General features: G+C 37.7%; 39 protein-coding genes, 1 tRNA gene and 2 pseudogenes. 15 read left to right on the top strand and 27 right to left on the bottom strand.

Going from position 1 to position 49,691, the window contains the following annotated elements; translation table 11 throughout:
• Positions 1-20: 20 nt before the first annotated feature.
• Positions 21-1,448: pseudogene (locus ABLA85_RS03860) on the bottom strand (SulP family inorganic anion transporter); the annotation flags it as partial.
• Between the two features lie 205 nt (positions 1,449-1,653).
• Here ABLA85_RS03860 and ABLA85_RS03855 point away from each other — a divergent pair.
• On the top strand, positions 1,654-2,190 hold the full coding sequence (locus ABLA85_RS03855) for a septation protein A (RefSeq protein ID WP_367961539.1): 537 nt from the start codon (positions 1,654-1,656) through the stop codon (positions 2,188-2,190).
• A 75-nt stretch (positions 2,191-2,265) separates the two neighbouring features.
• Entirely contained in the window at positions 2,266-2,700 is a 435-nt protein-coding gene (gene yciA / locus ABLA85_RS03850; protein WP_038270132.1) for an acyl-CoA thioester hydrolase YciA, read from the top strand.
• A gap of 174 nt (positions 2,701-2,874) precedes the next feature.
• On the opposite strand, the gene ABLA85_RS03845 is transcribed toward yciA, so the two are convergent.
• The 3 genes from ABLA85_RS03845 to ABLA85_RS03835 all read right to left on the bottom strand — a co-directional run bounded on the left by ABLA85_RS03845 (position 2,875) and on the right by ABLA85_RS03835 (position 4,828).
• Positions 2,875-3,615: a hypothetical protein gene (locus ABLA85_RS03845; protein ID WP_367961536.1), complete on the bottom strand. Its 741-nt coding sequence runs from the start codon at positions 3,613-3,615 to the stop codon at positions 2,875-2,877.
• A 245-nt stretch (positions 3,616-3,860) separates the two neighbouring features.
• The gene (tonB, locus tag ABLA85_RS03840) at positions 3,861-4,541 is read right to left on the bottom strand and encodes a TonB system transport protein TonB (RefSeq protein WP_367961541.1); all 681 of its coding nucleotides are present in this window, start codon (positions 4,539-4,541) and stop codon (positions 3,861-3,863) included.
• A gap of 110 nt (positions 4,542-4,651) precedes the next feature.
• A complete protein-coding gene (locus ABLA85_RS03835) occupies positions 4,652-4,828 on the bottom strand; it encodes a YciY family protein (RefSeq protein ID WP_367961535.1) in 177 nt (58 codons plus the stop codon).
• Positions 4,829-5,157: 329 nt separating this feature from the next.
• On the opposite strand from ABLA85_RS03835, the gene cls reads away from it, so the two are divergent.
• Together cls and ABLA85_RS03825 are read left to right on the top strand one after the other, a co-directional pair.
• On the top strand, positions 5,158-6,618 hold the full coding sequence (cls, locus tag ABLA85_RS03830; protein ID WP_367961534.1) for a cardiolipin synthase: 1,461 nt from the start codon (positions 5,158-5,160) through the stop codon (positions 6,616-6,618).
• A gap of 158 nt (positions 6,619-6,776) precedes the next feature.
• Positions 6,777-7,136, top strand: coding sequence for an HI1450 family dsDNA-mimic protein (locus tag ABLA85_RS03825; RefSeq protein ID WP_367961531.1), 360 nt, complete (start codon positions 6,777-6,779; stop codon positions 7,134-7,136).
• 233 nt (positions 7,137-7,369) lie between these two features.
• Here ABLA85_RS03825 and ABLA85_RS03820 read toward each other — a convergent pair whose 3' ends face one another.
• The 12 genes from ABLA85_RS03820 to ABLA85_RS03765 form a co-directional block, all read right to left on the bottom strand.
• Positions 7,370-9,052, bottom strand: coding sequence for a sulfatase-like hydrolase/transferase (locus ABLA85_RS03820; protein ID WP_367961528.1), 1,683 nt, complete (start codon positions 9,050-9,052; stop codon positions 7,370-7,372).
• Between the two features lie 190 nt (positions 9,053-9,242).
• The gene (locus ABLA85_RS03815) at positions 9,243-10,034 is read right to left on the bottom strand and encodes a sulfatase-like hydrolase/transferase (RefSeq protein ID WP_367961526.1); all 792 of its coding nucleotides are present in this window, start codon (positions 10,032-10,034) and stop codon (positions 9,243-9,245) included.
• A gap of 223 nt (positions 10,035-10,257) precedes the next feature.
• Positions 10,258-11,358 (bottom strand): glycosyltransferase, encoded by a 1,101-nt coding sequence (locus ABLA85_RS03810; protein ID WP_367961524.1) that lies wholly within the window; start codon positions 11,356-11,358, stop codon positions 10,258-10,260.
• 16 nt (positions 11,359-11,374) lie between these two features.
• Complete coding sequence (locus ABLA85_RS03805; protein ID WP_367961522.1) at positions 11,375-12,415, bottom strand: EpsG family protein; 1,041 nt, start codon at positions 12,413-12,415, stop codon at positions 11,375-11,377.
• A 473-nt stretch (positions 12,416-12,888) separates the two neighbouring features.
• Positions 12,889-14,016: a glycosyltransferase family 4 protein gene (locus ABLA85_RS03800; RefSeq protein WP_367961520.1), complete on the bottom strand. Its 1,128-nt coding sequence runs from the start codon at positions 14,014-14,016 to the stop codon at positions 12,889-12,891.
• A gap of 185 nt (positions 14,017-14,201) precedes the next feature.
• Positions 14,202-15,713: a lipopolysaccharide biosynthesis protein gene (locus ABLA85_RS03795; RefSeq protein WP_367961518.1), complete on the bottom strand. Its 1,512-nt coding sequence runs from the start codon at positions 15,711-15,713 to the stop codon at positions 14,202-14,204.
• A gap of 758 nt (positions 15,714-16,471) precedes the next feature.
• Entirely contained in the window at positions 16,472-17,488 is a 1,017-nt protein-coding gene (oppF, locus tag ABLA85_RS03790) for a murein tripeptide/oligopeptide ABC transporter ATP binding protein OppF (protein ID WP_367961515.1), read from the bottom strand.
• Positions 17,485-18,492: an ABC transporter ATP-binding protein gene (locus ABLA85_RS03785; protein WP_367961513.1), complete on the bottom strand. Its 1,008-nt coding sequence runs from the start codon at positions 18,490-18,492 to the stop codon at positions 17,485-17,487. Before ABLA85_RS03785 ends, oppF begins: the two co-directional genes overlap by 4 nt.
• Positions 18,493-18,501: 9 nt before the next feature.
• Entirely contained in the window at positions 18,502-19,410 is a 909-nt protein-coding gene (gene oppC / locus ABLA85_RS03780; protein ID WP_367961511.1) for an oligopeptide ABC transporter permease OppC, read from the bottom strand.
• Positions 19,411-19,424: 14 nt separating this feature from the next.
• A complete protein-coding gene (oppB, locus tag ABLA85_RS03775) occupies positions 19,425-20,345 on the bottom strand; it encodes an oligopeptide ABC transporter permease OppB (protein WP_187649270.1) in 921 nt (306 codons plus the stop codon).
• 83 nt (positions 20,346-20,428) lie between these two features.
• Positions 20,429-22,069: an oligopeptide ABC transporter substrate-binding protein OppA gene (oppA, locus tag ABLA85_RS03770; protein ID WP_367961508.1), complete on the bottom strand. Its 1,641-nt coding sequence runs from the start codon at positions 22,067-22,069 to the stop codon at positions 20,429-20,431.
• Positions 22,070-22,198: 129 nt separating this feature from the next.
• The gene (locus ABLA85_RS03765) at positions 22,199-23,839 is read right to left on the bottom strand and encodes an ABC transporter substrate-binding protein (RefSeq protein WP_367961505.1); all 1,641 of its coding nucleotides are present in this window, start codon (positions 23,837-23,839) and stop codon (positions 22,199-22,201) included.
• Between the two features lie 914 nt (positions 23,840-24,753).
• Between ABLA85_RS03765 and ABLA85_RS03760 the strand changes: the two are divergent.
• Positions 24,754-26,792: pseudogene (locus tag ABLA85_RS03760) on the top strand (iron-containing alcohol dehydrogenase).
• 114 nt (positions 26,793-26,906) lie between these two features.
• Here the strand turns inward: ABLA85_RS03760 and ABLA85_RS03755 are convergent.
• A complete protein-coding gene (locus tag ABLA85_RS03755; RefSeq protein WP_367961503.1) occupies positions 26,907-27,512 on the bottom strand; it encodes a thymidine kinase in 606 nt (201 codons plus the stop codon).
• Positions 27,513-28,157: 645 nt separating this feature from the next.
• On the opposite strand from ABLA85_RS03755, the gene hns reads away from it, so the two are divergent.
• Positions 28,158-28,559 carry a histone-like nucleoid-structuring protein H-NS gene (gene hns, locus ABLA85_RS03750; RefSeq protein ID WP_367961500.1) on the top strand — a complete coding sequence of 134 codons (402 nt, stop codon included), beginning with the start codon at positions 28,158-28,160 and terminating at the stop codon, positions 28,557-28,559.
• A gap of 251 nt (positions 28,560-28,810) precedes the next feature.
• On the opposite strand, the gene ABLA85_RS03745 is transcribed toward hns, so the two are convergent.
• From ABLA85_RS03745 to galU, 3 genes are read right to left on the bottom strand one after another with little or no spacing between them, the layout of a single operon-like run.
• A complete protein-coding gene (locus ABLA85_RS03745; protein WP_367961497.1) occupies positions 28,811-29,821 on the bottom strand; it encodes an NAD-dependent epimerase in 1,011 nt (336 codons plus the stop codon).
• A gap of 8 nt (positions 29,822-29,829) precedes the next feature.
• Complete coding sequence (locus ABLA85_RS03740; RefSeq protein ID WP_367961495.1) at positions 29,830-31,173, bottom strand: UDP-glucose/GDP-mannose dehydrogenase family protein; 1,344 nt, start codon at positions 31,171-31,173, stop codon at positions 29,830-29,832.
• Between the two features lie 24 nt (positions 31,174-31,197).
• The gene (gene galU, locus ABLA85_RS03735) at positions 31,198-32,115 is read right to left on the bottom strand and encodes a UTP--glucose-1-phosphate uridylyltransferase GalU (RefSeq protein ID WP_367961492.1); all 918 of its coding nucleotides are present in this window, start codon (positions 32,113-32,115) and stop codon (positions 31,198-31,200) included.
• 471 nt (positions 32,116-32,586) lie between these two features.
• Here galU and ABLA85_RS03730 point away from each other — a divergent pair, with 471 nt between their 5' ends.
• The 3 genes from ABLA85_RS03730 to ABLA85_RS03720 all read left to right on the top strand — a co-directional run bounded on the left by ABLA85_RS03730 (position 32,587) and on the right by ABLA85_RS03720 (position 34,256).
• Positions 32,587-33,048 (top strand): YchJ family protein, encoded by a 462-nt coding sequence (locus tag ABLA85_RS03730; RefSeq protein WP_367961490.1) that lies wholly within the window; start codon positions 32,587-32,589, stop codon positions 33,046-33,048.
• Between the two features lie 69 nt (positions 33,049-33,117).
• Positions 33,118-33,966: a formyltetrahydrofolate deformylase gene (gene purU, locus ABLA85_RS03725; RefSeq protein ID WP_367961487.1), complete on the top strand. Its 849-nt coding sequence runs from the start codon at positions 33,118-33,120 to the stop codon at positions 33,964-33,966.
• A gap of 205 nt (positions 33,967-34,171) precedes the next feature.
• Positions 34,172-34,256 (top strand) — tRNA-Tyr (locus ABLA85_RS03720).
• Between the two features lie 357 nt (positions 34,257-34,613).
• On the opposite strand, the gene ABLA85_RS03715 is transcribed toward ABLA85_RS03720, so the two are convergent.
• Positions 34,614-35,477 (bottom strand): LysR family transcriptional regulator, encoded by an 864-nt coding sequence (locus tag ABLA85_RS03715; RefSeq protein WP_038270174.1) that lies wholly within the window; start codon positions 35,475-35,477, stop codon positions 34,614-34,616.
• 649 nt (positions 35,478-36,126) lie between these two features.
• On the opposite strand from ABLA85_RS03715, the gene xthA reads away from it, so the two are divergent.
• On the top strand, positions 36,127-36,933 hold the full coding sequence (xthA, locus tag ABLA85_RS03710; protein ID WP_367961485.1) for an exodeoxyribonuclease III: 807 nt from the start codon (positions 36,127-36,129) through the stop codon (positions 36,931-36,933).
• An 85-nt stretch (positions 36,934-37,018) separates the two neighbouring features.
• Here xthA and ABLA85_RS03705 read toward each other — a convergent pair whose 3' ends face one another.
• Positions 37,019-38,935, bottom strand: coding sequence for a DNA topoisomerase III (locus tag ABLA85_RS03705; protein WP_367961483.1), 1,917 nt, complete (start codon positions 38,933-38,935; stop codon positions 37,019-37,021).
• A gap of 153 nt (positions 38,936-39,088) precedes the next feature.
• The gene (locus ABLA85_RS03700; protein ID WP_367961481.1) at positions 39,089-39,640 is read right to left on the bottom strand and encodes an NAD(P)H nitroreductase; all 552 of its coding nucleotides are present in this window, start codon (positions 39,638-39,640) and stop codon (positions 39,089-39,091) included.
• 170 nt (positions 39,641-39,810) lie between these two features.
• Here ABLA85_RS03700 and sppA point away from each other — a divergent pair, with 170 nt between their 5' ends.
• The 3 genes from sppA (at position 39,811) to pncA (ending at position 43,513) form a co-directional block, all read left to right on the top strand.
• Positions 39,811-41,706, top strand: a complete 1,896-nt coding sequence (sppA, locus tag ABLA85_RS03695) for a signal peptide peptidase SppA (protein WP_367961479.1) — start codon at positions 39,811-39,813, stop codon at positions 41,704-41,706.
• Positions 41,707-41,837: 131 nt separating this feature from the next.
• A complete protein-coding gene (gene ansA, locus ABLA85_RS03690; RefSeq protein WP_367961476.1) occupies positions 41,838-42,857 on the top strand; it encodes an asparaginase in 1,020 nt (339 codons plus the stop codon).
• Between the two features lie 20 nt (positions 42,858-42,877).
• Entirely contained in the window at positions 42,878-43,513 is a 636-nt protein-coding gene (gene pncA, locus ABLA85_RS03685; RefSeq protein WP_367961473.1) for a bifunctional nicotinamidase/pyrazinamidase, read from the top strand.
• Between the two features lie 91 nt (positions 43,514-43,604).
• Here the strand turns inward: pncA and ABLA85_RS03680 are convergent, their stop codons facing one another.
• Together ABLA85_RS03680 and msrB are read right to left on the bottom strand one after the other, a co-directional pair.
• Complete coding sequence (locus ABLA85_RS03680) at positions 43,605-43,889, bottom strand: DUF1315 family protein (RefSeq protein ID WP_323865293.1); 285 nt, start codon at positions 43,887-43,889, stop codon at positions 43,605-43,607.
• Between the two features lie 100 nt (positions 43,890-43,989).
• A complete protein-coding gene (gene msrB, locus ABLA85_RS03675; RefSeq protein WP_367961471.1) occupies positions 43,990-44,397 on the bottom strand; it encodes a peptide-methionine (R)-S-oxide reductase MsrB in 408 nt (135 codons plus the stop codon).
• 342 nt (positions 44,398-44,739) lie between these two features.
• On the opposite strand from msrB, the gene gapA reads away from it, so the two are divergent.
• Both gapA and ABLA85_RS03665 read left to right on the top strand, forming a co-directional pair.
• Entirely contained in the window at positions 44,740-45,735 is a 996-nt protein-coding gene (gapA, locus tag ABLA85_RS03670; RefSeq protein ID WP_367961470.1) for a glyceraldehyde-3-phosphate dehydrogenase, read from the top strand.
• 123 nt (positions 45,736-45,858) lie between these two features.
• A complete protein-coding gene (locus tag ABLA85_RS03665) occupies positions 45,859-46,734 on the top strand; it encodes a D-hexose-6-phosphate mutarotase (RefSeq protein ID WP_367961468.1) in 876 nt (291 codons plus the stop codon).
• A 97-nt stretch (positions 46,735-46,831) separates the two neighbouring features.
• Here the strand turns inward: ABLA85_RS03665 and alr are convergent, their stop codons facing one another.
• Both alr and ABLA85_RS03655 read right to left on the bottom strand, forming a co-directional pair.
• A complete protein-coding gene (alr, locus tag ABLA85_RS03660; RefSeq protein WP_367961467.1) occupies positions 46,832-47,899 on the bottom strand; it encodes an alanine racemase in 1,068 nt (355 codons plus the stop codon).
• 22 nt (positions 47,900-47,921) lie between these two features.
• Complete coding sequence (locus ABLA85_RS03655) at positions 47,922-49,223, bottom strand: D-amino acid dehydrogenase (protein WP_367961465.1); 1,302 nt, start codon at positions 49,221-49,223, stop codon at positions 47,922-47,924.
• Between the last annotated feature and the right edge of the window lie 468 nt (positions 49,224-49,691).

The following is a 49,691-nucleotide window of genomic DNA, read 5'->3' as shown; positions in this document are numbered from 1 at the left end:
TATTCATGACGACACTATCTATTTACATGCTGTAAAATCCGTCTCTTAAAATACCCAACATTAAAGTAAGTTAAAGGTGAATTAAAACGATACATCATCACGCTATCTACCGCTTCAATATCATTATCTTGATTGATTGAGCGGATCATACCTTGCTCATTCACACCCAACAACTGATCAGAAGGACGAAAAATAATACGTAAAAATTGCAATAAACCCAGTAATACTGCAAAACCAATACCATCAATTACACCGACTAATAAAACTGCAATCAATGTGAAAATGGATAATATAAAAGCCTGGCGATTACGTTTCCGATATGTCCAGATATTCTTTAACCCAAGTAGTGACCATGTAGAAAATATCAGGACAATGCCTAATGATGATAATGGGATATATGACAGAAATTCAGTCATAAAAAATAATACTAATAATATGGCTATTGCAGAGATAACCGATACCATCTGCGTTTTCCCACCAAGAGCATCATTAACTGCGGTACGGCTGCTGGCGGCACTGACGGCAAATCCCTGTGATAACGATGACGCAATATTGGCGATGCCCAAAGCCCGTAATTCTAAATCTGCATCCACCTGATAACCATTTTTACTGGCAAAACTGCGCGCTGTCATCATGAAACTGACAAAACTGATCACCGCAAGGTTGATGGAAGGAACAACCAAATCACGTATGCTGCCGAATTCAAACTCAGGCATTGGGACAATCGGCAAACCGTCTTCCATATGACCAACAATCTGAATACCATATTGATTCAATTCAAATTGCCAACTCACATAAGTAGAAAGGATCATCGCCAGTAACGGTGCGGGCCAACCTGGTCGCAGAAAACGTACACTCAGCAGAATTAATAACGTCATTGCAGACATCCCGACAGTCGGCCAATGAGATGCCAGCAATTTATGCGGTAATGCAACCAATCGTTCAATTAATTCTGGTGGTAAACCGGAAAGCCCAAATACTTTGGCGATCTGATCCACCATAATAGTAATCGCAACCCCATTAATAAAACCTTTTAAGATGGGTCTGGAGATAAAATCAGCAAATGCTCCCAGACGAAAATGACTTGCCAGTATGCACCAAAATCCCGTCATCAATGTCATCACGATGGCGAGCTGCCAGCGAACATCTTCATTCCCTAACGCCAGCGGCGTCACCGCCGCCGCAATAACAGCACATGTCGCAGCATCCGGCCCGACGATCAACTGACGGGATGTTCCAAACAAGGCATAAGCAATCATGGGTAAAATACAGGCATACAAGCCAATGATAGCGCTTATCCCCATTAATTCAGCATAAGCAATCGCAACAGGCAGAGCAACAGCAGCAACCGACAAACCAGCTCGCATATCATGGCCGAAATACTCTTTACGATAGTGACAAAGACTCTCCAGTCCCGGCATCCCGCGATATAACCTTTTCCACAACATTCTCTTCCACAACACTCTCTTCCACAACATAGCATTACAGTCCTTTCGTGAAATGAAACACTGTATAATGCGGTGTTAAATCAAAACTCACAATCCTCATCACTCCGCTCCCTGCCTTTTTCTTTAAACCATTTCATTGAGATCTGATACACTCTGGCATAAATTCAGGAACGTGCCATCATCGGTATTAAAGTGAGCCCAATTTATGAAACAACTTTTAGACTTTTTGCCATTAGTCGTTTTTTTCGTCGTCTACAAGATGTATGACATTTTCTATGCTTCAGGAGCATTGATAGCAGCGACAGGCCTGACCATTGTTATCACCTATTTGATGTATCGCAAAGTTGAAAAATCCTCCTTAATTACATTTGTCATGGTTGCCATCTTTGGCACATTAACATTGGCTTTTCACAGCGATTTGTTCATTAAATGGAAGGTAACTGCCGTTTATACTATTTTTGCCTTAGTTCTGCTTATTAGCCAATGGGTTATGAAAAAGCCACTGATCCAACGGATGTTAGGTAAAGAATTAAAATTACCTGATACTATCTGGAACAAGCTGAACATGGCTTGGGCAATCTTCTTTATCGCCTGCGCGTTGGCAAATATTTATGTTGCTTTCTGGCTACCTCAAAATATTTGGGTAAACTTTAAAGTGTTCGGGTTAACAGCATTAACACTGGTCTTTACCGTGTTGAGTGTGATATATATCTATCGCCATCTGCCTCGCGAACAAGAATAATAATAACTTTCATATGGATACCTGCTGAATTACTGGCAGGTATTGTTGTAATCACCAAATAAAGCAAGTTTTCTAATGACACAACAACAATGCTTACCAAACGGAGAATTGGTTCTCCGTACACTGGCCATGCCTGCTGACACTAACGCCAATGGGGATATTTTCGGTGGCTGGCTGATGTCCCAAATGGATATTGGCGGCGCAATTCTGGCAAAAGAAATTGCTCTGGGACGCGTAGTTACTGTTAGCGTAAATGGGATCAGTTTCTTAAAACCAGTTGCGGTAGGTGACGTCGTTTGCTGTTATGCCCGTTGTCTGAAAACGGGAAATTCATCCATCACCATTCATATTGAAGTTTGGGTGAAGAAAGTGGCCTCTGAACCAGTTGGGCAACGTTACCGAGCAACAGAAGCTGTTTTCACATACGTAGCCGTTAATGAAAATAATACTTCCCGTCCTTTACCGGAAGGGAAAAGAAATTTCAAACTGGAAAGCAGTGATTCAGAGTAACGATTCATTAGAAATGTAACTCACAAATTAAAGGAGCACATTGAATGAGCTCCTTTTTTATGACTCATTTTTATTACTGATAAGTGATGATAAATTAAAAAATATAAAGCTTAATGCTTATAATGCCTTTGTTGTTATGTTATTGATAGAGGCATTATCTCGTATTTAAATGACTCAATTAAAGGTTTCTACTTGACCATCTCGATATATCGCAGACAGACGATAAACCTGCTTATCACTGCACTCAACCGTTAGATATGTATATTTTTTTAAAGGAGAGAAACTTTCCGCGGAAGGTGATGAGGAACCGGATGTTTTTAATGACAAACACATTCCCTGATGATTCCATTCCATCATCCTATGTTTCCATCTATCATTATAGTCTTCTGCTAAACAAACAATATCTGCCCATGGATCACAAACCCATGAGCCCTCCGGCAATTCGTGATATATCGTCCCAATCTTTGGCCTACGAACCAGCGAGTCAGGATGATCCAGCAGTAAAAATACATGATCGTATACACCCAATGTGTAAATCTGCTGAATGTAAATAGGACAAGTTAACTTAGGGTATTCGTAATTCCAACTTGCGCTATATAACTCCCAGATATCTTTTGCACGTTCTCTAGTTAAATAAATGTATGCTGCTAAACAAAGTTCAGGGCAGTTTCCAGCCAGATTGTTATGTTCATTACTTAACAAATACTGATGTTTTTGACCAATATCTTTTAAATTATAGAGTTCAAGACGGATTTTCTTATGTCTATCCATCCTACTGACAATCGCACTTCTTTTATATATTGATTGTTCAGATTCTGGTAATACACTGAGATCAGGATAAAATTTATTAGTCGTTCTGTTACCAAAAAATCTTTTGGCATACTTAATTGCATCATGTAAAATATTTTCAATCATAAATTAATCTGCTTTATTGAAATAGAAAAGAGCTCAATTAACTCGCAGCAATATTCCAATTTGACTTAGATATCCCTTATGATTATTGCCCCTTAAAATTTTTTTAAGATTATCATGAAAAAGTGTTTATTCCTCTTCCTTGAATTCAGTAAAACAAAGTTAAATATAAAAATCCATAATTTTATGTGAGAGCAGGAGACATTTTACATCTCCTGCGATTAATGTGGAATATTACGGATAAGAAGTTACGATAGTGAAACGCCTGACAACCTAAATTCAATAGTTGTTACATATCCCGTTGCTGGTTTCTTTTCATACCGCCATTTTCTCATGGCTTTTTTCACCTCACGTTCGAAAACATTTTTAGGATTTGCAGAAATAATTTCGATGTTCTTAACCCGGCCATTTTCATCAATATCATATTTTACCCGTACAGTGCCTTCTGTACCCAACTGCTGCGCTCTGGATGGATAAACAGGATCCGTCCTGCTCAACGCCTTTGGTCCCTTTTGTGCGTTAGAGGTATCTCTGATAGCAGAATCAGTTGGTTTCTGATCATTCAAGTTTTTTGCTAACAGAGGTTCTTCTGACGTTTTTTCCGTCTTTATCTCTTTTGGCTTAGACTCTTTTTTAACAACTTTCTTCTCTTCTGGTTTCTTTTCAGGCTTAGGTTTAGGTAGCGCTATTTTTGCAATAGGTTCCGGTTCAGGCTCTGGTTCAGAAATGGACTCAGGCATAGCAGGTTCTTCAACAGAAGACTCTTCCGCCGCCAACTGGATCATGGCTACAGACATCGGAGGAGCTTCCGGCGGTTCTCCAGATTTAATGGAGCCAAAAAGCGCCACAGCAATGGAAATATGTAAACAAACAGAGAGTAGTACTGGCCAATGTATCCAACGCATAAGAAAATTCTTGATTAGCAGCATGATAGTCAATTTTAGGATAGCCATTAGTTTAAATGCAAATGACTATCATATTCAATAAAGATCCAAAAACATCTTCATCATGCCACAGACACATATCATATTTAAAACAGCTACAGCTCTGCGTTTTGTATGAACAAAATCAACCTGCGATGTTTGTAATTATCCATCTTACGCAATGTATAGATGCGTGAATTTCGGCGTGACTGACCTTCTAACCAACGACGGCGACGGCGGATATTTTGACGAAGGAGACGCCATCTTCCTACTTCATTCCTGCTTTTTTTCATAAGATACCCTGATTGTTTAAATTTTCTCTCAGTACAAATGAGTAACAGCATTATTCTTAAATGTCATTATCAAGGATGTCAACTATTCACAGATTTATCTCCATATTCATATTGAATATGTTTCATCATAATTTGATAAAACAAATAAATAACAACTGATTGAGCCGAATCCAATCATATAATATATAAGACTGTATTTGATTGTATATTAGCAATATTTTGGTTATTTTCTGCCTGCTTGGCTGTATTCCCTTGATAGTTTTTCTAAATTTCCAGAAACTTACACTAACAACAGTATTAAAATACCTAAACAGGATTGATTGCCACCTATGACAACCATTTATTCTGTACTGAGCTGGCTGGCGTTTTTCTTATACTGGCTGATTATTGCTGGTATCACCATTCGAGTCCTGATGAAACGTCGGCCTGTGACATCAGCAATGACTTGGGTGCTTATCATTTACATCCTTCCTTTAGTCGGGGTTGTTGCTTATCTGTCATTTGGCGAACTACATCTGGGTAAACGCAGAGTGGAACAAGCAAAACAGATGCGCTCGTCTGTGGCTAATTGGCTCTCTGAGCTAAGGAAATCGAAGCATATCTTTGCCAATGAAAACAGTGAAGTGGCTGCGCCACTGTTCCGGTTATGTGAACGCCGCCAAAAGATAAGAGGAGTCAGAGGCAACCAAATGCAACTCATGACTTCTTATGAAGAATCTCTGAAATCCATCATCAATGACATAGAAAACGCCGATCAAAGTATCGAAATGGTATTTTATATATGGCAGGCAGGCGGGTTGGTTGATCAGGTTACTGGCGCTTTAATGCGCGCAGCTAAGCGTGGTGTCAAATGCCGTATAATGGTGGATTCAGCAGGAAGCTGGCAATTTTGCCGCAGCCCCTACTCTGACATTATGCGTAAGAGCGGCATTCAATTTGTAGAATCACTAAAAGTTAATATTTTTCGTCTGTTTTTACGTCGCATGGATTTGCGGCAACATAGAAAAATTATTCTTATCGATAACTATATTTCATATACCGGAAGTATGAATATGGTAGATCCCCGTTTTTTCAAACAGGAAGCAGGAGTTGGTCAATGGATCGATATCATGGTAAGAATGGAAGGCCCTGTCACCGCAACATTGGGAATTATCTATGCTTTCGACTGGGAAATGGAAACGGGTCAACGCCATCTGCCACCGCCACCTAATAGTAATATTATGCCTTTTGAACAGGCATCTGGGCATACCGCTCAAGTCATTGCTTCCGGCCCCGGTTTTCCCGATGAATTGATTCAGCAATCTCTAATGACGGCTATTTTTGCTGCCAGAGAGCAACTCATCCTTACTACGCCCTACTTTGTGCCCAGTGACGATTTAATGCACGCAATCTGTACTGCCGCTATGCGTGGGGTTGATGTCAGCATTATCATACCAAGCCAGAACAATTCATTCCTTGTGCGTTGGGCAAGCCGGGCATTTTTTACAGAATTGTTAGAAGCAGGCGTGAAAATTTATCAATTCGAGGATGGGCTATTACATACCAAAAGCGTTTTAGTGGATGGGCAACTCAGCATGGTTGGCTCTGTCAATTTGGATATGCGCAGCTTGTGGCTGAACTTTGAAATCACAGTGATTATTGATGATGGGCTGTTTGGCAATGACTTGATGCTTGTCCAGCAGGATTATATTACCCGTTCTACATTACTTGATAGTGAGGAATGGCTAAAACGCCCTGTCCGGCACCGCATTCTTGAACGTCTTTGTTATTTTTTCAGTCCACTTTTGTGAGTTGCAGCGCAAAAAGCGCTACTGAATACGGATAAATGAGTATTCATCATAGCCCCATCAGTATTGATGGGGCTATTATTTTAGGTTAACAGTATCCAATCACTGCTATTCATGTTTTAATTTCTCTCAGTTATTTATTTAGTTCAGGCAATACCACTATGAAAAATCGACCAACACATCCACATTCTCTGCAATTAAACCTCAATAACCGAATAACCGAAGATGAAGCACTGGAAAAAGCCTACGACCTATTTCTGGAACAAGCAGCCGCTAATCTCGATCCTGCGGATAGTTTACTGTTTAGTTTACAGTTTGAAGAACGTGGTGGTGCAGAGTTATCAGAACCATCAAAAATATGGCTCGAACATGTGGATTTTGAGTTAGATCCTGATTTCTTTTCGGAGGTGATTATTGGGCTGGCAGAATGTGACGACGCAGAAATTGATGATATATTTGCGCGTGTACTGATTTGCCGGGAAAAAGCGCATCCAAATTGGTGGATATTGTGGAAAAAATGAAAATATTAAACCAATTAATTTAAAGTATATTGATATTTTATATTTAAAATTTATTTATTACACATAAGTAACCATATAGTGGAAAATGCCAGTGCCAGTACACTGGCGAAACATTAGATGGATTTATTATATTTTATTGTTATTCAATATAAACATTTAATTTCGACAATCAAATTTTCTATCACATGTTGATAACAATATAAAGTTATTTAGACTATGTTGAGTTTATATAACTAATGGGTAATATTCCATCGCGCATTTTCTAGATTCTGATAATCATCAATATTTACTGGCATTGTTTTAATAGGACTATTAAAGTAACCGAATGCACTACCATATAAAAACTCTTGAAAAGATAAATTATCAGTTCGCAATAATCCTATTGATTTATCTTCTACATAACCATAACCTAAAAAATCTATAATTGTTTTTATCATATCAAAATGAGACATACGATTATAATTATTCTGAACTCCCTCATTCATTCCAGGAATATCGAAGTTTGCCAATACGAGCAAAGGCACAATACCTTCATCCACTAGTGGCCTACTCGATGAGCTACAATGTGTTTTCCCTAGTTCATCTCCAACATTTTGTCCATGATCAGAAGTATAAAAGATAATTGTACGTTCAGGCAATTTTACCTTAGATAGTTGTTCAAAGAATTGACCTGTCTGATAATCTATAGCATTAACATATTGTTGACGTTTTTTATTATTACGTATATATGGGTGTTCCATTATTGACAAATCAGACTGAAAATCTGCAGGGTATCTATTCTCATAAGGAAAATGAGAGCCTATTTTTATTATATAGGTGAAACTCGGTTTATCAGTAGGTAATGTACTTAATTCATTGACAAGATTAATATCATGTTCTGTTCTTATATTCGGTTTATAATCAATTATTGATAATTCTTTTACATCAAAATAATTATGTCCTTTCCCATTATGCTGAGCATCTAATAACCATGTTTTAAATCCTGCATTATGTGCTAAGCTCCAGATTAATGGATGATTATACACATCATGAGTAATTGTATTTTTTTCCACGAATTTACGTAACATAATATTGCTCTCTGCACTACAATTTGCCATAGCGGTTGCAATACCGAAATCATAAACATACCAACCCTTCATAGACAACCGAGAAAGTACTATTTGTTTGAAAAAGTCATATCGAATACTTTCATCGACAATTAAGATGATATGATCAGCTTGCCGAGTCTTGTTAGGTTGAATATTTGTGGTATAGATATACTCCGAAGATTGATTATCAAGAGCACTAGAAATCATCATACCATATAAGCTGGTTGCGGATGGTAATAGATTAGTTGCTCCTGCTTGCTTAACTATATTTACAGTAATAAAAACAGCAACAGAAAGTAAAAATAAACTTGTAACCCAAGGAAATAAGCTTCGATGTGTCTCAGGGATGAGAGCAAAACCTAAAACTAACGGTATCAAACGTAATGATGCTTCGAAAAAATCAACCAAATATTCATAAAAAGCATCATTAATATTAGCTTTTGCTCGCCACAATGTTAACCAATCTGGATAACCCATAGTATGGCCTGTTACTTGATAAAATACTGCATTAGTCATAAGAGAGAGCGAAATCAATAAAAATAGCCACCATCGTAAGCGATGTGTGGTGAATGCAGCTAGCAAAATTACTGCAAGAGATAAACTAAAAATACCAACAATAACGACTATTTTTAGTACAGTTGAGGTTAAAAGAGTGTAACTTATTAAAATGAAATGTATAACAGACAATATTGTTGGCGGCCAATAGAAAAAAGCCAACACAATCAATAAAACACCTATTACGATACGAAAATATACAATAATTTTTGGGTCAAACTTCATAACACAATAATTAAAAATCATTAAAATATATCGACGTTTTGTATTCATAACTTATTCCATAAATTCATATAATTAAGTACAACAGTTGTGAAAAATAAAAGTGGACAAATAAAATAACTGTTATATTTCTATATCTCCAAAGAGAGTTTTCGAATGTCTTCTTTTATTTTTCTATAATACATTATTACTCATACATCTTATTAATAAAGTTACCAAATTGCTGCGTATTTTAATCTAGCTATTCCATTAAATCTAAATATAATTTTACAGAGCCATCAGCTTGCAATATTCGATCATTATTTTTTTCATTAAAAATTATTTTTTCATCGAGTTCATACCCTAACAACTCAGCCAAAATATATTTATTCATTAATCCACTTAATTTATTATTTTTATTTATATACTTATGAACTAAATTACATATTCCCTTAGATTGGACTGGCGAATAAGAAATGAAAGGCACTTCATACTGCTTGATTCCTGTCAAAAAACCATGCCCTTTATCTATCTCTTCACCATGGTCTGATGTATAAATTAGAACATAATCCCCACTAAAATTTTTATTCAACACCCTAATTATTTTACCGATTACATTATCAGTATGATGTATCGTTAGATCATAAGGATGAACATTTCCAAGTTCTCTTTTATCGTCATCGTTATAATTTTCATACGGAATATGACTACCTGACAAATGAATTATAATAAAATTCTTGTTTTTTCTATTTTGAGTTATATGATCCAATACATCTACTGTTTTCATATCGTTACCATTGGTAAGTTTAACTATATGACTTTTTTTTGCAATAAACCCATATTTAGAATCATGTAATCCTTTCAATAACTGAGAACCTATCCAAACTGAACGGTAATTATTGAACTTACTTAATTCAATAATAGATTTTTTATTAAATAATTTAGCTTCACTCTCAGGAATATGAAATGATAAAGTCATAGCTAAAGAGTCTCTGGTGATTGCTGCTGCAGAATGTGCACTATCAATAGTACAGCTATTTTTATTAGCTTCCATGTTGATGGTGAGTATAACTTTCTTTAGATGAGGATATAAAACGTATCACGTTAGTTCAGGTATACAGCCGGGATCACCAAGATCGCACTCTTTTTAAATGAAAAATTGGGTATGGAATGACGGCTTTACTACTTTTTTGCTATAGCTTCCTGAATGATTTCCAATTCCTAGGGAGACGATCATAATCAAATATAAAGTTAATCCAATAAATTGATATCAAAACTCAAATGTATTCTGTTTTTTTATACAGCCTTAGCCATTGAATTGATAAATTTTCTATAGAGAAATTATTTTCGATATGTTTTCTTGCATCTAATCCTAATTGATGTTTTTTATCCCTGTCTATTTCTATACTCTTTTCCATAGCATCTGCTAATTTTTTTGAATTTCCTATTGGCACTAATGAACCATAATTATTAAGAACATATTTCACTCCACCACTATCAGTTGCTACTACGTATCGTTGGCAAGCCATAGCTTCAGCAATAACTAAAGGTTGCCCTTCATATTTAGAGGATAAAACAAATGTATCGCACGAACTCATTAAAGCTGGAATATCATTTCTAGCTCCTAAGAATCGTATGTTATTCATTATATTAAGATTATTTGCTAATTCCATTAGTTTATCAATTAGAGGACCATTACCTACAATAATTAGATATGATAATGGTTTTTTTTTCAAAAGAATTGAGAATGCATATAGTAAATTCGGATAGTCTTTTGAATCATGCAATCGACCGACAGATAAAAACAATTTTATATTATCATAAATATCTAATTCTCTACGAATTTTCTCTCTCAACTCATCTGAATAAATAAATTTATTAGTATCAATACCATTAGAGATACTGATGATCTGATTTTCTTTCATTGCTTTTTTTTTAATAAAAGAATTTACGGCATCTTGACCGACATTTGTATTTATATCTGAGAGCCAATTAGTTATACGATACATAAACATTCTAAATGATCCACCTTCATTTATACTGTGAGCAGTGCAAATTAGTTTAGGAATTTTTGTAAACAAACGTAAGCTTCTTGAGAAGATATTTGCATGAAACATGTGAGAATGTAATATATCTATATTTTCTTTTTTTATTATTCCACTAACGTCCCACAATGCTCGCATAAATCCCCAAGGTGTTTTCCTCATTCCTATTTCATAAATAAATATTTTATCAGAGTTTGGTTTAATGATTACAGGACCTGTAAGAGAAATTATTATTACTTTTTGATTTTTCATTAAAAAAGTATCAGCGAGATCACAGAGTTGTCTTTCTGCTCCACCGATACCAAGCCCTGTTATAATTAAAGCTATTTTCATTTTTACCTCTAGATACTTATAAAATTGCCATTATCAAATTATTATAAGGCACCCAACAACACTGAGCCCAAGGAGAATAAAATAACCAAGAATATAATACAATGCTATTTATCATAATTAACATAGATATAAAAAAAAGTCTTTGATTAGTCTTCAGTGAATCTAAAAAAACAGATAATATAATTATATCAAAAATAATTAAATATAGGCTAAATCTATCAGCTAAAGTAGAGAAAAAAACACTAAGAATCAATGATAATATTATCATTATTGCCATTACATCTAGAATTCTTATCGGTATTATTTGTTTTTTCCTAAATAGTTCTCTATAGATTAAATAAATAGTTAATGGGAGTATATGAATAAGAACTCGTACAGTGCTCCCTGAAGAATGAATGGCTCCAGATAGATATATATTATTCTGAAGTAATATCAAATAAAAAAAGAAAAGTAAAATTATTGTTAAAATTATATAATATACTAGAAAAAACAACTTTAAATTTAATTCTCTCGAATAAATAAAAGGTAATAACATTAATAGAATAGCTGCTGATTTATGGAAAAGCATACCTAATAATATAAATAATAAAAAATATATTTTCTTATTATTAAACAAAGAGTTAAATGCAAATACTACAAATGCAATAGCAACGGATTGTCTAGTATACCCCATTGATACCGCAAGTATTGTATACGGATATAATATTATGACTGGAAACCAGATATTTTTAAAGTTTTTTGAGAAAAAATAAATTGATGAACAAAAGATAAATGCACATATAAAGTTAACAAAATAAATTCCGCCTAATTTAAATACCCCAGATACCCAATTCAATGTCCCATATAGAGGATCTGTCACAAATAAAGCCTCTTTGAATTGCAATTTAATTATTTTATTGTACATATTAAGATAGTTAAACCAATCTCCTCCTATTTCTTGGCGTAATCCTATAAAAAAACTAAGGAAGATATAAAAAACAAATAGATTTTTTTTATTTTTTGAAAAGGAAAGAGTTTTTATTATTATTAATATCCATATGTATAGATAAATTGCCATATCTTATATTTTTCAATCTTTATTAATAAACTTAGATGTATTTAATCTTTAAATACAACGTAGCCTGTTTAAATTATTCAAAAAAATTTTAGGTTATCTCAATACCCACTCTGTATCCAGTATAGAGATCATCTCTATATCGACAACCAGTTAACCACTCTATTACAACCGCATGATAACACTAACCATCATTGAGCTAGATGAAATTGATATCACCACACTATATTAGAACACCTAAATATAAAAAGTTGTTACAATAAATTAGAGAAGTAAGACTTTTTCCCTAATCAAGCGGTAGAATAAAGATATGCACCAACTTATTTCCATAAAGGATCTGATAACATTGTTCTCGACATAATGATTCAATATAATGTTTTTTTACCAAAAAATGATATTAGATTATCATGCTATTTAATTTTTTCAAATAAAATGTCAACATACCCTAGTAAATTATATGTAGATAAATATTATTTTCATTTTATTCCTAATATATTCATTAAACTAACGTTAATTTTATGGCAATCATATTCTTTTTTAGCAATATAATAACTTTCCAATCCCATTTTCTCTATTTGATCAGGGTTTTCTATGAAAAAAATCATTTTTTCAGCTAAGGCTTCTGCAGACCATGGGGGAATTAAAAAACCATTTTTTCCTTCATAAACAGTTTCTTTACATCCAGGAACATTAGTAGTAATTATAGGGCGACCAGTGGCCATGGCCTCCTGAGTACTTCTCGGTAAACCTTCTCTATAAGATGGTAATACAAAAATATCACTATTACTCAGCCATTCATTTACATTTTTTACAAAACCACGGTAATTTATTATTCCTGTTTTCTTTAATTCCTCTAACTGTTTGGATTTTATTCCTCCTGGATTTTCTGGATCTATTGATCCTAACACATTAAAAGTGATTTTGGGATGTTTTCTTTTTACTATTTTTGCTGCTGAAATATATTCAAAAATACCTTTCTCTTTCAAAAGTCGAGCAATAAAAATAAAAGATATACCTTTATTTTTTCTAGGAGGAGTATAAGGATACTCATTTAAATCCAGACCTATTCCACCTAAGATAAAAGTCTTGACACTGATATTATTACTTTTTATTAAATCTATTTCATCATCTTTATTTAAGAGAATTAATCCATTTATCTTAGGAAAAGTTATCTTAAATAGATATATTTGTACTTTTCTTAAAAAAAATTTTTTCCATTCCTTCCCTTCTTTTTGTGAAGTAAAGCAATATCCTAACCCTTCTAGCATAGCAAATATTTTAGGTGTCTTAGCTAATTTGGCAGCCCATGAACCATATATAGATGGCTTTGAAAAATAAGATAACACTATATCTGGTTTAATATTCTTAATGATTCTTAATAACTTTATAGTGTTATTTATATCCGAAAAAGGGTTTAATCCCGAACGACTTAATTTATAATCAATAGGTATAGCACCTAGTTTTCTGATCTCACCTTTCTGTTTTTTATTATAGTCTATAGAAAAACAAAATACTTCATGATTAGATTCTGACATTTTTTTTATTAGTGTCCCCCTGAAATTAATCATTGATTCTGCTGTTGTTCCTATAAGGATTATTTTCATTTGATACCTTATTCAATCTTGTTTTTAGAGTGAGATTTAAGAGTAAAAGCATAAATGCTCTATGTGCTCTGCTCAGGAGTTTCATAGCAATGCTTACCTGAACGCTATGCTACCTGTAAAACGATCTATTTTAATCCCAGTTAAAACTGAACATTATATGAGGAAAATAGCATGGATCACTGAAGCTAATTTGGGGATATATCCATTTCACTATGAATAAATAGTGACTTATTCATTTTTTTAAAAATAAGGATATTCATTATTAAACATGAAATTCCTAAAAGTAAAATTGATAAAAAAAACACTAATCTACTGTTTGGCAGTATTTCAACAATTTTATTATAAAAAAATAAAATCAATAATGGAATAAATATAAATGAAGATATGTCATGTAATAACCACTTAATATGTTCTTTAGGTAAAAATTTCCTGTGGACAATCCCTGTCCATACAAGTAGATAAATTAAATTTTGATAAAACCAAACCTTTGCAACACCTAATGAGCCATGATAAATAGCAGAAAAGTATATAGCTGGCATTAAAATAATTAAAAAAATTACATTACCAATAATATGCAACTTAATATCACCATGGGCATATTGTATATAATATGAAAAAGAAGAAATAGCAAATAAACCATTTCCTAACGAATACCAAGATAGAATAGGTGAAACTAATTTTGATATTTCAATATCTCCAGTCCAAATATATATAATCTGCTCTGAAAAAACACTAAGGAGTATACATACGGGAAATATGATTGAGGATACAGATCTAGTTGAAATTTTATATAGTGATATTGATTCTTTATTTTTATTATTCGTACACAACACAGTCAATCTGGGCAATATAGCTTGTATTATTGGTTGACTAAAAATCATTACAATTGATGCAGACAAAACACCCATAGAATAATAACCAAAATCGTCTAACTGTAATATATGACTTAATATAATTTTGTCTGACTGAGTAATTAACACCCACACACCCGATATAAAAGCGATTCCTAGAGAAAATTTAAATACAGGTATTGAATTATATAAAAATTCCTTATCTATCCTTATCTTTGTTTTATTGTAAGGAGTATAGTTCCTAGAGAATATATAAAATAACATATATTCAATAATCGCAACTATTATTTGATAGATAAAATAAACTATTAATAAGTTATTGAAATATGATAATATTAATATAGAGATTGGAAATTTCAGAGTAATCACAAATACATTAATAATATTAAAAGGTATTTGTTTTTCTAAACCTACTAATGTACTTTTCCATGGCCCGCATAGCCAACGTAACGAGATAATACAAAAAATTGATATTAAAGACACGTTTAGTGTATCGTAGGATAGGTTGGATATTAGCCAATTATGAATTATATAGTTAGAACTAAAATATCCTGAGAGAAATACTACAATCGAAATAACAAAAAAAATATAGAAACAAACTCTTTGTATTTTCCGAAAAAATATTGCATTATTACTGCTGTTCTTTGATATGGCTGCTTCTCTTGATATGGTTGTCGATATTCCCATATCAAGCAATTGCATCCAACTCTGCAACATTATAAAGAATGCAATAAGTCCATAACCTTCAGAACCTAGTCTGCTGAGATAAAATGGAACTATAATAATTCCAGATATTGCTAAATAAAATTGACCAATATAATTGGCAATGACATTTTTCTTTATCATTTATTAATTACCATATTATATAATTTTCCTATTGTTAAATACATTTTTATATGTCATCAGAACTAATTTTTCTATATACAGAAAATTCAAGCAACCAAGCAACTTAAATTACATATTATTAAATTTACCCAAAGCTACCGCACCAGGTTGTAGTTACCAGGCTATATAATAAATTTCATACATTGGTCAATTAAATTAATACAAATAATGTTTTTGATATAATCGATTAATAAGTGTAGACAGCATTCTGTACTTAACCTGCTGATTTTAAGAAAATGTGATCTTTAACATGTTTTGAACATTTATTGTTCTGATGGGATTGGCAGCAATATCCAACTTTAACTAATTAATTTTATTAAAAAATTAAGATATTCAGCACTGAGTCTATATTTAAATGTTTTGTTACACTAACGTGACTCACCACAATAGAGAGACTATTCTCACTGCAATACCAAGTAGATTGCATGATGAAAATATTTTTCAATCAGAAATTAAACTGGAATCTGCAAAACTGTTTCTTGCTATTGCTGATTAATCTGCTAACTCGATGAGTTTTGTTAAAGAGGCTGTGAAAGCAGCATATGATCTGGCGAATATCACCAATCAAAATGCTGCATCAAGGCACGGATGTCCAAGTGATCTCTTCATACACAACCACTTTTTTCATCCATAAAGAAGCCCTCACAATGAGGGCCTTGAATAAATATTAGTGACAGCATCATATAATCGATTTACTTATCACAATGCCTATTTTCTTGCTATAACGGATCAACCTTAAGACAAGAAACCGCATGTTTAAAGCTACCTTCCAGTAATGGGCGCGTTCTGGCACATTCTGCATCAGCCATCGGGCAACGGGTGCGGAATACACATCCAGATGGAGGGTTAATCGGTGACGGGAGTTCCCCTTCCAATAATTCAATCTGTTTGTTACGTTCTTTATCTGGATCAGGAATAGGTACTGCTGACATCAATGCGCGGGTATATGGATGCAGAGGATTGTGATAAACCTCGTCGTAAGTCCCCAGTTCCACTGCGTTTCCCAAATACATGACCAATACTCGATCTGAGATATGTTTTACTATCGAGAGATCATGGGCGATAAAGATCAAGGAAAGCCCCATCTCCCGTTGTATTTCCTGCAATAAGTTTACAACCTGCGCCTGAATGGAAACATCCAATGCAGAAACGGGTTCATCACAGATGATCAATTTAGGCTCCAGAATCAGGGCACGGGCAATGCCGATACGCTGACACTGACCACCTGAAAATTCATGGGGATAGCGGTTAATCAGGTTAGGCAATAAACCTACCTTCATCATCATCTTCTTAACCTTTTCTTTTACCTCCGCATCTTTCATTTTGGGGTAATAAGTTTTTAATGGTTCAGCGATGATGTCACCAATCGTCATACGTGGGTTAAGGGATGCCAGCGGATCCTGAAAAATCATCTGGATGTCATTACGGATATCCCGCCACTGTTTTTCATTGATATCAAAAAGATTTTGGCCAAGCCAGGTAACCGAACCACCAGAAGCTTTAACTAAGCCAATAACCGCTCTGGCAAGGGTTGATTTACCGCAGCCTGATTCACCGACAACGCCTAACGTTTCTCCTTCATATAGTCTCAAGGTGACGCCATTTACGGCTTTCAATGTTTTCGAAGATTGCCAGAACCACTGCTTGCCATCCTTGATATCAAAATAAACTTTTAGATCGTCAACTTCCAGGAGGACTCTTTTTTCAGTTATTGTGTTTGTGCCAACTGTATTCATACTAATTCCTCCTGACGTCTGAAGCAGGCACGTAAGCGCCCAAGGTCAAACTGTTCTAATGGTGGTTCTTCAATCACACAATGTTCAGTAGCAAACTGACAACGTGGCTGGAATGGACAACCTTTTGGCAAACGCAGTAAGTTTGGAGGATTGCCTTGAATTGTTGCCAGAGATTCTTCATCACCATCAAGTCGGGGAACGGCATTAAGCAATCCAATCGAATAAGGATGTGTCGGACGATAGAATACGTCGCGGGCAGTACCATATTCCATAGTTCTTCCCGCATACATAACCAGCACTTTGTCACAAATACCGGCAACGACGCCCAAGTCATGGGTGATTATAATGATGGCAGTGTTAAATTCATTTTTCAGTTCGTTAAGTAAAGTCATTATCTGCGCCTGAACGGTGACGTCCAGCGCAGTAGTAGGTTCATCCGCAATCAGTAACTTAGGCTGACACAATAGCGCCATTGCTATCATGACGCGCTGACGCATTCCACCAGAAAATTCATGCGGGAACATTTTCATGCGCTTACGCGCTTCTGGCATTTTAACGGCATCCAACATTCGGATAGATTCTTCAATGGCTGCACTCTTGCTCATCTTTTTATGCAGCATTAGTACTTCGGTCAATTGATCACCTACCCGCATATAAGGATTGAGAGATGTCATAGGATCTTGGAAGATCATCGAGATTTCTTCCGCTCTCATCTTATTCAACTCTTTTTCTTGCAGGTTAAGAATTTCGCGCCCGTTAAAAACCGCGGATCCACTGACAGTACCATTACTGGCCAGCAACCCCATTAAGGCAAATGCTGTCTGAGATTTACCGGAACCTGATTCACCCACAATGCCCAGAGTTTCTCCTGCCTGCAAATCAAAATTCAGTTTATTCACTGCTGTTACGTTGCCATCAGGCGTACTGAATACCACGTTTAAATCATTCACCGTTAATAGTGGTTCAGCGCTTTTAGCATGTTTTATCGTTTCTACGCTATTCATAGGCTCTCCTTAACGGTCTTTCGGGTCGAGGGCATCTCGCAGGCCGTCGCCAATAAAGTTAAAACAAAACAGGGTCATTACCAGAAAGCCCGCAGGAAATAAGAGTAACCACGGAGCCACTTCCATTGAGTTGGCTCCATCACTTAATAAGGCTCCCCAGCTACTTAGAGGTTCTTGTGTGCCCAATCCAAGGAAACTCAGGAAAGATTCAAACAGGATCATACTTGGCACCAGCAATGAAGCATAAACTACCACCACACCCAGTACGTTTGGCACGATATGACGTAAAACGATATGACGGGTAGAGACACCACAGACCAATGCAGCTTCAATGAATTCCTTGCGCTTGAGGCTTAATGTCTGGCCCCGGACGATACGTGCCATGTCCAACCATGACACCATACCTATCGCAACAAAAATCAACAGGATATTTTGTCCAAAGAAAGTCACTAACAGGATGACAAAGAACATAAATGGGAAGGAGTTGAGGATTTCCAGTAAACGCATCATGACCATATCGACTTTGCCACCAAGATAACCTGACATCGCACCATATAATGTGCCGAATATCACAGCAATCAGAGCCGCCGCGATACCAACCATTAATGAAATGCGTCCGCCGATGGCTACACGAACTAACAGATCACGACCGGATGAGTCTGTACCAAAATAGTGGTATGATTCGAAATCAGGTGGCATGGTCATCATGTTCCAGTCAGTATCGTCGTAGGCATACTGAGATAACATTGGTGCCAGAATGACAAACAAAGTAATTAAAAATAGGATACATAAACTTGTTATTGCTGCTTTATTGTGCATAAAACGGCGGCGTGCATCCTGCCACAAACTGCGGCCTTCAATTTCCAGTTGCTCAGAGAAATTTTCCAGAGCGCCGCTATTTTTCTTATTTAGTAACATTGCGTGCTCCAGTTTTAGTAACGGATTTTCGGATCGATGACGGCATACAGCACATCAACGATAGCGTTGAACATAATGGTCAACCCACCTACCAAAATCGTCAGGCTCAACACTAATGAGTAGTCACGGTTTAAAGCACCATTAACGAACAATTGCCCCAGACCGGGTAAACCGAAGATAGTTTCAATAACCATTGAACCGGTAATAATGCCCACAAAAGCGGGCCCCATATAAGAAATCACTGGCAATAAGGCAGGTTTCAACGCATGGCGGAAAATAATCGTTCGTAATGGCAGCCCTTTGGCTCTTGCTGTTCGGATAAAGTTAGAATGCAGAACTTCAATCATAGAGCCGCGAGTAATACGGGAAATACTGGCAATATAAGAAAGAGATAACGCAACCATCGGCAAAAGCATATATTTAGGTGCTCCGCCATTCCAACCGCCTCCCGGCAGCCATTTTAATGTAATGGCAAATATCAGAACCAATAAAGGGGCCACTACGAAACTTGGGATGACAACCCCCGTCATAGCAAACCCCATTACCGTATAATCCCATTTAGTATTCTGATTCAGCGCAGCAATAACCCCTGCACTGACACCAAATATAACGGCCATAATAAAAGCAGCGGCACCTAACTTAGCAGAAACGGGCAACGCTTCTGCCACCAAATCATTTACGCTGTAGTCCTTATACTTGAATGAAGGGCCAAAATCCCCTTTGGAGAGCTGGATTAAGTAATTGAAATATTGTTTATAGATAGGATCATTCAAATGGTATTTTGCTTCGATATTCGCCATCACTTCAGGTGGAAGCTTTCTTTCCCCGGTAAATGGGCTACCGGGAGCAAGCCGCATCATAAAGAACGAAATTGTGATGAGAATGAAAAGTGTCGGGATCGCCTCTAAGCAGCGGCGTAAAATAAATTTAAACATTGCCCGTTCCTATTATCTGACCAAACCGTGGTCTTAATTATCTGATACACAGGCAGCTCATTACTTAAGCCACCTGCAGATTCCTAATGTTTTATGATGTACATGTCCTTGGTATGGAAGTTATCCAGCGGATCTTTGCCGGTATACCCACCTACATAGGGTTTTAATAAACGGGTATTTGTATTGTAAAAGAGAGGAACCACCGCAGAATCTTTATCCAATTGCGCATTAGCCTTAGCATAGATTTCGGCTCGCTCTTCATCTGTTTTAGCTTGCAATGATTGCTTCATTAAAACATCAAATTCTTTACTCTTATAATGAGAAGTATTGTTGCTACTATTGGATAACATAGGGTTCAAAAAGGTAGAGGCTTCGTTATAGTCAGCACACCATCCGGCTCTGGCGACGTCATAATTGCCCTGATGACGGGAATCAAGGAAGGTTTTCCATTCCTGGTTTTCGAGAGAAACTTCAACACCGATATTCTTTTTCCAAACAGACGCGGCGGCAATGGCTAATTTTTTATGTAGATCGGAAGTGTTATACAATAATTTAATTTTCAGTGGGTTATCTTTGGTAAATCCAGCTTCTGCTAGTAGCTTCTTCGCTTCTTCGTTACGCTGCTGTTGATTTAGCTTAGTGTACCAATCTGGTTTTTCATCTTTAAAATCAGCAATATAAGGTGGAGTATAACCATAAGCGGGTATATCACCCTGATTTTTCACCTTATGAGTCATAAGATCGCGATCCATACCCAATTTTAGCGCGGTACGAACTCGAGGATCATTAAATGGCGGCTTCTCATTATTAATCTCGTAGTAGTAGGTGCACAATTTTGGGTTAGCACGTAATTGTTCAGGGATCTCTTTTTTCAGTTTTTGGAATAACTCAACGGGTAAGTTGTCATAACTCATCTCAATCTCGCCGGCACGATAACGATTGACATCAGTGACTTCAGAAGAAATAGGCAAAACGGTGACTTGATCAATGACTGTATTTTTATTATCCCAATACATTGGATTACGTTCTAAAACAAGGCGCTCATTAATCACCCAACTTTTCACTTTATAAGCGCCATTACCAACAAAATGCTGTGGCTGTGTCCATCTTTCACCAAATTTTTCAACAGTCGCACGATGTACTGGTGATGTTGATGTGTGAACCATTAATCGGACTAAATAAGGTACAGGTTCGCTGAGTGTTAATTGTAATGTATGGTCATCTAATGCTTTAACGCCTAATGTTTCCGGTTTTTTCTTACCCTTGATGATATCATCAACATTCAGAAGATGAGCATATTGCATGTAACTTGCATAAGGGGATGCCGTGTTTGGATCAGTCGCCCGGCGCCAACTGTAAACAAAATCTTGTGCCGTGAAAGGATCACCATTTGACCATTTCGCATCTTTACGCAGGTGGAATGTCCAGACTGTAAAATCCGGGTTATGTTCCCAGCTCTCAGCAACACCCGGAATAATTTTTCCATCAGGCTCATTAATCACCAGTGTTTCAAATAAATCACGAGCAATATTTGATTCTGGTACACCTTCGATTTTATGGGGATCCAGTGATTGTGGTTCAGTGCCATTATTGCGTACCAGAGTTTGTTTTTCTGCCAGTTGTACACCCGCAGGAACTTTTGCAGCAAATGCCTGTGCCCCGATCATCATGCTTAATGCTACCGTAATGCCAGCAGCAATCTTCTTTTTTGTTGTGTTTATCATCTTTTTATTACTCCTATTGATTCATCAGGCTCTTATAAAAGCCACCCTATTTTCAGGGCTAATTATTTTCTCATTTCAAAAGAAACTGTTTTATTTACATTTACAGTAATAGAATTTCTGTAATAACAATCAGTTATCTATTTTTTTGATATATAAGTTCTTAAGATCAACGTAATCTAAAGGATCTTTTCCTGTCACTCCTCCGACCGTTGGGCGAATCAGGCGTGTAGAAACCCGGTAATAGACAGGAATCAAGCCCGAATCAGCATCAAGCTGAACCTCTGCTAACTGGTAAAATTCCTTGCGTGTCTTTTCATCTTTAGCTGTCAGGGCCTGCTTAAGATAATTATCAAAGGCCTCATTCTGGTAGAACGCCGTATTATTACTGCTGTCCGACAATAGGTAATTTAAGAAGGATGAAGGCTCGTTATAATCGCCACACCATGTAGCTCTCGCCACATCATAATTTCCCTGATGACGATTTTGCAGTGAGGTTTTCCATTCCTGATTTTGCAATGTGACTTTTGCTCCAATGTTTTTCTGCCACATGGACGCCGCAGCAATAGCTTGTTGTTTGTTCTGCTCTGAGGTGTTATAGAGCAAGGTAAATTTGAGGGGATTGCTGGCATCAAAGCCGGCTTCTTTTAATAACTCTTTTGCCCGTTGATTACGTTGTTCTTGTGTCCAATTCGCCCAATCTGGATTAATCGTAAGGCTGCTACCAATAAAAGTAGGTGTAAAACCGTATGCCGGAATTTGCCCCTGTCCCATAATCCTTTGAGTGATAATATCTCTGTCAAGACTCAGCTTAATGGCTTCACGTACTCGTTTATCTTTAAATAAAGGTTTTTGGTTATTAATTTCGTAATAAAACGTACATAGATAAGGTGAAGTTTGCACTTGCTCAGGAATATCCCGTTTCATTTTTTGATACAGTTCTGGTGGAATAGCATTGTTGGTAATATCTACTTCCCCACTGCGGTAACGGTTAACATCACTAATACCTGAGACGATAGGTAAGAAAGTGCCTTTTTCGATAATGGACTCTTTATCATTCCAATATTGTGAATTACGCGTTAAAACAATGCGTTCATTAATGACCCAATCTTTTAATGTGTAAGCCCCATTACCGATAAAATTCTCTGGTAACGTCCACTTAATACCAAATTTTTCCACAATATCTTGCCGGATGGGTTTCAGTGGTGTATGGCTCAACATATTAATAAGGTAAGGAACAGGACGACTTAATGTCACTTGAAAACGGCGCTCATCAAGCGCTTTAACACCCAGTTGATCAGGCGATTTTTTTCCTTTTAAGATCTCATCTGCATTCAATACATAGGTATATTGCAAATAGCTGGTATAAGGCGATCCTACTTTTGGATCAGAGAGACGACGCCAGCTATAAACAAAATCCTGTGCCATAACTGGCTTACCATCACTCCACTTGGCATTGTCACGTAAATAAAATGTCCACACCTGATAATCATCAGTTTCCCATTTTTCTGCGACTCCCGGCACAATTTCACCATTTGGCCCGGTGCTTACTAATCCTTCAAGTAAGTTACGAATAATGTTGGTTTCCGGAGCACCTTCAATTTTATGAGGATCCAGTGATGTAACCTCAACACCATTATTAACAGTAACTTCTTGCTTCTCTGCCAACACTACACCTGCGGGAACCTGCGCAGCAATTCCTTGCGTCACAGGAAACGATAATAAAATAATAGAGGAAATCAACTGACTCAACTTTGACGGTGTTTTTTTCATTATTCTTTTCTCCAAGTGATGAACAGTGAATTACTCATTTTTTAATCTATCAATCCTGATAATTCATTTTATTAAATAAGAGCAATTTATATGTTCGGCATTCAATCTATACAAGGTTTGTTATGATATTTTTTATAATATGTTTATTAAGCCGTTAAAGTAATTATTTATTCTTACATGGAATATGTCCATTGAAATAACAATAACATACTGATAAAAAAGATTTTTTATTTATTTTTATTTATCAGATCACTAAAGTATCCAACAAAAAAGAAAATAAACATTATTTTAACAAAATGCAATCATCACAGATTAAAAGCCCATCTTCATCACAAAATGGTGAAACAAGGCACCAATGATAGCCCGCTATAGCGGGCAATATGGTGTGGAAAAAAACAGTATTTTTCAGAAAGGAAAGGTAAATTATCAAATAAAATATAAAAAGTAAGTTCTTACCCAGATACGAAAATACTTTAATCGACTAGCTATACTCTTTATTGGTTGTCTATTAATTATTTTTCACTTATTTCTTCTAAAAAAATATTATCAAAATTTATTTAACAAAATATTCCATAAAAATTAAATAAATATTTAAAAATAATCCTAATAATTTTTTGATATCTAATAATAAAATCTATCTATTGAATGGTGTCAGCTTACTGCTTTCATGATCTAAATCACTATTTAAAAACCAGTCAATGATAAGCTGTATTCAAATAGAAACTCTTAGAAAAAATTCAGAATTAACACTCATTTATATGAATTTATACAGTTTTTTTAAGGTGATTAGCGGTATTCATAACAGCGTTTTTACTGATAAAGCTCACAACATAAATTTGACTTTACAGAACAATAATCACAAACCGCACAGCTAATTTCCTAAAAAAATTTGATTTTTACCAGGAGTACTCTCTATGGCTGTAACTCAGGTTGTTGAACTGAATGAATTAGTTGTTCGTGTAAAAAAAGCGCAAAGAGAATTCGCCAGTTTTTCACAAGAACAAGTTGACCACATATTCCGTGCTGCTGCTCTTGCTGCTGCTGATGCCCGCATTCCTTTGGCAAAATTAGCTGTATCCGAATCAGGAATGGGAATAATCGAAGACAAAGTGATCAAAAATCACTTCGCTTCTGAGTATATTTATAATGCCTATAAGGATGATAAAACCTGTGGGGTTTTATCCGAAGATGACACCTTTGGAACAATCACTATAGCTGAACCTATTGGGCTTATTTGCGGCATCATCCCGACAACTAATCCAACTTCAACGGCTATTTTCAAAGCACTTATCAGTCTGAAAACCCGTAATGGCATTATTTTTTCTCCCCATCCACGGGCTAAAAAAGCCACGAACAAAGCAGCAGAAATCGTTCTACAGGCAGCTATCGCAGCAGGCGCACCAAAAGATATTATCGGCTGGATAGACGAACCTTCTGTTGAACTCTCAAATGCTTTGATGCACCACGCTGATATTAACCTTATTCTGGCGACAGGCGGACCCGGAATGGCAAAAGCAGCCTATAGCTCAGGTAAACCCGCCATTGGTGTCGGTGCAGGTAATACACCTGTCGTGATCGATGAATCGGCAGATGTCAAACGCGCAGTAGCCTCTATTTTGATGTCTAAGACGTTCGATAATGGCGTGATTTGTGCTTCTGAACAATCCGTTATTGTGGTTGATCATGTTTATAAACAGGTCCGTGAACGCTTCTTAAATCATGGCGGCTATATTCTGCAAGGAAAAGAACTGAAAGCTGTCCAAAATATTATCCTGAAAAATGGTAGCCTGAACGCTGCTATTGTCGGTCAGCCAGCAACCAAAATTGCAGAAATGGCAGGGATAGCTGTTCCTGAAAATACCAGAATTCTTATCGGTGAAGTTACATTGGTAGATGAAAAAGAACCCTTTGCTCACGAAAAATTATCACCACTGCTCGCCATGTATCGGAGTAAAGACTTTGAAGATGCTGTTAAAAAGGCAGAAAAACTCGTTGAAATGGGTGGTATTGGTCACACGTCTTCTCTCTATATTGATCAAGATAATCAAGCAGCCCGCATTAAATATTTCGGCGATAAAATGAAAACGGCGCGTATTTTGATTAATACTCCCGCATCTCAGGGGGGAATAGGCGATCTTTACAACTTTAAACTGTCCCCTTCTCTAACACTAGGATGTGGCTCCTGGGGCGGAAATTCTATTTCAGAAAACGTTGGGCCAAAACACTTGATTAATACAAAAACTGTCGCTAAAAGAGCCGAAAATATGCTGTGGCACAAAATTCCCAAATCAATCTACTTCCGGCGTGGTTCTCTGCCTGTCGCTCTGGAAGAAATTGCGACAGATGGAGTAAAACGCGCCTTTATTGTGACAGACTCCTTCTTATTTAATAACGGCTATGCCGATCGAGTTATCAAGGTATTGAAAGCGCATAATGTAGAAACCGAAGTGTTTTTTGAAGTCGAGCCTTTTTGGGCGTCTGCCACTCTATGGCTCATAAGCTTGGCTCCGAATTCCACATCCCACATGGGCTAGCGAATGCCCTGCTTATCTGTAATGTTATTCGCTATAATGCCAATAACAACCCAACCAAACAAACAGCATTCAGCCAATATGATCGTCCCCAAGCAAGACGTCGTTATGCCGAAATTGCAGAACATCTGGGATTAAGTAGTGTTGGTGATCGCACTGCAACCAAAATTGAAAAGCTCCTTACATGGTTAGAAGAATTAAAATTTCAACTAAATATTCCAACCTCAATTCGTGAAGCCGGGGTTCAGGAAAGCGAGTTCTTGGCAAAAATAGATAAACTGGCAGAGGATGCCTTTGACGATCAATGTACCGGTGCCAATCCTCGTTATCCGTTAATTTCTGAATTGAAGCAATTAATGTTGGATTCCTTTTATGGACGTAAATTCATAGAGCCTGCCTTATCTAAGCAGGAAGAAAAATAATAAGAAATAATAATAAATGATAAACCAATGTGATTTAAAAGGCATCAGGTATAACCGATGCCTTTTTATTAATTCATGTGTTTTAACTTAATCATAATACGCATACAAAAGGCATTATGTCCGCTCAACTTTTTTAGCCTTAGCATCACGAATGACATCAGAATAGTGCCTGCGACACACTGAGACATATTTTTCATTGCCTCCAATATCAACCTGCGCACCATCATAAACAACGTTGCCATCGCTGCCAAAACGCAGTACATGGCTGGCTTTTCTTCCACAATGACAAATCGTTTTTAGTTCAACTAATTTATCTGACCACGCAAGAAGATATTGGCTACCACTAAATAATTCTCCCTGAAAATCTGTTCTTAAACCATAACAAAGAACAGGGATATCATCGTAATCAACAATTTCACAAAGCTGTTTGACGTGTTCTTTTGTTAAAAATTGGCATTCATCAATCAAAACACAATGGATCTTTTCTACTTTGTTTTCACGTCTGATAAGTTCAGCGATATTAGTTACCGGTGAAAACAACAAGGCATCTGCGGATAAACCAATACGGGAGCTCACCTTCCCTTTTTCAAATCGGGTGTCGATTTCTGCTGTAAAAATCAACGTCCTCATTCCTCTTTCGTTATAGTTATAAGAAGACTGTAATAAGGAAGTTGATTTTCCTGCATTCATAGCAGAATAATAAAAATAAAGCTGAGCCATTGGCCCGTCCATCCTCTTGTCAAATTTAACCAAGCAATATATCACCGCAAGTTTACCACAATCTCAACTTAAGGTTATCCTTTGTTATTGACCAAATGAGATACAGGATAAAAATCAGAACAAATATGAAATGAATAATTTCATGATAATCGTCACATTTGCGCATATAAAATCAGCACCACAAGTACTTATTGCATGACAAATGAACAAATTTAACATTAGAAAGAAATAGCTATTTTTTATTCCATTCTTTGCATATTAATAATCAAAGTGGTTTACTTTTGTGCAATTTACTCCGCTATAATCATAACCAATAGATTACCCATAAAAAAAATTTCATTACTCCTTTGAACATCAACTTATTTTGGGATGAACAGTTAACATCTCTTACGGATTGACTATAAATTAGTTTTATATGTTCGAGTTTATCCCCACTCTGCTTTGAGTAATCTACGTCTAACCGTTATCGAGAAATGATAAATCCAATAGTAGAATTAAAACACAATATATCGATTATCAAAAAAATTGCATTTTAAAATGGGATGTTTTAGCCTGAGAAAGTAAATTCACTATTGCAGAAAATAAAATAGCATTCTATTATTATCCATACATCAGCCATCATCATTATAATTTGAGACCAGGACAATGAGCGAAAATTTAAAATCCTTAAATAACATCCGTACCTTGCGCGCGCAAGCAAGAGAATGTGAACTTAGCACATTAGAAGAAATGCTGGAAAAACTCACAATTGTTGTTGAAGAACGTCGTGAAGAAGAAAGCCAAGCTCGTGCTCAAATAGAAGAACGTACACGTAAGCTTCAAGAATACCGTGAAATGTTGGAAAAAGACGGTATTGAATTAAGCGATTTAGTAGACGCTTTAAGTGGTAAAACTACGGGTAAATCTAAACGTGCTGCACGTCCAGCTAAATATTCATACGTTGACAATGGTGAAACTAAAACCTGGACTGGACAAGGCCGTACTCCAGCAGTAATCAAAAAAGCAATTGAAGAAGAAGGCAAGTCACTGGAAGATTTTCTGATCTAATCAGTTATTTTGCACACTAATAACAAAAATACCCTTGACAGGGTATTTTTGTTTTATAGTTAATATATCTAACTAAGTTAATTACTGGCTGATGTAAGAGCACTACGGGTTATATTAACGGTTTAAACTCCCTTATTATTCCCTAACGTGAAAAAAAACAATTTAACATCAACTTAGTTTTTTATTAACACAGAGTTAAAAAAGGAGCTATTAGCTCCTTTTTTATTACTATTCTAATATTAAGTCTAATCTTAATCCTGCTGGTAAAAATCCAAATACCAATCAACAAACTGTTTCACACCTTCTTTCACTGGTGTGTTGGGCGAAAAACCTATCTTCTCGTAGAGCGCTCTAGAATCAGCGCAAGTGGACAGTACATCACCATCCTGAATATCCATAAAGTTTTTCTTTGCCTTTATACCTAATGACGATTCAATCGCTTCAATAAAATCACCCAATTTTATCGGACGACCATTACCAATATTGTAAATACGATATGGTGCAGAGCTGGCAGAAATCTGTCCTTCTTCAACTGACCAATCTTTATCAGAGGTGGGAATAATGGCTTGCAATCTGATTATAGACTCGACAATATCATCAATATATGTGAAATCCCTCACCATATTCCCATGATTATAAACATCAATAGACTTACCCTCCAACATAGCTTTAGTAAACTTAAATAAAGCCATATCAGGACGCCCCCACGGGCCATATACTGTAAAAAACCGTAAACCTGTGGTCGGTAATTGATAAAGGTGTGAGTAGCTGTGAGACATTAATTCATCAGCTTTTTTGGTAGCAGCATATAAAGAAACAGGATGATCAACCGAATCATCAGTAGAGAATGGTTGTTTTTTATTTAATCCATATACTGAACTTGAAGACGCATATAATAAATGTTCAATGCGATTATGACGACATCCTTCAAGAATATTGATATGACCAACAATGTTGGCATCAATATATGCCATTGGGTTCTGTATTGAATAACGAACACCCGGCTGTGCTCCCAAATGGATAACTCGTTGAAATTGGTGTTTAGAAAACAACGCCGAAATTGCAACTCTATCAGCCAGATCTAATTTTTCAAATTTAAAACCCGGATTAGGGAGTAATAAATTTAATCTTGCCTGCTTCAAATTAACATCATAATAATTATTGATATTATCGATGCCGACAACTTCATACCCCATACTTAATAACCGCTGGCTAACATGAAAACCAATAAAACCAGCGGAACCTGTGACTAAAAATTTCATATCACAACTCAAATGACTGGATTAATAGAGGCACCACGACCAATGCCATAGTATGTAAATCCTCTGGATTGCAGACGTTCAGGATCATAAAGATTACGTCCATCAAAAATAACCGGAGTTTTGAGTGAGTTTTTTATAACATCAAAATCAGGCGCCCTAAAATTTTGCCATTCTGTGCAAATAATCAAAGCATCTGCACCTTTTAATGCCGCTTCTTTTGTCCCCATCAAGGCAAGATCATCCCGCTGTCCATAAATACGCTGAGCTTCCTGCATAGCTTCCGGATCATAAGCTTGTATTTTGGCACCACCTTCCCATAACTCTTCCATCAATACACGGCTTGATGCTTCTCGCATATCATCTGTATTAGGCTTAAATGATAATCCCCATATTGCAAATGTCTTGCCAGATAGATCATCACCAAAGTGACGTTTAACAAAAACAGGTAATTTTCTTTTTTGTTTTTCATTAACCTGCTCTACTGCCTGTAAAATCTTGGGCGTATATCCGATTTGTTCAGAAGTACGAATCAATGCCTGCACATCTTTGGGGAAACATGAACCGCCATATCCACATCCCGGATAAATAAAGTGATACCCAATACGTGAATCAGAACCAATGCCTTGACGTACATGTTCAATATCTGCCCCCAACATTTCTGCCAGGTTAGCAATTTCATTCATAAAACTGATTTTGGTTGCTAACATGCAATTAGCGGCATATTTTGTTAGCTCCGCACTGCGGATATCCATAACAATCATACGATCATGATTACGATTAAACGGTTCATACAGTTCTCTCATCACATCAATCACGCTATCGTTATCACAGCCAATGATAATGCGTTCAGGCCGCATACAATCAGCAACTGCGGCCCCTTCTTTCAAAAACTCAGGATTGGAAACAACATCATATGGAATATTAGCTCCACGTTCAGCCAAAGCGACTTGCATGACAGCTTTGACTTTATCCGCAGTTCCCACAGGAACAGTTGATTTATCAACCACCACTTTATAGTTATCCATATTCTCTGCAATAGTCCGGGCTACAGCAGTGACATATTGCAAATCGGCAGAGCCATCTTCATCAGGAGGTGTTCCTACGGCGATAAACTGTAATTTGCCATGTGCGACGCCAGCTTTAGCATCCGTTGTAAAGCTCAGACGCCCTTCCGCATAATTTTTTTTAACCAAAGATTCCAGTCCTGGTTCAAAAATAGGGATCTGACCATTTTTCAGGTTTTCAACTTTTCTTGTATCAATATCAACACAAAGTACATCATGCCCGACTTCGGCAAACACGGTTGCCTGGACTAAGCCAACGTAGCCAATACCAAATACAGTAACTTTCATTTCACATCCTAAATTACTAATAGATTATTTTTCAATCCGATCTTGCAAAGTCATAATCCAGTCTTTAAATGATTCTCCCAACTGCTTATGCTTCATACTATATTCAACAAATGCCTGCATATAACCCAATTTATTCCCGCAATCATGACTGCGACCTTTTAAGTGATACGCCTCAACTGGCTCTTTTTCCATCAGCATGGCAATGGCATCGGTAAGCTGAATTTCATCCCCTGCCCCTGGTGCTGTTTTTGCCAGTAATGGCCAGATTTTCTCAGATAATACATAGCGACCGACAATGGAAAGGTTTGAAGGGGCTTCTTCTGGTTTAGGTTTTTCAACAACACGGGCAATTGGTTTACTGTCACCTGGTTGCAGGTTTTCTCCAAAGCAATCAACAATTCCATAATCAGAGACGTTCTCAACAGGAACCGGTTCAACCAGTATTTGACTTGTTCCGCTATCGTTAAAACGTGATAACATTTCGCTCAAATTATATTTCGATAGATCTGCACTGTACTCATCCAAAATGACATCCGGCAGAATAACAGCAAATGGCTCGTCTCCAATAAGTGGTTTAGCACATAGCACCGCATGTCCCAATCCTTTAGCAATCCCCTGACGGGTCTGCATGATCGTCACATGATTAGGACAAATCGACTGGATTTCGTCCAAGAGCTGACGCTTCACTCTTTTCTCAAGAATGGCTTCTAGCTCGAAACTAGTATCAAAATGGTTTTCTATAGAGTTTTTGGATGAATGTGTAACCAGAATAATTTCATTAATGCCTGCTTTAATGCATTCATTGACAACATATTGAATAAGTGGCTTATCAACCAGAGGCAGCATTTCTTTAGGAATAGCTTTAGTGGCGGGTAACATCCTGGTACCCAAACCAGCAACAGGGATTACGGCTTTTTTTACTTTTTTGTTTATTACTGACATTACATAGTCTCCTGCGGCTATGTTATAGCTGAAAAACTCCTTTTGCAGCTTAAACAATAGCACCAACTCTCTAAAAAATCGTATGTGTGAAGAAGTGTATATGTGAAAAAAGTCACATACCTATAAAAACATACCTAAAAAATAGTGCGCCAGAGTATACCAGCTAACACAGACAGATATACAGTGAATAAAAATTTAATTATGGTTTCTATACTACGGTATTTACATAACTGATATATACACTCTGAATACACCTTTATATCAAATAGCTGTTAAATGAATTTACTGAAGCATAAAGGGCATTGATAATAGAGTACTCTCACTAAACATTGCAGCTACAGTCTGTATTCAGGTATTATTGATGTTAATCTAATCAATCATAACTATTTATACGATTATATATTTTACGCTTACATACCTTTACAGTATCAGCCATATTAACAACAACCTTTTTAATCAACCGGAGTTATTTTGACAAAAATATGTCACTGTGGCAGCGGCTCACCTTTCGCACATTGCTGCGGCCTTTATATTGATAATCACTACCCTGCTCCAGATGCTGAAACTTTGATGCGTTCCAGATATAGCGCTTATGTGACGAAGAATGTCGATTATCTGATTACAACCTGGCATCCCGATTGTGCAGCAGAAACCTGGCGTTCAGAAATAGAACAAGGCTTTGTTGGTGTACAGTGGCTAGGGTTGAATATCATCAATACAAATAAAGGGCAACATAATAATGAAGCCTACGTTGAATTTTCAGCTTGCTTTATTGAGCAGGAACAGCAAGATAGGCAATTGATACATGAGCGTTCTCGTTTTTTGCGTATTGACCAACATTGGTTTTATATAGATGGTGTTCGCCCTGAGACAGGACGCAATGATCCCTGCCCATGTGGTTCGGGCAAAAAATATAAAAAATGCTGTAGTTAAATTAATATTTAAATATTTTAAACACAACCATTCACACACAGTGAAAAACATTTGAGGATCACGTTATCCATGCAAAACGCAATTATACAAAAAAAAATCTTGCGTACAATTTGTCCTGATTCCAAAGGATTAATCGCGAAGATCACAAATATTTGTTACAAACATCAATTAAATATTGTACAAAATAGTGAGTTTGTCGATCATCTTACAGGCCGCTTCTTCATGCGTACAGAGCTGGAAGGTATTTTTAATGATGAAGTATTTCTGACCGATCTGGATGATGCTCTTCCGGTTGGCTCAAGTCGTGAATTGAATACAGCAGGTCGTCGTCGTATTGTCATCATGGTAACAAAAGAAGCCCACTGTATCGGTGATATATTAGTAAAAAGTGCTTATGAAGGATTGGATGTGGAAATAGCCGCTGTTATTGGCAATTATACTACTCTGCGACCATTGGTCGAGCAGTTTGATATTCCTTTCCATCATATTAGCCATGAAGGTTTGAGCCGGGAACAGCACGATGAAGCGTTAATGGCGCAGATAGATCAATATAACCCCGATTATGTTGTACTCGCCAAGTACATGCGTGTCTTAACACCGGCATTTGTTCAGCATTACCCAAATCAAATTATTAATATTCACCATTCATTCTTACCAGCATTTATAGGAGCCCGCCCTTATCACCAGGCTTATGAGCGTGGGGTCAAAATCATTGGAGCCACTGCACATTATGTCAATGATAACTTAGATGAAGGCCCTATTATCACTCAGGATGTGATTAACGTGGATCATAGCTATACTGCTGAAGAGATGATGCGAGCAGGACGAGATGTTGAGAAAAATGTGCTAAGTAAAGCGCTGCATTCGGTTTTTTCTCAACGTGTGTTTGTGTATGGTAACCGCACTATTATTCTGTGATACGTTAAGGGTATTTTTGCGATAACAGTTTGTGAGATAACAGTATGATTATTCTTGATAACAAAATACCCTAATGGAATGATATTCGGACACAAAGTTTAAAAAAACATCGCTCGACACTTAATTTTCAAATAATTACTTTACAGCGGCGGTTGATTTGATATCATTCCGTCCGCTGATAACGACAGCATACAATTCAAAATCTGGTGGGGTTCCCGAGCGGCCAAAGGGAGCAGACTGTAAATCTGCCGTCACAGACTTCGAAGGTTCGAATCCTTCCCCCACCACCAACTAGTTATGTCATCTTACTCACTCTTGAATAGAAAAACATTTATGCTCACTAAGAGCAAGAACAAGAGTCTTCGACCAAAATTTGGATTGAAAATCGAACATAGCGAAGTGATATTACGCACAGCACGTTAGCCGGAAGGTGAAAAACGAGAAATGGTGCATCATCCTTCCCCCACCATATCTTAAGGTATACTCCATTATTTGCATTTACTGTTAAAGCTAACAGATATACTGCTTGGGGGAAGAACAATCTAATTTACTCAATGAGCAAATGAATATCGTAAAATTAACGTGTTCACCGGACACCAATAGCGGAGCTCTGGAGGATCTGCAATTTGCTCCGCTTATGCAATCGGTTACTCCATATCACTAACGGAGTCGATAAAACGATTTAACACGCTTGAATGGGATTTAGATTTATAAACATAACACTGATTAACTGCATCAGCTCGTGATATTGGAATAAAGCCCAGGCTTTTTCCTTCCTCCAATGCACCAGAACGGGCATCTGTAATAAAAATATAATCTTTGGATTGAATGAAATTAAGACAGCATTCCATGTTGTCCATTTGCCTTATATTAACTTTCTCTCCGTTCTTTATCATATCCTCTTCTAAATTCTTTATAAAATCGCTTTTATAGAGAACTGGATCACACAACCACGTTTTCTTTTTCAATAATTGAGTTAAATCACCATTGGCTTCATCAATTAACTCTTGACGGCAGCAAATACCTAAATTCTGCCCTTCAATTTTACGAACCAAACTAAATCTATCACTGAGTATTTTTTCCGAGCTTAAAATTATCGTATTGCCCTCATAGTCAACTATTTCATCAATGTTATCATAACTAAAGCGTAATATATTAACTTGAGCATTATTTCTGTCTGCTGCTTTATAAAGTGAAATCAGGTGCCTGTCTTTCCCCCAATCGTAGTAGATATTGACGCTGTTACAAATAGTTCCGCTAAAGTGTTTCTTTGTAATTTCCTTTTCTTTCAAATAAAGTTCTTTTAAGTCATTATATAGTTCCACTCCGTCTTTAGTCAGTATCATCCCAAACTTCTCCCTTTTAAATAAGCGCTTTCCTAACGTCGCCTCAAAGTCTTTAATTGATTTAGCGACTGGGGGAGTCGTACGGTTCATCACTCTTGCCGCTTTGCTTAAAGAACCCATTTCCACCACCGCCATGAATGCTTCTAATTTACGAGAAAAAAACATAATTCACCGTTCCTATGTAACTTGTGGCTAAAATAATTTCCTTGAAATGGCCTTCTCATCAGGTAACCGCTAAATCAAACTTGATATTGTGAAGGTATAATTTTGTACAATAAAAATAGCTATTTTTCAAATGGCATTTATATGTAATGCCAGCCCCTGATGCAAAAATGCGGTTCAGATGAACTATATTATTCACCTGTATCATGATGAATATTCCATCGTGAATGTAAACCATTAATAAATATAAACATGGTCTACAAGTTCAATTTTCTATCAGAGATTGATTAACTCTTCTACTTTTTCATTAATTATTTTTTGTAATGCGTGACACAGAATAAATTTCAAGAATAAAAACACTTACCTAAAAACATAGTATCAAATGTTGAATATAACAAAGAATGATTAATTAAATAAGTATTCAACCATTAATTCATTATTTACTCATCACATGTTTTTTATTATTTATCAATATTACATACTCTAAATTTGAGTAATAAACGCATTATACTCAATATAACATTACATATAAGAGTAAAATAGTGAAATATCAAGATAACCTGCTTAAAATTATTATTTAATAAATAGTTACATCCTTTTTTATATCTGTTAAGATTAAAAAGATAAATATTCTATAGGTGATTATAACGGTATGAAATTTGTATCATTCAATATTAATGGCCTGCGGGCACGTCCTCATCAACTTACCGCGATTGTTGAACAACATCAGCCTGACGTGATTGGATTACAAGAAACAAAAGTTCATGATGAAATGTTTCCTTTGGAAGAAGTTAGCAAACTTGGTTACCATGTCTTTTATCACGGTCAAAAATCCCATTACGGTGTGGCTCTGCTGACACGCCAGAAGCCAATTGAAGTTCAGAAAGGTTTTCCTACGGATGAAAATGATGCGCAGCGTCGTATTATCATGGCAGATATTGAAACACCTCTAGGCTCATTAACTGTAATTAATGGTTACTTTCCACAAGGTGAAAACCGTGATCATCCGGTCAAATTTCCGGCGAAAGCAAAATTCTACCAAGATTTACAAACCTATCTGGAAAGAAAACAATCTCCAGAATCCCATATTCTTATTATGGGAGATATGAATATCAGTCCAACTGATCTTGATATTGGGATCGGTGAAAATAACCAAAAACGCTGGTTGAAAACTGGAAAATGCTCTTTCTTACCGGAAGAAAGAGAGTGGATGGAACGCCTTAAAAGTTGGGGACTCGTCGATACGTTTCGGGCACATCATCCTGAGATCAATGATCAATTCTCCTGGTTTGATTATCGTTCTAAAGGGTTTGACGATAACCGGGGGCTTCGCATCGACTTGTTGCTTGCCAGCCGTCCATTAGCGGAAAAATGCCTTTCTGCTGGTATAGATTATGCTATTCGTAGTATGGAAAAACCATCTGATCACGCTCCTGTTTGGGCTGAATTTAAAATTTGATTCTCAAAATAATAAAATCCAGCACCGCCAAGTTCAGTGCTGGATTTTTCTTACGGTGCTTTTAATTGTATCGTTTTGATCTTATCTACCCGGCTTTGTCAGTCTTTGTTTTCTTCTTTTTACTCTTTTTTCCTTTCACGGGCACAGGAGGTAACTCCCTAAAAACCTGCAAATTTCGATACTGTTTTGCCTGCCAAATCAACTGCTGCAACGTTTCGTGAAGAGGCAACATAAAATCCTGATAGCGGACTTGTTTTTCACTGATTTGTGTTAGTTTTGACTCCCAATGCGCTGTCATATCGGGTAATACAGCCATATCAGGTAATACATGGATAAGCGCCCGCCCCGCAGGGGTTGCATGGATATAGCGCCCTTTTTTGTACAGAAATTCCCGTTTAAACAGTAACTCAATAATACCTGCTCTCGTTGCTTCTGTGCCCAGACCATCTGTTGCTCGTAACACTTTTTTTAGTGCTTTATCTTGTACAAATCGGGCAATTCCTGTCATTGCAGACAATAAAGTCGCATCAGTAAAAGGACGTGGTGGTTGAGTCTGCCTCTCCACCACTTCTCCTTTTTCACATAAGAGTTCATCACCTTTGGCAACAACAGGCAGCGGAGTGCCTTCATTTTCCTCATCTCGCTCTTTATTACCCAATAAGGTTCTCCAGCCAGCCTCTGCCAGAAAACGCGCTTTTGCTATGAATTTTCCACCTGCAATATCAAGCTCGATCGTACACTTGCGAAATACCGCATCCGGGAAAAACTGCATCAAATACTGTCTGGCAATCAATCCATAAATATGATGTTCATTTTCTGTCAAATTGATCTGGCTGCTTCGGGCTGTGGGAATAATCGCATGATGAGCATCAACTTTTTTATCATCCCAACAACGGTTCTTTTTCTCCGTGTCCAACGCTTCCTGTGGTAATAAATGCGTATGAACTGAAATAGCATTTAAGACAGCCTGACGCCCCGCAAAATGCTCTTCCGGCAAGTAACGACAATCAGAACGTGGATAAGTGATCAATTTATGCGTTTCATAAAGTCGCTGACAAATATCCAGTACATCCTGAGCACTTAAACCAAAGCGCTTGGCTGCTTCAATCTGTAATGAAGAGAGAGAAAACGGTAATGGTGCCGTTTCTGATTCTCGTTTATCCTGATACGCAGTAACATAAGCAGGTTGCCCTGTAATACGCGCTACAACATGCTCTGCTAAAGGACGATGGATAATCCGACCTTCTTCATCCTGAAAATCAACACAGGATTCACTGGGTTGCCATACAGCCGTAAACCGTTCCTCTTTCGGAGTAACAATATAAGCTTTAACCTCAAAGAAATCTTTCGGCACAAAATGCTCTATTTCCTCATCACGACGAACAACCAACCCCAGAACCGGGGTCTGAACCCGTCCGACAGATAACACCCCTTGATAGCCGGCATTCTGCCCTAGCAATGTATAAGCACGAGTCATATTAATACCATAGAGCCAGTCTGCTCTGGCTCTGGCGAGTGCTGAAACACATAGAGGAATAAATTCCCGGTTACTCCTTAAACGCTCAACCGCTTTAAGTACCGCCTGTGGATTTAAGTCGTTGATCAGGCAGCGTTGGACATTTTGCTTTTTATTATTATCCAAATGCAAAAAATCCAATACTTCATCCACCAGTAATTGACCTTCACGATCAGGGTCTCCGGCATGGATAATTTCATCAGCCCTTTCCAGAAGAGATTTAATCGTATTAAGTTGTTTGGCAACCGCTGCTCGTGGTTTCAACTGCCATTTTTCAGGAATGATCGGTAAATCAGCCAATACCCAGCGTGCATAACGGCTATCGTAAGCATCTGGCTCAGATTGCTCTAACAAATGGCCGACACACCAGGTAACAAATTGGTTATTACCACACTCAATAAACCCATCTCCCCGACGATGAGGTTTGGGTAACACATCGGCAATGGCTCGTGCCAGGCTAGGTTTTTCTGCAATAAAAAGACGCATGGAATTATTCAAAACTTCAATCAATACCTTGTTCGAGCGTGGTTAAGTCAGTTCATCTACGGCAATTAAACTAAAAGAAGTGGATTGATGTGGCGACTTTCATCTTCCCCCACCACATCTGATCCACAGCATCTGGCAATATCATCAGTCACTTTAGAAGTAACTAACAAAACCCGTTAAATCTGGTGTTGAAACTTTCATCGGAGCTTTAAGTTCCGGTGTGCCCAAGTAAAGGAATCCAACAATTTTATCCTTTTCTTCACATCCCAAACCCGCTCTGACTGTTGGATCTTCAGTCCAGGAGCCAGAACGCCATATTCCACCAAACCCCTGAGCCACCGCAGCCATTTGCATGGCATGAACTGAACAACCTGCCGCCACAACTTGTTCCCAAGCGGGCACTTTTGCATGTTCAACAACTTTGGCAATAACAGTAATAATCATAGGTGCACGATAAGGTGCATTTTTTGCTTTTTCCACCACATCTTCACCCATATCGCCTTCAGTCGCTGCTTTTTCAAGCAACTTACTGAATTTATCAATCCCTTCCCCCTGCATTACAATAAAATGCCAGGGACGTAATGCGCCATGATCTGGTGCTCGCATTCCCGCCGCAAGAATATGTTGCAATGCCTCTCCTTTCGGAGCGGGAGCAGTTAGACGTGAAACAGAACGACGATTCAATAAAAGTTCCAAAGCATTCATAATTTCCTCCTGAATAAGATAACCTATCACGACTCGACATTCTCTGTTTATTCGTTACTGAATGAAAGAGTAGATATTATTATTTTTTCAATCATTCTCGTGAATTCCAGCTGACATTTATCAGCTAGCTGATTAGGATAATCCTATTTGACCCCATAACTGGAGACGATATGCGTACTTTATGGAAGTTTATAGCAGCAATATTTAAATGGAGTTGGAAACTGCTAAATTTCGTTCGCCAATTTATTTCCAACCTGATTTTTATCCTATTGGTTGTATTAGTCGCCACTGGCGTTCTCATATACAAAGAGCAGTTCCGCTTAGACAATGATTATAATGGGGCATTATATGTCAACTTATCCGGTATCGTTGTTGATCAAGTGTCTGTTCTTAATCCACTGGATCAGCTCGGACGGGATCTTGTTGACTCCTCCAGCAGCCGTTCACAGGAAACCTCTGTGTTCGATATTGTTGATAGTATCCGCCGGGCGAAAAGTGACCCTAAAATTACCGGTATGGTATTGAAGTTAGATAACTTTATTGGTGCCGATCAGTCTTCTATGAGATATATAGGCAAAGTCATCAATGAATTTAAGGCTTCAGGTAAACCAGTTATTGCCATCGGAAATAACTATAGCCAGGCACAATATTATTTAGCCAGTTACGCAAACAAAATATTCCTTGCTCCACAGGGAAATGTGTCCCTTCATGGTTTCTCAAACAACCGTCTGTTCTATAAATCATTATTAGAAAATCTGAAAGTATCCACTCACATTTTCCGTGTTGGGACATACAAATCAGCAGTAGAACCAATGATGCGGAATGATATGTCAGATGATGCCCGTAAAGCAGATATGCTCTGGCTTAATGAACTTTGGAACAATTACCGGCAAGTTATTGCTACCAACAGGAAAATACCTCTTGACCAGGTCCTTCCTGATCCTTCAACGTTTATTGAAAAATTCCATCAAGCTGGAGGAAATAGTGCACTCTATGCGTTTCAAAACGGTTTAGTAGATAAAATTGCGCCTCTGAATGTTATTGAAAAGAAATTGATACATCAATTTGGTTGGGATAAACAAAATCAGCATTTCAACTACGTCAGTATTAATGACTATATTGCTAAACAGCCAGTCCAAAATAGCTATCAAAACAATGGCAACATTGCGGTGATCATAGTTGAAGGTGCAATCATGGATGGTAAACAATCCAATGGCATAGCCGGCAGTGATACAATTGCAGCACAACTGCGAGAAGCACGTATGAATCCCGAAATCAAAGCCATTATATTACGTGTAAACAGCCCTGGCGGCAGTATCAGCGCATCTGAGCTGATCCGCAGTGAACTCATGGCAATTCGGGAAGGTACTGATGAAAAGGGTAAAAAGGTCAATCAGAAACCCATCGTTGTTTCAATGGGTGGTCTTGCGGCATCAGGGGGATACTGGGTATCCACACCAGCTAATTACATTATTGCATCACCAAATACTTTAACTGGCTCTATTGGTGTTTTCGGTGCCTTCAATACCTTTGAAAAAAGCCTGGATCACCTTGGTGTGAATACAGATGGTGTTTCAACACATCCACTGGCTGACATTTCATTAACAAAAGGTATAAACCCTCTTTTTTCTGACGTTATGCAATTGTCGATTGAAAACGGCTACAACCAATTTATCGGGCTGGTTGCAAATTCCCGGCATAAATCAGTAGATGAGATTAAGAAAATCGCCGAAGGTCGTGTCTGGAGTGGTAGCGATGCGAAAAAGAATGGTTTGGTCGATCAATTAGGTGATTTCGATGATGCAGTGAAGAAAGCTGTTGAATTAGCCGGCCTCAAAACAGCATCATTAGACTGGATGCAGCCAGAGCTTTCCCTCACTGAAAAACTCATGCTGGAGTTTTCTTCATCTGCTCAGGCAATTATGCCAAATATTCTGCAATCAATGCTGCCGGCACCATTTGCTCAAGTTGCACAAGATATGAAACAACAAGCAGTATTTTATAATCGCATGAATGATCCGCAGCATGTTTATGCGTTTTGCCTGAATTGTGAGAATATCCGTTAGAAAATTATTTCTAAAATGCGATAACAGTTATACCCAAGAGCCTGATCTTTATATATCAGGCTTTTTTTATTCCATATAGCCCCTATAATCGGCTAAATATTTTTATCAGGTACTGTTATTGGGGTACTTCCATGCAGAAGAAATCTATCTATGTTGTTTATACAGGTGGCACAATTGGGATGCAGCACTCTCCCAATGGTTATATTCCTGTCTCTGGTCATTTACAACGGCAACTTGCACAGATGCCGGAATTCCACCGTCCAGAAATGCCAACGTTCACGATACGTGAACATCACCCTCTGATCGATTCTTCTGACATGAGTCCGGATGATTGGGGGATTATCGCCAACGATATTGACCAGAATTACCATGATTACGATGGTTTTGTGATCCTGCATGGGACAGATACCATGGCTTTCACTACCTCAGCACTCTCTTTCATGTTTGAAAACCTAAACAAACCCGTTATCGTGACAGGGTCGCAAATACCTTTAGAAGCACTTCGTTCAGATGGTCAGACAAATTTGCTGAATGCACTGTACCTGGCAGCTAATTATCCCGTTAATGAAGTTAGCTTGTTTTTTAACAATAAGTTGTTTCGAGGGAACAGGACGGTTAAAGCCCACGCCGATGGTTTTAACGCTTTTTCATCACCCAATTACCCTCCACTCATTGAAGCCGGGATCAATATCCGTACATTAAATACTGCTCCCATACCGACCAGTCATGGTGACTTTATCGTACATCAAATCAAATCACAGCCAATCGGCGTTGTCACTATCTATCCGGGATTATCCTGTCAGGTGGTTGAAAATATCCTGATGCAACCTGTCAAGGCACTGATTTTACGCTCTTATGGTGTTGGTAATGCCCCACAGCGTTCCGATTTATTAAAAATCTTAAGAGAAGCGACTGAACGAGGCATCATTGTGGTCAATTTAACACAATGCATCTCTGGAAGGGTCAATATGGAAGGTTATGCCAATGGTCATGCGCTAGCTACATCAGGCGTTATCAGCGGCTATGATATGACTTTTGAAGCAGCACTGACCAAACTGCACTACTTGTTGAGTCAGCACTACGAAACTGAAGAAATCCGCTCGCTAATGCAGCAGAATCTACGCGGAGAATTGAGTTACTCCGACAAGTAAAAAAATAGTCGAGGAATATAATGAAAACCGCATTATTACTTATCGATCTACAAAATGACTTCTGTACAGGTGGTACACTGGCGGTCAAGGAAAGCGAAGAAGTTATCGAAATGGCGAATAAAGCGATTGAATTGTGTCAGCAACACAATATCACTATTATCGCAACTCAAGATTGGCATCCATCCGATCACATGAGTTTTGCCGCCAATTCTGGTCAACCTGTCGGTGAGTTAGGGGAACTGAATGGTATCCCTCAGATATGGTGGCCTGTGCATTGTGTTCAGGGACAATTAGGTGCAGATTTCCATCCAGCGCTGAATCAGTCTGCTATTCAGGAAATTTTTCGTAAAGGTGAAAACTCACAGATAGATAGCTATAGCGCATTCTTTGATAACGATCGTAAAAATGCTACCAGACTACATAGTTGGCTATCAGAACAACATATCAATCGCCTGTTGATTTTGGGAATTGCCACTGATTACTGCGTAAAATTTACGGTCCTGGATGCTTTAGAACATGGGTATGAAACTTACGTGATCGTTGAAGGCTGCCGTGGGGTCAATATTCAAGCCGAAGACAGCCAACGCGCCATTGAAGAAATGACAGCCAAAGGTGCCAGGTTGACTTCATTAAGCGAAATAACAACGCTTTTTTAAGTTATTTTTTCTGAATATACCCAAAATTAACCTCGTCCTTATTATTGCAGACTCATTGCAAAGGACGAGGTTATTATTTTAACTTTCTGACTCATTCTTCTTCTGATTGAGGTTTTAACTTAGCAACCATTTCTGATTGGAACATAGCCTTCAATTCTTGCTTGCTTTTTATTGTAATTTGACCATCTGTGCCAATCGTCATATGTTCAGGATCATAATTATGCCTGGCTTGCCAAAGCATCACCATTTGCAAACTATTTTCTTTCTGCTCTGGTGTTAATGGAACGCCATCTTGCCATTTGCCCAACTCAACAGCCTGAACTAATCGTTGATAAATCTCAGGCGTCATGGCAGAGAGTAAATCATCCAACTTCATTGATATTTCCTTACGGCTACATATTTTGGCTGAATCGATTCTATTTTAGTGACCAATTCATATTGCTTATATTTATTTAAAAACACCCGCAGTCATAATATTAACCTGCTGTTTCTTCACCTGTTTCCTTATCAACAAACCATAAGGCAACCGAATTAATGCAAAAGCGCTCTCCGGTAGGTTTAGGGCCATCAGGGAAAACATGCCCTAAATGTGCCTGGCAATGACTGCAACGCACCTCTATTCGATGCATATTATGGGAGTAGTCATCAATATATTTGATGGATTTGTCATTGATTGGCTGGTAAAAACTTGGCCATCCACATCCAGAATCAAACTTAGTATCAGAAACAAATAATGGCTGATGACAACACAAACAATGATAAATGCCACTTTTTTTGTTGTGCAACAGTTTTCCTGAAAATGGCGGCTCAGTACCTGCTTCCTGCGTGACATAACGCTGCATTTCACTAAGCTGCGCCAAAGAAACGGAGATATTTTTAGCCATGTAAACCACCTTTTGAGGCCAATATTTTCAATTAAAAAACACCGAAAACAACAAAAAGCAAATATTAGAATGTTAAAAGGCATTCTAACGCATTCAACATAATGATTTACTTTACTAATTGTGATAAATCTCACATATCTAACCAATGGTAACTTTAAATATCGCTTTATACCCCGATAATGATGGGCGTAGAGTTTGTTACGGTTGAATAGCGAGCATTCAGATAGTGATTTCTAAATTGATCTTTTTCAATTGTTGACACGATTCCGCTTGACGACTGACAAGATTTTGGTAACTTTAGAAACAACTTTTAATTCACTAAAAAATAGCTGGTGGAATACTATGACTATCAAAGTAGGTATTAACGGTTTTGGTCGTATTGGCCGTATTGTTTTCCGTGCTGCACAAGAACGTTCTGACATTGAAATCGTTGCAATCAATGACCTGTTAGATGCAGATTACATGGCTTACATGCTGAAATACGATTCAACCCACGGCCGCTTCAACGGAACTGTTGAAGTTAAAGACGGTCATCTGGTTGTTAACGGCAAAACCATCCGCGTTACATCTGAGAGAGATCCAGCTAACCTGAAGTGGGACGAAGTAGGTGTTGATGTTGTTGCTGAAGCAACGGGCATTTTCCTGACTGACGAAACTGCACGTAAGCACATCACTGCTGGCGCGAAAAAAGTTGTTCTGACTGGCCCGTCTAAAGACAACACGCCAATGTTTGTTATGGGTGTCAATCACAATGCCTATGCAGGCCAGGATATCGTTTCCAACGCATCCTGCACAACCAACTGCCTTGCTCCGCTAGCTAAAGTTATCAATGATAAATTTGGTATTGTTGAAGGTTTGATGACAACTGTTCATGCAACAACTGCAACTCAGAAAACGGTTGATGGTCCTTCTGCGAAAGACTGGCGCGGTGGCCGTGGGGCGGCACAAAACATCATTCCATCTTCTACCGGTGCTGCAAAAGCAGTAGGTAAAGTTATTCCAGAGCTGAACGGCAAACTAACTGGTATGTCTTTCCGTGTACCGACTCCTAACGTTTCTGTTGTTGACCTGACTGCACGTCTCGAAAAACCAGCGACTTATGAAGAAATCTGTGAAGCAATCAAAGAAGCGGCTGAAGGCGAACTGAAAGGCATTCTGGGCTACACTGAAGATGACGTTGTTTCTACCGATTTCAATGGCGAAAAACTCACTTCTGTATTCGATGCAAAAGCGGGTATTGCTCTGAACGACAACTTCGTAAAACTGGTTTCTTGGTATGACAACGAAACGGGTTACTCTAACAAAGTTCTGGATCTGGTTGCTCATATCTCTAACTAATTGAACTTTAAACAGTTATTCAACAAGCCACCTGTAAAGGTGGCTTTATTTTCCCTCTCTACCACAATAAGCTATCCTTGCCTTCACCAATTATCCAATTCAGGTTTATATAAGGTCATGTAGATGCTTGATAAAATTTTCTCATTACCGGTTGTAAAACAAATATCTCCTTATATCAGTCAAAGGAATATTGATGGATTTCCGCTGATTGTAATTTCCCATCCCAAAATCCGTGGTGCAATCAGTATCCAGGGCGCACATCTTATGGCATGGCAAGCCTGTGGTGAAAAACCTGTATTATGGTTAAGCGATAATACAAAACTCCGTGAGGGTACAGCCATTCGTGGTGGTATTCCCATCTGTTGGCCTTGGTTTGGCTCTCTGGGTACACCAAGTCATGGTTTTGCCCGGATATTACCGTGGGAATTCAAGGCCCATCATGAAAATGAGAATGGTGTGATTTTGATGTTCACACTACAAGACAGCGCATACACAAAACAGTTGTGGCCACATGAATTCACACTTATTGCTCGCTTTAAATTGGGGGAGACTTGCGAAATAGAGCTGGAATCTCATGGAGATTATCAGGTCACTTGTGCCCTACACTCTTACTTCAATGTCAGTGACATCAATCAAATCCGTATCAGCGGGTTAGGTCATCACTTTATTGATGCTGTTATAAACAGAGAACAATACACTGATGAAGACCTCATTTTTCAAGGAAGAACAGATCGCATTTATACAGAGCCAGAAAATTTCAGTCTGATTAGAGATGAGTTATGGAAACGTACCATTGAAATTCATCATTATCATCATAGTGATGTAGTCTGCTGGAATCCCGGAGCTGCGCTAGCGAGTAGCATGCAAGATATCAGTAAAGAAGGTTACAAGAACATGGCCTGCGTTGAAACCGCACGTATCAATACCCCTCTATATTCTAAAAATGGAACGCCTGGCAGGCTTGCTACCGTTATCCGTTGTCGCAAAAATAAAAGTTGAGTCGGGTGATGTGTGAGGGCTGGACAGGCATTTATTTCGTACAGTGCTTCCGTACAGAACGCTGTACGAAAAATGCCTGAAAAAACAGAAAACAGCGTCATTCCACAACTACTGGAACACGTTTAGCCAAAGCACACAATAGCTCATAACCAATTGTTCCGGCTGCCTCCGCGACTTCATCCACCGGTAATTTTTCTCCCCATAATTCGACTGAACTGCCAATTGTTGCCAGTGGGCATGGAGTCAAATCAACCGACATCATGTCCATTGATATAGCACCCAACAAGCGAGTACGAATACCATCGACAATAACCGGCGTTCCTGTTGGTGCATGTCGCGGATAACCGTCAGCATAACCACATGCCACTGTTCCTACACGAGTCACATATTGGGTGGTGTAGTGACTGCCATAACCAATGTTCTCTCCTTTGGGAAGATCATGAACCGCAATGATTTCACTTTTTAAACTCATCGCTGGTTTTAAGCCTACATCCGCAATATCACGCCACTTTCCACTGGGAGAAGCACCATACAGAATAATTCCAGGTCTGACCCAATCCCCGTGTGTTTGCGGATGCCATAAAACTGCCCCAGAATTAGCCAGACAGTGAGGGAGGGAGTTCATATTCAGCCGGTTAACAACAGTGAATTGCCCATCAACACCAATTTCATTATCGGAATTAGCGAAATGCGTCATTAAAGTGACTGAATGAATATTTTTCATCCCATTTGCCATTGAAACTATCTGTGGATATTCGTCTGGGGTAAATCCCAGACGATTCATACCACTATTCAGTTTCAAATAAATATCAATGGGCTTATCTAATTCCGCGTCTTTTATCGCCTTGAGTTGCCAATGACTATGCACTGTGGTTGTCAGGTCATATTGATTAATTATCTGCAAATCTTCAACATTGAAGAAACCTTCTAATAACAGGATTGGCCCCTGCCATCCCTGCTCTCTCAAATAAGTAGCTTCATTCATATCAAGCAGTGCAAATCCATCCGACTGCTTGAGTGATTGCCATATTCTGTCCAAACCATGCCCATATGCATTCGCTTTCACTACCGACCAGATTTTACTATTACCGACTTTTTGGCGGATAACCGCCAAATTATGACGAAGTGCGTTGAGATGGATGGTTGCCAAAATAGGACGTGGCATGATGGCCTCTTTATAATTTACTTTACGCAGTATGTAAACGATGCTTCATCCGAAGCACTTTTGTATTAAATCCATTGATATATCTGAATACAGAGAGATCATCTGCTGCAATTTCAGGCTTCTTACCAGAGATTAAATCAGATAATAACTTTCCTGAACCACAGGCCATTGTCCAGCCTAATGTTCCATGCCCGGTATTTAAATAAAGATTAGGATATTTGGTTGGACCAACAATGGGAGTGCCATCCGGCGTCATTGGCCGTAATCCGGCCCAGAATGAGGCTTCAACAATATTACCACCATTAGGGTAAAGATCCTCTACTACCATTTTGAGTGTTTCACAACGGCTTTTCAGCACATTCAGGTTAAAACCAACGACTTCTGCCATTCCTCCAACGCGAATTCGATGATCAAAACGGGTAATGGCTATTTTGTAAGTTTCATCCAATACTGTTGAAACAGGTGAGCGTGTTTCATTCATTATCGGCATAGTTAGCGAATAACCTTTCATTGGATAAACCGGAATTGTGATAAGATCTTTCAATAATTCAGTAGAATAGGCACCCATTGCTATAACATACTGATCCGCTGTCATGATGCCATTATCACACTGAATACCTGTTATCTTATCGCCATCCACCAAAATGCGTTTAACCTGCCGGTTAAACACAAATCTGACACCGGCTTTTTCTGCCATTTTTGCTAATTCTTTGGTGAAAATTTGGCAATCACCGGTTTCATCATTAGGAAGCTGTAATCCTCCCGTCAATTTATGAGAAACATGGGCGAGTGCAGGTTCCGCTGATGCTAATTGTTCTGAGGTGAGTAACCGATAAGGAACGCCTTCTTGCTCTAACACCGCAATATCATTAACCGCATTATCAAACTGCTTGTTAGTTCTGAATAGTTGTAGCGTACCACTTTGACGCCCTTCATATTGGATGCCTGTATCCGCTCTCAATTGTTTAATGCAGTCACGACTATATTCGGCCAGACGCACCATTCTGCTTTTGTTCATAGCATAATGGTCTGCATCACAATTACGCAGCATTTGCCACATCCAGCGTAACTGAAATAGTGAACCATCGGGGCGAATAGCTAATGGAGTATGTCGTTGAAACATCCACTTTATTGCTTTTACTGGGATACCCGGTGCTCCCCAGGGTGTCGCATATCCGGGTGAGATCTGCCCGGCATTACTTGCGCTCGTTTCTTCAGCCGCACTCTGCTGGCGATCGACAACGATAACTTCATGGCCTTCCTGAGCCAGATACCAGGCACTGGTGACGCCGATAACGCCGCTACCTAAAATAAGGACCTTCATTCTGCCCCCTATTGATGAGTAATATATGCAAGCATAATATGCTAAACATGAAAATCCAATACAGAATAATAGACTATAAAGTGATTAGTTGAATTTTAGGATTCAAATCACAATTTAATTACAAAATAATGACAAGCACTATCTCTCAAATTATGATAAAAACACTTAAATCACTTTAAATACAACAAATTATAAAAGAATTAAATGCTATTAATTTCTTATATTAGTATCTTAAAAAGTGTTTTTTGCGGCAAAAAAGAAACATTTCATTCACATTCTGTGATTTTATTTAAATCCTTACTTTTATTTTATTTCAGAATAAAAATCTTATTCAACATAAACTAAACAGAATAATAATTTAAAAATTTGAATTTTACAGTTTGGGTGGGTTTTCAATGCTGATTACAAGGCAAAAATACCATGATATAGGTATGGTGATAAAATCAACTAATCATAACCACCCGCATA

Source organism: Xenorhabdus sp. SGI246, from assembly GCF_040838225.1.
In the GTDB taxonomy this organism is placed as follows: Bacteria; Pseudomonadota; Gammaproteobacteria; order Enterobacterales; family Enterobacteriaceae; genus Xenorhabdus; species Xenorhabdus indica.
The sequence above is the reverse complement of the archived record's forward strand: the minus strand, read 5'-3'. Positions and strand labels throughout refer to the sequence as shown.

Bases quoted from the DNA above. Each gene is read 5' to 3' on its own strand.
- ABLA85_RS03800 (WP_367961520.1), bottom strand. From the start codon at position 14,016: ATGAAAATAATCCTTATAGGAACAACAGCAGAATCAATGATTAATTTC.
- xthA (WP_367961485.1), top strand. From the start codon at position 36,127: ATGAAATTTGTATCATTCAATATTAATGGCCTGCGGGCACGTCCTCAT.
- purU (WP_367961487.1), top strand. From the start codon at position 33,118: ATGCAAAACGCAATTATACAAAAAAAAATCTTGCGTACAATTTGTCCT.
- oppF (WP_367961515.1), bottom strand. From the start codon at position 17,488: ATGAATACAGTTGGCACAAACACAATAACTGAAAAAAGAGTCCTCCTG.
- alr (WP_367961467.1), bottom strand. From the start codon at position 47,899: ATGCCACGTCCTATTTTGGCAACCATCCATCTCAACGCACTTCGTCAT.
- sppA (WP_367961479.1), top strand. From the start codon at position 39,811: ATGCGTACTTTATGGAAGTTTATAGCAGCAATATTTAAATGGAGTTGG.
- galU (WP_367961492.1), bottom strand. From the start codon at position 32,115: ATGTCAGTAATAAACAAAAAAGTAAAAAAAGCCGTAATCCCTGTTGCT.
- ABLA85_RS03795 (WP_367961518.1), bottom strand. From the start codon at position 15,713: ATGATAAAGAAAAATGTCATTGCCAATTATATTGGTCAATTTTATTTA.
- ABLA85_RS03665 (WP_367961468.1), top strand. From the start codon at position 45,859: ATGCTTGATAAAATTTTCTCATTACCGGTTGTAAAACAAATATCTCCT.
- pncA (WP_367961473.1), top strand. From the start codon at position 42,878: ATGAAAACCGCATTATTACTTATCGATCTACAAAATGACTTCTGTACA.
- ABLA85_RS03765 (WP_367961505.1), bottom strand. From the start codon at position 23,839: ATGAAAAAAACACCGTCAAAGTTGAGTCAGTTGATTTCCTCTATTATT.
- ABLA85_RS03680 (WP_323865293.1), bottom strand. From the start codon at position 43,889: ATGAAGTTGGATGATTTACTCTCTGCCATGACGCCTGAGATTTATCAA.
- oppC (WP_367961511.1), bottom strand. From the start codon at position 19,410: ATGTTACTAAATAAGAAAAATAGCGGCGCTCTGGAAAATTTCTCTGAG.
- ABLA85_RS03755 (WP_367961503.1), bottom strand. From the start codon at position 27,512: ATGGCTCAGCTTTATTTTTATTATTCTGCTATGAATGCAGGAAAATCA.
- oppB (WP_187649270.1), bottom strand. From the start codon at position 20,345: ATGTTTAAATTTATTTTACGCCGCTGCTTAGAGGCGATCCCGACACTT.
- ABLA85_RS03855 (WP_367961539.1), top strand. From the start codon at position 1,654: ATGAAACAACTTTTAGACTTTTTGCCATTAGTCGTTTTTTTCGTCGTC.
- ABLA85_RS03785 (WP_367961513.1), bottom strand. From the start codon at position 18,492: ATGAATAGCGTAGAAACGATAAAACATGCTAAAAGCGCTGAACCACTA.
- ansA (WP_367961476.1), top strand. From the start codon at position 41,838: ATGCAGAAGAAATCTATCTATGTTGTTTATACAGGTGGCACAATTGGG.
- ABLA85_RS03805 (WP_367961522.1), bottom strand. From the start codon at position 12,415: ATGGCAATTTATCTATACATATGGATATTAATAATAATAAAAACTCTT.
- tonB (WP_367961541.1), bottom strand. From the start codon at position 4,541: ATGCTGCTAATCAAGAATTTTCTTATGCGTTGGATACATTGGCCAGTA.
- ABLA85_RS03700 (WP_367961481.1), bottom strand. From the start codon at position 39,640: ATGAATGCTTTGGAACTTTTATTGAATCGTCGTTCTGTTTCACGTCTA.
- ABLA85_RS03825 (WP_367961531.1), top strand. From the start codon at position 6,777: ATGAAAAATCGACCAACACATCCACATTCTCTGCAATTAAACCTCAAT.
- ABLA85_RS03815 (WP_367961526.1), bottom strand. From the start codon at position 10,034: ATGGAAGCTAATAAAAATAGCTGTACTATTGATAGTGCACATTCTGCA.
- msrB (WP_367961471.1), bottom strand. From the start codon at position 44,397: ATGGCTAAAAATATCTCCGTTTCTTTGGCGCAGCTTAGTGAAATGCAG.
- ABLA85_RS03655 (WP_367961465.1), bottom strand. From the start codon at position 49,223: ATGAAGGTCCTTATTTTAGGTAGCGGCGTTATCGGCGTCACCAGTGCC.
- ABLA85_RS03705 (WP_367961483.1), bottom strand. From the start codon at position 38,935: ATGCGTCTTTTTATTGCAGAAAAACCTAGCCTGGCACGAGCCATTGCC.
- ABLA85_RS03845 (WP_367961536.1), bottom strand. From the start codon at position 3,615: ATGATTGAAAATATTTTACATGATGCAATTAAGTATGCCAAAAGATTT.
- ABLA85_RS03835 (WP_367961535.1), bottom strand. From the start codon at position 4,828: ATGAAAAAAAGCAGGAATGAAGTAGGAAGATGGCGTCTCCTTCGTCAA.
- ABLA85_RS03715 (WP_038270174.1), bottom strand. From the start codon at position 35,477: ATGTTTTTTTCTCGTAAATTAGAAGCATTCATGGCGGTGGTGGAAATG.
- ABLA85_RS03740 (WP_367961495.1), bottom strand. From the start codon at position 31,173: ATGAAAGTTACTGTATTTGGTATTGGCTACGTTGGCTTAGTCCAGGCA.
- oppA (WP_367961508.1), bottom strand. From the start codon at position 22,069: ATGATAAACACAACAAAAAAGAAGATTGCTGCTGGCATTACGGTAGCA.
- hns (WP_367961500.1), top strand. From the start codon at position 28,158: ATGAGCGAAAATTTAAAATCCTTAAATAACATCCGTACCTTGCGCGCG.
- ABLA85_RS03810 (WP_367961524.1), bottom strand. From the start codon at position 11,358: ATGAAAATAGCTTTAATTATAACAGGGCTTGGTATCGGTGGAGCAGAA.
- yciA (WP_038270132.1), top strand. From the start codon at position 2,266: ATGACACAACAACAATGCTTACCAAACGGAGAATTGGTTCTCCGTACA.
- ABLA85_RS03820 (WP_367961528.1), bottom strand. From the start codon at position 9,052: ATGAATACAAAACGTCGATATATTTTAATGATTTTTAATTATTGTGTT.
- ABLA85_RS03745 (WP_367961497.1), bottom strand. From the start codon at position 29,821: ATGAAATTTTTAGTCACAGGTTCCGCTGGTTTTATTGGTTTTCATGTT.
- gapA (WP_367961470.1), top strand. From the start codon at position 44,740: ATGACTATCAAAGTAGGTATTAACGGTTTTGGTCGTATTGGCCGTATT.
- cls (WP_367961534.1), top strand. From the start codon at position 5,158: ATGACAACCATTTATTCTGTACTGAGCTGGCTGGCGTTTTTCTTATAC.